Source organism: Blastococcus litoris (assembly GCF_003075095.1).
Taxonomy (GTDB): Bacteria; Actinomycetota; Actinomycetes; order Mycobacteriales; family Geodermatophilaceae; genus Blastococcus_B; species Blastococcus_B litoris.
The window spans coordinates 55,848-111,706 of the sequence record NZ_QCZF01000002.1; the positions used below are offsets into that span (position 1 = coordinate 55,848).

The 55,859-nt window shown below is 74.5% G+C and carries 53 protein-coding genes (2 of these 53 cut by a window edge); 29 read left to right on the forward strand and 24 right to left on the reverse strand.

Features of this window, described 5'->3' with window-relative positions; translation table 11 throughout:
* The 3 genes from DCS98_RS04755 to DCS98_RS04765 form a co-directional block, all read left to right on the forward strand.
* On the forward strand, positions 1–24 hold the 3' portion of the coding sequence (locus tag DCS98_RS04755; RefSeq protein ID WP_206340101.1) for an STAS domain-containing protein. The gene continues 336 nt to the left of window position 1, outside the view; only the last 24 of its 360 coding nucleotides appear in the window; the start codon falls outside the window, past its left edge; its stop codon occupies positions 22–24.
* A 10-nt stretch (positions 25–34) separates the two neighbouring features.
* Entirely contained in the window at positions 35–2,230 is a 2,196-nt protein-coding gene (locus tag DCS98_RS04760; protein ID WP_116450239.1) for a SpoIIE family protein phosphatase, read from the forward strand.
* Positions 2,231–2,358: 128 nt separating this feature from the next.
* Positions 2,359–3,438: a DUF3048 domain-containing protein gene (locus DCS98_RS04765; protein WP_116450240.1), complete on the forward strand. Its 1,080-nt coding sequence runs from the start codon at positions 2,359–2,361 to the stop codon at positions 3,436–3,438.
* Between the two features lie 15 nt (positions 3,439–3,453).
* Here DCS98_RS04765 and DCS98_RS04770 read toward each other — a convergent pair whose 3' ends face one another.
* Both DCS98_RS04770 and DCS98_RS04775 read right to left on the reverse strand, forming a co-directional pair.
* A complete protein-coding gene (locus tag DCS98_RS04770; RefSeq protein ID WP_206340102.1) occupies positions 3,454–4,272 on the reverse strand; it encodes a hypothetical protein in 819 nt (272 codons plus the stop codon).
* A gap of 163 nt (positions 4,273–4,435) precedes the next feature.
* A complete protein-coding gene (locus tag DCS98_RS04775) occupies positions 4,436–10,321 on the reverse strand; it encodes a DUF4011 domain-containing protein (RefSeq protein WP_116450241.1) in 5,886 nt (1,961 codons plus the stop codon).
* Positions 10,322–10,553: 232 nt separating this feature from the next.
* On the opposite strand from DCS98_RS04775, the gene DCS98_RS22865 reads away from it, so the two are divergent.
* From DCS98_RS22865 to DCS98_RS04795, 4 genes are all read left to right on the forward strand, one after another.
* Positions 10,554–11,300 carry a DUF6884 domain-containing protein gene (locus DCS98_RS22865; RefSeq protein ID WP_164704385.1) on the forward strand — a complete coding sequence of 249 codons (747 nt, stop codon included), beginning with the start codon at positions 10,554–10,556 and terminating at the stop codon, positions 11,298–11,300.
* Positions 11,301–11,422: 122 nt separating this feature from the next.
* Positions 11,423–12,652, forward strand: a complete 1,230-nt coding sequence (locus tag DCS98_RS04780; protein ID WP_164704386.1) for a 3'-5' exonuclease — start codon at positions 11,423–11,425, stop codon at positions 12,650–12,652.
* A 77-nt stretch (positions 12,653–12,729) separates the two neighbouring features.
* Positions 12,730–13,341, forward strand: coding sequence for a DUF1707 domain-containing protein (locus tag DCS98_RS23280; protein WP_206340103.1), 612 nt, complete (start codon positions 12,730–12,732; stop codon positions 13,339–13,341).
* 44 nt (positions 13,342–13,385) lie between these two features.
* Entirely contained in the window at positions 13,386–14,174 is a 789-nt protein-coding gene (locus DCS98_RS04795) for an enoyl-CoA hydratase/isomerase family protein (RefSeq protein ID WP_116450243.1), read from the forward strand.
* Between the two features lie 4 nt (positions 14,175–14,178).
* On the opposite strand, the gene DCS98_RS04800 is transcribed toward DCS98_RS04795, so the two are convergent.
* Positions 14,179–15,435 (reverse strand): hypothetical protein, encoded by a 1,257-nt coding sequence (locus tag DCS98_RS04800; RefSeq protein WP_116450244.1) that lies wholly within the window; start codon positions 15,433–15,435, stop codon positions 14,179–14,181.
* Positions 15,436–15,520: 85 nt separating this feature from the next.
* Between DCS98_RS04800 and DCS98_RS04805 the strand changes: the two genes are divergently transcribed.
* Positions 15,521–16,087, forward strand: coding sequence for a DUF4234 domain-containing protein (locus DCS98_RS04805; RefSeq protein WP_241037188.1), 567 nt, complete (start codon positions 15,521–15,523; stop codon positions 16,085–16,087).
* Between the two features lie 8 nt (positions 16,088–16,095).
* Here the strand turns inward: DCS98_RS04805 and DCS98_RS04810 are convergent, their stop codons facing one another.
* Together DCS98_RS04810 and DCS98_RS04815 are read right to left on the reverse strand one after the other, a co-directional pair.
* On the reverse strand, positions 16,096–17,394 hold the full coding sequence (locus tag DCS98_RS04810) for an APC family permease (RefSeq protein WP_206340104.1): 1,299 nt from the start codon (positions 17,392–17,394) through the stop codon (positions 16,096–16,098).
* A gap of 126 nt (positions 17,395–17,520) precedes the next feature.
* Positions 17,521–18,417, reverse strand: a complete 897-nt coding sequence (locus DCS98_RS04815) for an isocitrate lyase/PEP mutase family protein (RefSeq protein ID WP_116450246.1) — start codon at positions 18,415–18,417, stop codon at positions 17,521–17,523.
* A gap of 117 nt (positions 18,418–18,534) precedes the next feature.
* Between DCS98_RS04815 and DCS98_RS04820 the strand changes: the two genes are divergently transcribed.
* The 6 genes from DCS98_RS04820 (at position 18,535) to DCS98_RS04845 (ending at position 24,600) form a co-directional block, all read left to right on the forward strand.
* Positions 18,535–19,212 (forward strand): GntR family transcriptional regulator, encoded by a 678-nt coding sequence (locus DCS98_RS04820; RefSeq protein ID WP_116450247.1) that lies wholly within the window; start codon positions 18,535–18,537, stop codon positions 19,210–19,212.
* A complete protein-coding gene (locus DCS98_RS04825) occupies positions 19,209–21,269 on the forward strand; it encodes a hydantoinase/oxoprolinase family protein (protein WP_116450248.1) in 2,061 nt (686 codons plus the stop codon). Before DCS98_RS04820 ends, DCS98_RS04825 begins: the two co-directional genes overlap by 4 nt.
* A 5-nt stretch (positions 21,270–21,274) precedes the next feature.
* Positions 21,275–23,146, forward strand: coding sequence for a hydantoinase B/oxoprolinase family protein (locus tag DCS98_RS04830; protein WP_116450249.1), 1,872 nt, complete (start codon positions 21,275–21,277; stop codon positions 23,144–23,146).
* A complete protein-coding gene (locus DCS98_RS04835; protein ID WP_116450620.1) occupies positions 23,143–23,766 on the forward strand; it encodes an isochorismatase family protein in 624 nt (207 codons plus the stop codon). The genes DCS98_RS04830 and DCS98_RS04835 overlap by 4 nt, the downstream gene beginning before the upstream one ends.
* 10 nt (positions 23,767–23,776) lie before the next feature.
* Entirely contained in the window at positions 23,777–24,241 is a 465-nt protein-coding gene (locus DCS98_RS04840; protein WP_116450250.1) for an NUDIX hydrolase, read from the forward strand.
* 155 nt (positions 24,242–24,396) lie between these two features.
* Entirely contained in the window at positions 24,397–24,600 is a 204-nt protein-coding gene (locus tag DCS98_RS04845; protein ID WP_116450251.1) for a hypothetical protein, read from the forward strand.
* Positions 24,601–24,681: 81 nt separating this feature from the next.
* Here the strand turns inward: DCS98_RS04845 and DCS98_RS04850 are convergent, their stop codons facing one another.
* Positions 24,682–26,874, reverse strand: a complete 2,193-nt coding sequence (locus DCS98_RS04850; protein WP_116450252.1) for an MMPL family transporter — start codon at positions 26,872–26,874, stop codon at positions 24,682–24,684.
* 91 nt (positions 26,875–26,965) lie between these two features.
* Here DCS98_RS04850 and DCS98_RS04855 point away from each other — a divergent pair, with 91 nt between their 5' ends.
* From DCS98_RS04855 to DCS98_RS04865, 3 genes are all read left to right on the forward strand, one after another.
* The gene (locus DCS98_RS04855; protein ID WP_206340105.1) at positions 26,966–27,721 is read left to right on the forward strand and encodes a TetR/AcrR family transcriptional regulator; all 756 of its coding nucleotides are present in this window, start codon (positions 26,966–26,968) and stop codon (positions 27,719–27,721) included.
* 157 nt (positions 27,722–27,878) lie between these two features.
* A complete protein-coding gene (locus DCS98_RS04860; protein WP_116450253.1) occupies positions 27,879–28,850 on the forward strand; it encodes a ferritin-like domain-containing protein in 972 nt (323 codons plus the stop codon).
* Between the two features lie 160 nt (positions 28,851–29,010).
* Positions 29,011–29,421 carry a hypothetical protein gene (locus tag DCS98_RS04865; protein WP_116450254.1) on the forward strand — a complete coding sequence of 137 codons (411 nt, stop codon included), beginning with the start codon at positions 29,011–29,013 and terminating at the stop codon, positions 29,419–29,421.
* Between the two features lies 1 nt (position 29,422).
* Here the strand turns inward: DCS98_RS04865 and DCS98_RS04870 are convergent, their stop codons facing one another.
* Together DCS98_RS04870 and DCS98_RS04875 are read right to left on the reverse strand one after the other, a co-directional pair.
* Positions 29,423–29,704: a DUF427 domain-containing protein gene (locus tag DCS98_RS04870; protein ID WP_116450255.1), complete on the reverse strand. Its 282-nt coding sequence runs from the start codon at positions 29,702–29,704 to the stop codon at positions 29,423–29,425.
* 336 nt (positions 29,705–30,040) lie between these two features.
* The gene (locus DCS98_RS04875; RefSeq protein WP_241037190.1) at positions 30,041–30,424 is read right to left on the reverse strand and encodes a PaaI family thioesterase; all 384 of its coding nucleotides are present in this window, start codon (positions 30,422–30,424) and stop codon (positions 30,041–30,043) included.
* A 173-nt stretch (positions 30,425–30,597) separates the two neighbouring features.
* Here DCS98_RS04875 and DCS98_RS04880 point away from each other — a divergent pair, with 173 nt between their 5' ends.
* From DCS98_RS04880 to DCS98_RS04895, 4 genes are all read left to right on the forward strand, one after another.
* Positions 30,598–31,044, forward strand: a complete 447-nt coding sequence (locus DCS98_RS04880) for a hypothetical protein (RefSeq protein ID WP_116450256.1) — start codon at positions 30,598–30,600, stop codon at positions 31,042–31,044.
* A 106-nt stretch (positions 31,045–31,150) separates the two neighbouring features.
* Positions 31,151–32,053 (forward strand): potassium channel family protein, encoded by a 903-nt coding sequence (locus DCS98_RS04885; RefSeq protein WP_206340106.1) that lies wholly within the window; start codon positions 31,151–31,153, stop codon positions 32,051–32,053.
* 158 nt (positions 32,054–32,211) lie between these two features.
* Positions 32,212–32,637 carry a YciI family protein gene (locus DCS98_RS04890; protein ID WP_116450257.1) on the forward strand — a complete coding sequence of 142 codons (426 nt, stop codon included), beginning with the start codon at positions 32,212–32,214 and terminating at the stop codon, positions 32,635–32,637.
* On the forward strand, positions 32,634–33,920 hold the full coding sequence (locus DCS98_RS04895) for an RNA polymerase sigma factor (RefSeq protein ID WP_241037192.1): 1,287 nt from the start codon (positions 32,634–32,636) through the stop codon (positions 33,918–33,920). The genes DCS98_RS04890 and DCS98_RS04895 overlap by 4 nt, the downstream gene beginning before the upstream one ends.
* A 2-nt stretch (positions 33,921–33,922) precedes the next feature.
* Here the strand turns inward: DCS98_RS04895 and DCS98_RS04900 are convergent, their stop codons facing one another.
* Together DCS98_RS04900 and DCS98_RS04905 are read right to left on the reverse strand one after the other, a co-directional pair.
* Complete coding sequence (locus DCS98_RS04900; RefSeq protein ID WP_116450258.1) at positions 33,923–34,279, reverse strand: hypothetical protein; 357 nt, start codon at positions 34,277–34,279, stop codon at positions 33,923–33,925.
* A gap of 47 nt (positions 34,280–34,326) precedes the next feature.
* Complete coding sequence (locus tag DCS98_RS04905; RefSeq protein ID WP_116450259.1) at positions 34,327–34,755, reverse strand: MarR family winged helix-turn-helix transcriptional regulator; 429 nt, start codon at positions 34,753–34,755, stop codon at positions 34,327–34,329.
* Between the two features lie 116 nt (positions 34,756–34,871).
* Between DCS98_RS04905 and DCS98_RS04910 the strand changes: the two genes are divergently transcribed.
* Positions 34,872–35,384, forward strand: coding sequence for a SigE family RNA polymerase sigma factor (locus DCS98_RS04910; protein ID WP_116450260.1), 513 nt, complete (start codon positions 34,872–34,874; stop codon positions 35,382–35,384).
* Positions 35,381–36,751, forward strand: a complete 1,371-nt coding sequence (locus DCS98_RS04915; RefSeq protein WP_116450261.1) for a hypothetical protein — start codon at positions 35,381–35,383, stop codon at positions 36,749–36,751. Before DCS98_RS04910 ends, DCS98_RS04915 begins: the two co-directional genes overlap by 4 nt.
* A 4-nt stretch (positions 36,752–36,755) precedes the next feature.
* Here DCS98_RS04915 and DCS98_RS04920 read toward each other — a convergent pair whose 3' ends face one another.
* Both DCS98_RS04920 and DCS98_RS04925 read right to left on the reverse strand, forming a co-directional pair.
* Positions 36,756–37,055 (reverse strand): hypothetical protein, encoded by a 300-nt coding sequence (locus tag DCS98_RS04920; protein WP_116450262.1) that lies wholly within the window; start codon positions 37,053–37,055, stop codon positions 36,756–36,758.
* The gene (locus DCS98_RS04925) at positions 37,052–37,504 is read right to left on the reverse strand and encodes a GNAT family N-acetyltransferase (protein WP_116450263.1); all 453 of its coding nucleotides are present in this window, start codon (positions 37,502–37,504) and stop codon (positions 37,052–37,054) included. The genes DCS98_RS04920 and DCS98_RS04925 overlap by 4 nt, the downstream gene beginning before the upstream one ends.
* A gap of 108 nt (positions 37,505–37,612) precedes the next feature.
* On the opposite strand from DCS98_RS04925, the gene DCS98_RS04930 reads away from it, so the two are divergent.
* Positions 37,613–38,272, forward strand: coding sequence for a glycosyltransferase family 2 protein (locus DCS98_RS04930; RefSeq protein ID WP_116450625.1), 660 nt, complete (start codon positions 37,613–37,615; stop codon positions 38,270–38,272).
* A 4-nt stretch (positions 38,273–38,276) separates the two neighbouring features.
* Here DCS98_RS04930 and DCS98_RS04935 read toward each other — a convergent pair whose 3' ends face one another.
* From DCS98_RS04935 to DCS98_RS04955, 5 genes are all read right to left on the reverse strand, one after another.
* Positions 38,277–38,780, reverse strand: a complete 504-nt coding sequence (locus tag DCS98_RS04935; RefSeq protein ID WP_116450264.1) for a DUF6328 family protein — start codon at positions 38,778–38,780, stop codon at positions 38,277–38,279.
* Between the two features lie 106 nt (positions 38,781–38,886).
* A complete protein-coding gene (locus DCS98_RS04940; protein WP_116450265.1) occupies positions 38,887–39,342 on the reverse strand; it encodes a PGPGW domain-containing protein in 456 nt (151 codons plus the stop codon).
* On the reverse strand, positions 39,339–39,887 hold the full coding sequence (locus tag DCS98_RS04945) for a hypothetical protein (RefSeq protein WP_116450266.1): 549 nt from the start codon (positions 39,885–39,887) through the stop codon (positions 39,339–39,341). The genes DCS98_RS04940 and DCS98_RS04945 overlap by 4 nt, the downstream gene beginning before the upstream one ends.
* A 90-nt stretch (positions 39,888–39,977) precedes the next feature.
* Positions 39,978–40,247 carry a DUF2277 domain-containing protein gene (locus DCS98_RS04950; protein WP_116450267.1) on the reverse strand — a complete coding sequence of 90 codons (270 nt, stop codon included), beginning with the start codon at positions 40,245–40,247 and terminating at the stop codon, positions 39,978–39,980.
* A gap of 44 nt (positions 40,248–40,291) precedes the next feature.
* Positions 40,292–40,954 (reverse strand): hypothetical protein, encoded by a 663-nt coding sequence (locus tag DCS98_RS04955; RefSeq protein ID WP_241037194.1) that lies wholly within the window; start codon positions 40,952–40,954, stop codon positions 40,292–40,294.
* Positions 40,955–41,095: 141 nt separating this feature from the next.
* On the opposite strand from DCS98_RS04955, the gene DCS98_RS04960 reads away from it, so the two are divergent.
* Both DCS98_RS04960 and DCS98_RS04965 read left to right on the forward strand, forming a co-directional pair.
* Complete coding sequence (locus DCS98_RS04960; protein WP_116450268.1) at positions 41,096–41,509, forward strand: hypothetical protein; 414 nt, start codon at positions 41,096–41,098, stop codon at positions 41,507–41,509.
* A gap of 55 nt (positions 41,510–41,564) precedes the next feature.
* On the forward strand, positions 41,565–42,464 hold the full coding sequence (locus DCS98_RS04965; RefSeq protein WP_116450269.1) for an SDR family NAD(P)-dependent oxidoreductase: 900 nt from the start codon (positions 41,565–41,567) through the stop codon (positions 42,462–42,464).
* A 6-nt stretch (positions 42,465–42,470) separates the two neighbouring features.
* Here DCS98_RS04965 and DCS98_RS04970 read toward each other — a convergent pair whose 3' ends face one another.
* Genes DCS98_RS04970 through DCS98_RS04980 form a run of 3 tightly spaced genes read right to left on the reverse strand, consistent with a single transcriptional unit; the run spans position 42,471 to position 45,981 of the window.
* A complete protein-coding gene (locus tag DCS98_RS04970; protein ID WP_116450270.1) occupies positions 42,471–43,250 on the reverse strand; it encodes a 3-oxoacyl-ACP reductase in 780 nt (259 codons plus the stop codon).
* A gap of 2 nt (positions 43,251–43,252) precedes the next feature.
* Complete coding sequence (locus DCS98_RS04975; RefSeq protein WP_116450271.1) at positions 43,253–44,623, reverse strand: aldehyde dehydrogenase family protein; 1,371 nt, start codon at positions 44,621–44,623, stop codon at positions 43,253–43,255.
* Entirely contained in the window at positions 44,620–45,981 is a 1,362-nt protein-coding gene (locus DCS98_RS04980) for a glutamine synthetase family protein (RefSeq protein ID WP_116450272.1), read from the reverse strand. Before DCS98_RS04980 ends, DCS98_RS04975 begins: the two co-directional genes overlap by 4 nt.
* A 226-nt stretch (positions 45,982–46,207) precedes the next feature.
* On the opposite strand from DCS98_RS04980, the gene DCS98_RS04985 reads away from it, so the two are divergent.
* The gene (locus tag DCS98_RS04985; protein WP_116450273.1) at positions 46,208–47,743 is read left to right on the forward strand and encodes an amino acid permease; all 1,536 of its coding nucleotides are present in this window, start codon (positions 46,208–46,210) and stop codon (positions 47,741–47,743) included.
* Between the two features lie 4 nt (positions 47,744–47,747).
* Here DCS98_RS04985 and DCS98_RS04990 read toward each other — a convergent pair whose 3' ends face one another.
* Positions 47,748–48,434, reverse strand: a complete 687-nt coding sequence (locus tag DCS98_RS04990; protein WP_116450274.1) for a gamma-glutamyl-gamma-aminobutyrate hydrolase family protein — start codon at positions 48,432–48,434, stop codon at positions 47,748–47,750.
* A 108-nt stretch (positions 48,435–48,542) separates the two neighbouring features.
* Between DCS98_RS04990 and DCS98_RS04995 the strand changes: the two genes are divergently transcribed.
* The gene (locus tag DCS98_RS04995) at positions 48,543–51,353 is read left to right on the forward strand and encodes a hypothetical protein (protein ID WP_164704387.1); all 2,811 of its coding nucleotides are present in this window, start codon (positions 48,543–48,545) and stop codon (positions 51,351–51,353) included.
* A gap of 12 nt (positions 51,354–51,365) precedes the next feature.
* On the opposite strand, the gene DCS98_RS05000 is transcribed toward DCS98_RS04995, so the two are convergent.
* Positions 51,366–51,593, reverse strand: a complete 228-nt coding sequence (locus DCS98_RS05000) for a hypothetical protein (protein WP_116450276.1) — start codon at positions 51,591–51,593, stop codon at positions 51,366–51,368.
* Positions 51,594–51,613: 20 nt separating this feature from the next.
* Here DCS98_RS05000 and DCS98_RS05005 point away from each other — a divergent pair, with 20 nt between their 5' ends.
* The gene (locus DCS98_RS05005) at positions 51,614–52,246 is read left to right on the forward strand and encodes a hypothetical protein (RefSeq protein WP_116450277.1); all 633 of its coding nucleotides are present in this window, start codon (positions 51,614–51,616) and stop codon (positions 52,244–52,246) included.
* On the opposite strand, the gene DCS98_RS05010 is transcribed toward DCS98_RS05005, so the two are convergent.
* Positions 52,236–52,793 (reverse strand): dihydrofolate reductase family protein, encoded by a 558-nt coding sequence (locus DCS98_RS05010; protein ID WP_116450627.1) that lies wholly within the window; start codon positions 52,791–52,793, stop codon positions 52,236–52,238. The genes DCS98_RS05005 and DCS98_RS05010 overlap by 11 nt on opposite strands.
* A gap of 115 nt (positions 52,794–52,908) precedes the next feature.
* Positions 52,909–55,859: the 3' portion of a thiol reductant ABC exporter subunit CydC gene (gene cydC / locus DCS98_RS05015; protein ID WP_116450278.1), read on the reverse strand. The gene runs 403 nt beyond the window's last position; the window shows 2,951 of its 3,354 coding nt (coding positions 404–3,354); the start codon falls outside the window, past its right edge; its stop codon occupies positions 52,909–52,911.

Below are 55,859 nucleotides of genomic sequence, written 5' to 3' on the forward strand. Positions count from 1 at the left end.
GGCGAGCGGGACGCCCGCACGTGACGTCGCCGCGGTGACCTCCGCCGAACCTCTCGCCGTCAGCGAGGAGGCGCTGCTGCGCTGCGCCGACGAGCCGATCGCTATCCCCGGTGCGATCCAGCCGCACGGCGTCCTCCTGGCGGTCACCGAGCCGGACCTCGCGGTCGTCGTCGCGTCCGGGAACGCCGCCCGGCTGTTCGGCCGGCCGGTGGCGGGCGCCTCCCTCGACGAGCTGCTGGGGGCCGACGACACCGCCCGCCTGCGGGCCGCCCTCGCCGGCGACCTCGCGGAGGCCAACCCGCTGCGCGTGCTGGACGGCGTCGACCTCGTGCTGCACCGCGCCGACGGCCTGCTGGTCACCGAGTGGGAGCCGGTCGCCGGGGCGGGGGACGCCGGCGCCGAGTGGCACCGCCGGCTGCCCACCGTGCTCCAGCGGCTGTCGGCGACGACGACCCTCGACGAGCTCACCGACGTGCTCGCCCGCGACGTCCGCGCGCTCACCGGCTTCGACCGCGTCATGGTCTACCGGTTCGACGCCGACTGGAACGGCGAGGTGATCGCCGAGGCCCGCCGCGACGACCTCGAGCCCTTCCTCGGCCTCTGGTACCCGGCCAGCGACATCCCGGCGCAGGCCCGCGCGCTCTACGCGACCAACTGGATGCGGCTCATCCCGGACGCCGGCTACCAGCGGGTCCCGCTCGATCCACCGACGGTCGGCGGCCGCCCGCTCGACCTCTCCGGCGCCATGCTGCGCAGCGTCTCGCCGGTGCACCTGGAGTACCTGGCCAACATGGGCGTCGTCTCCTCGATGTCGGTCTCGCTGATCGACGACGGCCGGCTCTGGGGCCTGATCGCCTGCCACCACTACGCCGGCCCGCACCGCCCGTCCTACGCCGACCGCGTGGCCGCCGAGTTCCTCGGCCGCACCGCCTCGCTGCTGCTGCCCACGAAGGTCGCGGCGGGGGAGCAGTCCGGCGTCGTCGAGGTGGCGCACCGGCAGGCCCAGCTGGCGGCGGTCGTCGGCCGGACGCCGCGGGAACTCGCGGCAGCACTGTCCGACGGCGACGTGACGGCGCTGGACCTCGTGCCGGCCGCCGGCGCCGCCGTCCGCATCGACGGCCAGCTGCGGCTGCTCGGGACGACGCCGCCGGCCGAGCGGGTCGAGCCGCTGGTGCGCGAACTGCTCGCGGCGGGGGTGTCGGTGACCGACGCGGTCAGCCGCGTGCTGCCGCACGCCGCCGACCTCGCGGACACCGCCAGCGGCGTGCTCGCCGTCGAGGTTCCCGGCGGGCGCGACGACTACCTCGCCTGGTTCCGGCCCGAGACGATCCGCGAGGTCACCTGGGGGGGCAACCCGTACACCTCGAAGACGGCGCAGACCGACGCCGGACCCCGGCTGAGCCCGCGCCGGTCGTTCGACGCCTGGAGCGAGACGGTGCGCGAGACCGCGCAGCCGTGGCGGCCGCACGAGGTGGCGGCCGCCCGCACGCTCGCCGCCGACCTCACCGATGCCGCGCTCAGCCGGGCGGCCGAGGACAACCGGCTGGTCACCGCCCTGCAGCGCACCCTGCTCCTCGACGAGCTGCCGAAGGTCGCCGGGTTCGACCTGGCGGCCCGCTACCTGCCCAGCGCGCAGGACGTCGTCGGCGGCGACTGGTACGACCTCGTGCCGCTGCCCGGGGGCCGGATCTCGATCGTGCTCGGCGACGTCGCCGGCCACGGGCTGGCCGCGGCCGCGATCACCGCGCAGCTCCGGCACGCCCTCCGGGCCCACCTGCTGCGGGCGTCCGGGCCGGGCGTGGCGCTGGACGGCCTCAACCAGGTGATCGCCGCGCTCCTGCCGGGGGAGATGGCGACGGCCGTCGTCGTCGAGCTGGACCCGGCGACCGGCGAGGTGGTCGTCGCCAACGCCGGGCACCTGCCGGTGCTGCACGCCACCGCCGGCGGCGCCGACTACCTGACCGCGGCCCGCGGGCCGGCGCTCGGGCTGCTCGACGCCGCGGGGTACCGGGAGACGCGGCTGCGGCTGGCGGCCGACGACCGGCTGCTGCTGTTCAGCGACGGCCTGGTGGAGCGCGGCCGGGAGGGCATGGCCGCCGGGCTGGAGCACCTCCGCTCGGCCGCCGCGGCGGCGCCGGCCGATCCGCAGGAGCTGCTCGACGCGGTGCTGACGGCGCTCGACCCGCCGGCCACCGACGACGTCACCCTGCTCGGCATCGCGCGAACCTGACCGCTCCCGGCCGGAGCGGAGCACCATCTCGCTGCGGCAGCGGTACCTCTTCGTCGCGGAACCGCCGATGACGTCATCGGCTGGGGCGCCGACCGGGACCTCCGCCGCTCGGCGGAGGGAGGTGCCCCGTGGACGGCTCTGCCCGGAGGACGCGCCCGCGCTCCCGCGGACGTCGACGCGCGGCCCAGGTGCTCGTGGTGGCGCTGCTGCTCGGTGTCGCGGTCGGCTGCGGTGCGAAGCCGCTCGCCGAGCCGGCGGCCGCCCCGTCGACCACGGCCCCGCCGCCACCGCCGCCCCCGCCGCCGGTCTACTGGCCGCTGCTCGGGGTGGAGAGCGGCCCGGTGCCCGACCGCCCGGCGCTCGCGGTGAAGATCGAGAACTCGGTCGATGCCCGCCCGCAGACCGGCCTCAACTCCGCCGACATGGTGTGGGAGGAGGTCGTGGAGGGCGGGATCACCCGGTTCGTCGCCGTCTACCACTCGACCATCCCCGGTCAGATCGGCCCGATCCGCTCCGTCCGGCCGATGGACACCGCGATCGCGGCCCCGTTGCGCGGCCTCTTCGCGTTCTCCGGTGGGCAGCGGCCGTTCGTCGACGCGGTCGCCGCGGCCGGGCTCCAGGTGGTCAGCCACGACGGCGGTGCGGCGGGCTTCTACCGGCTGAACACGCGGTACGCGCCGCACAACGTCTACGCCGACCCCAACGCCTTCCTCGGCCAGGCCGACCCCGCGCACCTGGCCCCGCCCGCGCCGCAGTTCGCCCACGCGACACCGGACCAGCAGCCGTCGGCGACGGTGGGCGGCGTCCCGACGGGCGTCGTGAACCTGAAGCTGTCGGGCATGAGCCGCCCGTCGTGGACGTGGAGCGCGCCGACCGGCGCGTGGCTGCGCGCCGAGGGCAGCACGCCGGCCACGGAGTCCGACGGCACGCCGCTGCGGGCGGCGAACGTCGTCGTGCTGCGGGTGCAGGTGGTCAACACCGCCTTCACCGACCCGGCGGGCAACCCGGTGCCCGAGACGCAGATGGTCGGCTCGGGTGAGGCCCTGGTCGCGAGCGGCGGCGCGTCGATCGCGGCGAGCTGGTCGAAGGTGTCGGCCGACGCCCCCGTCGTCCTCACCGACGCCGCGGGTCAGCCGATCCTGCTGGCACCCGGGACCACCTGGGTCGAGCTCGTCCCGACCGGCACCGGCTCGGTCGCCGTCGGCTGACCGCCGTCGGGCCGTTCAGGCGCCGGTTCCGTCGCCACTCTCCTCATCGCCGCCTCCCCGTAGGCGCCACCGGCGCACGCTGACGGACGCTGGGGTGCGCCCCAGCCGGATCGCCGCTGCTTCCACCGTGCCGTTGACGACGTCGGCGTCTTCGGCGGCGGTCCACCGTCGAGCACCGGCGACGGGACGCGCTCGCATGTCTGCTGGTCTCGTCCATGCGGCCACTCGCTTCGCGGCTGCGTGCTTCCTCTCGAGCGCGAGGCAGCCGTCCGGGTACAGCCATTCGGCGAAGGCCGCGGCAGGGTCTCCGGCGACCATCGGGTTGAACACACCGTCGCGGGAGTTCCTGGCCGGGTTGCGTCGTGCCCCGCTGACAGCCGAGACCTGGGCGCAGAAGAAGCGCGCCAGGGCCTCGCTGGCGGTCACGAAGCTCACGAACGGTAGGCCGGTCCCTGTGAAGCCGACGCTGCCATCTCCGTCGACCAGGCCACGGGCGTAGTCCCGGACGCTGAAGGCAGTGATCGGGGGAGCCGCTGTCACGGCCTTGCGCCCCGGCGGCAGTCCGAGCTCGGTGAGCTCCCGACGGAACGCCAGGTCGCAGAGGGTCCACGTCGCGGATCGGTGGGCGCCGAAATTGGTGGTCCGCTGGCGGTAGGACACCCTCGAGTGGACGTCGAACAACGTGGTGAAGGTATGCAGCAACGCGTCGTCGCACTCGGAGAGCTCGATGGTGAGGCGACCCCGCTGCCGGGTGCCTGCGTAGTGGCTGCCGTCGGTCTGGGCGAAGCCGAAGAAGTAGGCATGAGCTGGCTGGGTGAGGTCGAGATGCGGCACGGGGGCAGCATCTCGCCGACATCTGACAGAGAGCCCCGGCCCCCGCAGCCCCTGCGCGCTCGGGGAGCGACGCCGATCGTCGAGAAGGCAGTTGCGGTCGCCGACACGCGCGGACACGCCGTGCGGGGCGACCACGACTGCCTTCTCGGCAGCAGGGGAGGACTCAGACCGTGAGCAGACCCGAGGGCTGCTCGGTGAGCTTGCCGCGGTGCAGGGCCAGCTTGAGCGCCGCCTCGAGGGCGGGCGTGATCGCCGGCGTCCGCCGCTTGTAGCCGAAGATCGCCGCCGCCTGGGTCAGCAGCTCGTCGGCCATCATCCCGGCGCTCGCCCGGCACAGCGCCACCATCGCGTTGCCGATCTCCTCCGGCGCCACGTGGTCGATCGGCCGGTCGGTGCTCGACGTCTGGCGGCGGAAGCCCTCGTACGCGTCCGGCGTGACGCCCTCCGGCCACAGGTAGTCGCCGACCACCGCGGACGGCGGCAGCAGTGACAGCAGGGTGTTCTTGCGCGCCTCCGACGCCCGGTTGAGCCCGAACGCGTTCACCGTCAGCTTCGCCAGCCGGTCGACGTGGATCGGGCCCTCGGCCTTGACCCCCGCCGTCATCACCCGGCGCACCGGGCGGGCCGCCTTCGACGCGGGCAGCTCGTCGAGAACCGTCTTCTCCCCGGCCGGCTTGGGCAGCCACGGCACGAACGGCGTCTCGCCGTCCATCACCGCCGGCGCCGACGGCTTGCGAGGGGCGGGCGCCTTCGCCGGCTTCGGCGCGGCCGGCACGGCCACCGACGCGGTCACCGACGACCGCAGCGCCGCCACGCCCTTGAACGACTCCTGCGCCGCCGTCGGCAGCTGGATCGGCTCGGCCACCGGCTCCGACGGGATCGCGTCGACCGCCTCCACCAGCCGCTCGAGCACCGCGTCGGGTGAAGCCAGCCACGAGGGCAGCCACACCCGCTCTACTACGGGCCAGCGCAGCATGTCGCCGAGCACCTCGACCGGCAGCCCGTCCCGGTCGCCGACCGTCCCGCGGCGCGCCCACGCCGGGCCGTCGAGCAGCACGGCCATCAGCGGGGTGTCCGGGTCGGCGACCCGCGCCACGGCGAGGTCGACCTTGAACTCCGACAGCCCGACGTCGGTGCGCACGACGAGCCCCCGGTCGCGCAGCGCGGCGGCGATCTCCTCGCGGTGCCGGTCGACCACCGCGGCCGACCGCGCGTCGCGGGGCAGCACGTCGGTGCCCTGCGCGGCCATGTCGAGGTAGGCCCGCAGGTGCTTGATGCCGACCGACGACGTCTCCTCGGCCCGCAGCTGCTCCGGGTCGAAGGAGGAGAAGACGACGACCTGCCGCCGGGCGCGGGTGACGGCGACGTTCAGCCGCCGCTCGCCGCCGACCCGGTTGAGCGGGCCGAAGTTCAGCGGCAGCTCCCCGGAGGCGTTCGGCGAGAAGCCGGTGGAGAAGAGGACGACGTCGCGCTCGTCGCCCTGCACGTTCTCCAGGTTCTTGACGAACAGGCCCTCGCCGTCGGTGCGGTCCAGCGCCGCGGCCAGCCGCTCGTCGTCGGCGTCCCGGAGCAGCCCCTCGATGTAGGCGCGCTGCTGGGCGTTGAACGTGACGACGCCGATCGAGGGCACCGCGTCCACGCCGTCCCACTTCGGCACCGCGTCGAACCGCCGGCGGATCTCGGCGACGATCGCCTTGGCCTCGATCGGGTTGGTGCGCAGCAGCCGGCCGGCGCCCGAGCGGTGGAAGGTGCCCGGCACCCGCACCAGCGCGACGCCGCGCCCGTCGGGCTCGGCCGAGGGCCGCCCGTGCGTCGGGGCCGGGAACGACGAGAGCCGGTTGCCGTAGTACTGGGCGTTGGAGAACGCGATCAGCGACTCGTCCTGGCTGCGGTAGTGCCAGGAGAGCCACTGCCGCGGCACCCGCGCCTGCACGCATTCGGAGAGGATCGACTCCTCGTCCTCGACCGCCGTCTCGGCCAGGTCGGCGGCGTCGTCGGAGACCGAGGACGGCTCGGCGAACGACGTCGGCGGCATCTGCTTCGAGTCGCCGACGACGACGGCCGCACGAGCACGACCCAGCGCACCCACCGCGTCGGCCACCCGGATCTGCGACGCCTCGTCGAACACCACCAGGTCGAACTGGTTCGACGCCGCCGGGAAGAACCGCGCCACCGAGTCCGGCGACACCAGCACGCACGGCATCACCTGGGTGATCAGCTCGCCGTACGTGGCCAGCAGCTGGCGCACGCCCAGGCCGCGCCGCTGCTTGGCCAGCTCCCGCTGCAGCGCGCCGACCTGGCCCGAGCCGGAGGTGGCGTCGAACGGCCGGGCGGCCAGCACGCGGGCCGGGAGCGCCGTGGTCAGGTGCTCGCGCACCGCGCGCGAGGCGCGGGTGAAGCGGCGGATCGCCTTCTCGTGCGCGCCGGCGTCGAACATGTCGAGCCCGGTCGCGTCGAGCCGCTCGGACACCGACGCCATCGCCAGTCCGCGGTCGAAGGCGCGCACGGCGTCGTCGGCCTTGATCTCGCCGGTGAGCAGCAGCACCCGGGCGTCGAAGAGGCCCGCGAAGCGCAGCGGCTCGAGCGTGTCGAGGAAGGAGACCCAGCGGCGCAGCGACATCAGCACCGAGCCGTCGCCGCCGCGCTCGGGGCGGGTCATCGACCAGCGCAGGACGAAGCCGTCCTCACCAGCCCAGCGGGCCAGCTGGTCGGAGCTGGTGCGGCACGCGGCGATCAGCTGGCGGACGGCGTCCCGGAGGTGCCCGACCGCCTGCGCCGCGGCCGGCCCGGCCGGGACGCCCGCGACGATCAGCTTGCGCAGCTGCACGTGGAAGAGCGACGAGCCGTCGACCGCCGCGCCGGCGGCGCGCAGCCAGTCGACCTGGCGGGCGAGCAGGTCGCCGTCGGTGAACGGGTTCCAGCCCTCGGGCACCGACAGCCCGGAGATGGACTCGGCGCGGGTCGCGATCGCCTGCACGGCGGTCTGCACCCGCCACAGGTTCTCGACGACCGCGGGGACGTCCTTGGGCCGGACCTTGGCGTCGGGCCGCAGGTAGGGCGCGAGCGAGTCGCGGACGGCGATCAGCTTGCGCCGCCGTCCCCACCAGGACGACGCCGCCGCGGTCTGGGCGGCCACGTAGATCTCGGCCAGCGGCAGCCGCAGCACCTCGGGCGTGCAGACGTCGAGACCCGGGTGGCGGAACGCGGTGAAGGCGGCGATCTCGCCGAGCACGGCCGACGTCGCCGCCGTCCAGAACGCGCCGAAGGTCTCGTCGAGGACGTCGAGGCCGACGGGCGGGCCGCCGAGGACGTGCGCGAGCGCGTCCAGCTCCTCGACCGTGGACGTCCGGCGCAGGACGCCGGCCAGCTCCGGCACCGCCTGCACCTCGCGCACCGCGGCGTCGACGGCGGAGGCCGCGGCCTGGGTGGCGGGCAGGTCGATGTCGGGGGAGTCGACGAACGCCCACGGGTGCCGCGGCGAGGGCCGGGTCAGGTCGGCGATGTCGGGCAGCAGCGCGAGCTCCACCCGCACCGAGCGCAGCACCTCGGCCGGCGCGTTGGCAGCGAAGGGCAGCGGCACCGGCAGCGGCGCGACGTCGGTGCCGGCGGCGAGCTCGGAGGTCCGGGCCGAGTACAGCGACAGCCCGACGGCGTTCTGCTCGTGCAGCCGGTCGGCGTAGCGGGCCAGCAGCCGGCGGGCCGAGCGCAGCGACTCGCCGTCGGCGGCCATGCCCTGCTCGTCGACGGCGACCGCGTGCTCCAGCGCCAGCCGGATCTGTGCCCGCACCATCGAGGCGCGCGAGCCCTTGTCGTGCAGGTCGAGGGCGAACATGCCCATGCCGACCGCGTCCAGCCGGCGGGCGACGACGTCCAGCGCGGCCCGCTTCTCCGCGACGAACAGCACCCGCTTGCCCTCGGCGACCGCCCGGGTGAGCAGGTTGGTGATGGTCTGCGACTTGCCGGTTCCGGGTGGGCCCTCCAGCACGAACGTGCGCCCGGCCGTGGCCTCGGCGATCGCCCGCAGCTGGGAGGCGTCGGCCGGCGCGGGCAGCTCGGCGGCCAGCTCGTCGAGGTCCACGTAGGGGCCGGTGTCGCGGGCCGGGTCCTCGAACGCCTCGGTCGGCTCGTGCACCAGGTGGTGGACCAGCGGGTTGTCGGTGAAGTCGGCCCAGTGCTCGTCCAGGTCCTTCCACAGCCGGAACTTCGCGAACTGCAGGATCGCGAGGTCGGCCGTGGACTCGACGCGGTAGGGCAGCCCGTGCCCGACCAGCGCCGACCGCACCGCCTCGAAGGCGGCATCGAGGTCGAGCGTGCCGTCGACGGCGGCCTCGGTCAGCGTCGGGACCGTCAGCCCGTGCAGCTGGCGCAGCTTCTCCAGCAGGCAGTAGTTCGGCGTGCTCGCCCCGGACTCGTCGAGGCTCAGCCGGTAGGAGCCGGTGCGCCCCATCGGCGCGAGGACGACCGGGATGAGCACCAGCGGCGAGCGCAGCGGCCGCCCGTCGAGCTCCCACACCAGGCTGCCCAGCGCGAGGTAGAGGTTGTTGGCGCCGGTCTCCTCGAGCACCGTCTTCGCCTTGTAGGCGAGGTTGCGCAGCTTGGGCAGGTAGCCGCCGCTCGTGACGTCGGCGTGCAGCTCGCGCCGTTCGACCAGCAGCTCGGTGAGCTGCTCGTCGGGCAGCTCGCGGGCGGTGGTGATGCCGCGCTCGGCCTGGACGGCGGCCAGCTGGTCGGCCGGCAGCAGGGTGATCGGCGTCCCGTCGTGCACGAAGTTCTCGAGGATCCCCAGCGACGGGCCGGGGATGGTCAGCGCGAGGCCGGACCGCTCGGTGTAGTTGATCAGCCGGTTGCGCAGGCTGAGGTCGAGGAGGGCGTTCTTCCACTGCTGGACGCGCGGCGGCGGCTCGGGCCTCGAGGTCGGGGTCGACGGGACCGGTTCCGGCTTGGCGGGTGCGCTGTGCAGGGCCGGCCGGTACTCCACGACCTGCAGGACGCCGTCCTCGTCGCGGGCGCGGGCCGGCAGCGGGAAGATGCCGTCCTTGCGGGCCCGGTGCACGTCGGTGACGCCGAGGACCCGGTCCAGCTCGCCGGCCAGCCAGTCGCCGTAGGCGGGGGTGTGCAGGTCGGCGGCGAGTTCGCCGGTGCTGGTCAGCAGGATCGTCTCGATCAGCCCGATCAGCCCGAGGTCGACCAGGTTGACCAGCGGTGCGGCGTCGGTCGTCGCGGCGGACTCGGCCGACCGCTCCTCGCGCCAGTACCCGAGGAACGCGTGCCCGTCGGCCAGCCACAGCAGCGGCCGGACGCCGGCCTGCTCGAGGGCGGCGGCCATCAGGACGACGAGGTCGAGCGGGGTGCCCACCCGCCAGGTGAGGACGTCGCCCGGCGAGCGCACCTGCTGCCCGAGGTCGGACCAGCTCAGCGGCGGCTCGCTGTACCGGATGCCGCGCCGCTGCAGGACGGTGGCTACCGCGGCGACGATCTCGTCGACCCGCTCCGGTCCGTCGGCGTAGCCCTGGATCGATCCGCGCCCGGTCCGCTCCTCCAGGACGGTCGCCGCCTCCGACACCACCGCCGTGACCGCCGGGTGGTTGGGCATGACGTGTGCGGCGAGCATCTCCAGTGCCAGCGGCAGGGGAGTGGCCAGCCACTGCTGGGCGGCGAGCACCTGGACGACGCGGCTGCTCTCGCCGAGCACCTCGCCGTCGGAGAGCACCTCGACGTCGATGACCCCCGGCCGCTGCTCCTCGACGTGCAGCATCGCCGCCGGGTCCATGACCAGGCCGAGATCGGTGAGCACCGTCGTCCGGCCCTCGTCGAGGTCGGCGAGCAGCTCGACGGTCTGGGCGATCGGGCCCTCGGCGTCGCGGACGCCGAGGCGCACCGTGGCGGCGCGCACCGGGCCGCCGAGGTTGGTGACCGCCAGCCGCGACACCACCGGCACCCGGTTGTGGGCCAGCGCGTAGCTGAGGACGGGCGTGGACGTGATCTCGATGGAGACCGCCGCCCGCGGGGCGACGACGTCGCCCACCTGGATGTCGGCAGTGCTCTCCATGTCACCTGTCTACCGGAGGGGACCGATCGGTCCTCCCATGCTCCCCGACGGATGGGACTCGTGTGACCCCTGGGCCGGTTCGTTGCCCCGGATCACAGATCGGATCGCCGCGGACGGTGCCGACCGGGCGAGATCTGCCGATCCGCGCGGTATCGGAACCGGTGTCCACCGAAGGTGCGGTTCTGCCCCGGGAACCGGCCCACGGCGCTCGCGACGGCGTTAGCGTCCGCGGATGAGCACCCCCGGGCTGCCCACGATCTGGGAGCTGGTCGCCGAGGGCGCGGCCACGCTGCCCGAGCCGTTCAGCCGCGCCGCCCTCATCAACTGGGTCAGCGCCCGCCGCCCCGACGTGGGCGTCTCCTCGATCGCCACGCACATCCAGCTCGCCACCGGCAACGCCGGGCACCCGCCCTCGGGCCGGGCGCCGCTGCTGCACCGCGTCGACCGCGGCCTCTACGTCCGGCACCGGGAGGTGCGTCCGGCTGCGTCGGCCGACGTCGGCGCCCGCCTGGTCCTGATCGGCTCGTCCGGTGCGACGACGGCGGAGCCCGCCCCGGTCGCCCGGCTCTTCACCAGCCCCGGCTTCGCCCGCGCCCGCGACGCCGCCGTCCGCGCCCGGCTCCCGTGGTTCGTGCTCAGCGCCAGGCACGGCCTGCTCGACGCGGGCGACGTCGTCGGCCCCGTCGACGTCCAGATCGGCGACCAGTCCGCCGGCTACCGGACGGCGTGGGGCGAGTGGGTCGTCGCGCAGCTCGCCGAGCGGGTGCGGCTGGACGGCGTGACCGTCGAGGTGCACGGCGGCGTCGACTTCGCCCAGCCGCTCCGGCAGCCGCTGGCCCGCCGCGGCGCCGCGCTGGAGATCCCGCTGCCGGGCGCCTGGCACGAGCCCGACGACCCCGACGAACCGCACGGCCCACCCCTGCGGACGGCGATCGGGAAGCTGCGGCACCTCGTCGCCCGGGGCGCCAGCGCGTCCTGATCCGGGACGCCCGCGACGGCTGTGACGGCTGCGGCGCGTCGCGGCCCCGCCGTCACCCGGCGGTGCCACCCAGGCCCGATGCTGCCGATCGACTCGTCGCGAGGTCGTCTGGGGAGGGTGAGATGTTCGGGGTCCCGATCGAGGTCCTGGTCGGTGGATCCGCCGTCGCGGGCCTGGTGCTGCTGCTGGGGCTGTTCCTGGCCGTGCGGGCGTCCGGCCGCCGGGCGGCACGCCGCCGCCAGGGCGCGGCGCCGGTGCGCGGTGCGGCTCCCGCGATCCCCACGCCCCGCCGCCCGGTCGACGTCGTCGAGCCCGACGGCCCCGTGCCGTTCGCCGAGCCGGGCATGCGTGGCCGGCTGTTCCAGTACGGCGGCGACGGCCCGGGATTCCCCGTCGACGCCCCGTTCGCCGTCGTCTCGATCGAGACCACGGGTCTGTCCCCGGCCAAGGGTGACCGGATCGTCGAGATCGCCGTCGTCCGCGTCGAGGCCGACGGCGGGATCGCGGACGAGTACGTCAGCCTCCTGAACCCCGGCCGCGACGTCGGCCCGGTGTTCGTGCACGGCATCTCCAACAGCCAGGTGCTCGACGCCCCGACGTTCGACGACGTCGCCGGCGACCTGCTGGACCGGCTGGACGGGGCTGTCGTCGTCGCGCACAACGCGGCGTTCGTGGAGCGGTTCCTCGCCGCCGAGTTCGCGCGCATCGGCGTCGCGCTGCCGCTGAACCCGGCGCTGTGCTCCCTGTCGCTGGCCCGCCGCACGCTCCGCGCCCCGAACCAGCGGCTGGACACGCTCGCCCGCGTGGTCGGCCTGTCCGTCGCGGAGGCGCCCACCGCGCTGACCGACGCCCGGCTGGTCGCCGCCCTGCTGCCGACGCTGCTGGCCGCGCACGGCGAGCCGCGCTTCCTGACCGGGCTGCGCCCGATGCCGGAACTGGGTGGCGAGGTGGCGCCGAAGACCCGGTCCGGCGAGCCCCGGCCGGGCACCGGCGGCTGGATCGCCTCGATGATCGCGGGCCTGCCCCGTGCCGTCGTGGACGCCCCGTACGCCGACGCGCAGCGCTACGTCGACGCCGTCGCCTCGGCGCTGACCGACGGCCGGATCCTCGGTGGCGAGGGGCAGCTGCTCGCGCGGCTGGCGGCCTCCGCCGGCATCGGCGCCGAGCAGGTGCTGGTGCTGCACCGCCGGTTCCTCGGCCACCTGCGCGCCAGCGCGCTGGAGAACCCCATCCTCACCACCGCGGAGCTGCGCCAGCTGAAGACGGCGGCCGGCGGCCTGGGCCTGCCCGACTTCTTCGACGACCTGCGCCCGACCTCGCCGCAGGACCTCATGGCCGCCCGCCTCCGCTGACCCGCGGGGGAAGGTGCCGGAGGCGTTCCGCAACGGTCGCCGCCGTGCGACGATGCGGTCCTCAGCGAGGGGGCGGCATGACGGCGGCACACCACATCCGGGTCTCCGACGCCGACCGGCAGGCCGCCGCACAGCGGATCGGCGCCGCCTGGGCCGAGGGACGCCTCGACGACGCCGAGTACGACCGCCGGCTCGCACAGGCCTTCGCCGCGGTGACCTACGGCGACCTCGCGCAGCTGTTCACCGACCTCCCCGCACCGCAGCCGGCGTACCGGCCGCCCGCAGCGCCGCAGTGGCCGGTGGCTCAGTGGCCGGTCGTGCAGCGGCGCGGAGCGCTCGGCGAGGTCCGCGGCACGGGTCTGCAGATGCTGCTGTTCGTCGTCACCTTCGGCATCTGGGGCTACGTCTACTTCTTCCAGACGCACGAGGAGATGAAGCGGCACACCGGTGAGGGCATCGGCGGCGTGCCGGCGCTGCTGCTGGCGCTCTTCTTCTGGCTCGCCTCGCCGTTCCTGCTCAGCCACGAGGTCGGCCGGCTGCACGAGCGGCGGGGGCAGCGGGCACCGGTCAGCGCGCTCACCGGCCTCTGGGTCTTCCCCGGCATCTTCCTGCTCGTCGGCCCGGTGATCTGGTTCGTGCTGACCAACCGGGCGCTCAACGGCTACTGGCGGAGCGCCGGGGCGCGCTGACCGCGCGACTTGCCGTCCCGCCGCCCACCGGTGAGGTTGCAGGGATGAGCGAGCCCTTCCGCCACGGGTCCGGACTGATCGTCGAGACCCGCGGCCACGTCCGCGTGCTGACCCTCGACCGGCCCGAGCGCCGCAACGCGCTGTCCTCGCCGCTGCAGGCCGACCTGGTCGAGGAGCTGCTCCGCAGCACCGAGGACGCCGAGGTGCGGGCGATCGTCCTCACCGGCAACGGGCCCGCCTTCTGCGCCGGTTTCGACCTCAAGGAGATCCGGGAGCGCGACCAGCGGGGGGAGCGCTTCCGGCCACCGATGGACCGGCCCGGCCGCTCGCTGTTCGAGGTGGTCACGGAGACGCCGGTGCCGATCGTGGCCGCGCTGCAGGGTGCCGCGGTCGCCGGCGGCTTCGAGCTCGCGCTGGCCTGCGACCTGCGGGTAGCGGCGCCCGGCATCTCGCTCGGCCTGCCCGAGGCCGCGATCGGGATGGGCGCCAACTTCGGCTCCGTCGTCCTGCCCAAGCGCATCCCGATGGGGATCGCCCTGGAGATGCTGCTGACGGCCGAGTACGTCACCAGCGAGGACGCCGAGCGGTGGGGGCTGGTCAACCGGCTCACCGACGACGTCCTGCCGACGGCGATGCAGCTGGCCGAGCGGATCGCCGCCAACGCCCCCGTCAGCGTCCGGCGGATGAAGGAGACGGCGGTGAAGGCGCTCGAGCTCCCGCTGTGGCAGGCGCTGCGCCTCGACGTCGGCCCCAACCCGTACCTGAGCGAGGACCGCAAGGAGGGCATCGCCGCGTACCTGGAGAAGCGGCCGCCGCGCTGGACCGGCCGCTGACCGCTCAGGGCTCGAGGAACCACAGCACCTGGGTGTCCTCGCGCGGGCTGTCGCACTCGCCGATGGCCAGGGCCCCGGTGGCCGCCGGGTAGAGGGCCCGGACGTCGAGCTTCCGGAAGCACCCGAAGCCCACCGGTCGCTGCGCCTCGCCGGTGGTGAGATCGACAGGGCGGAGCCCGACCGGCGAGGGCAGCCCGGCCCACACCTGCCCGGGCTCGACGACCAGCGCGTAGCCGTACACGCGGTCGTCGAGCTGGGCGAGGAGCGGCCCGGCGCCCCCGCCGTCGGGCACGGCGAGCAGCCACGACCCCTCGTCGACGGCCGCGAGCAGGAACACCGTGCCGTCCGCCGCGCCGGCCACCGACTGCGTCTCGGCGCCCTCGGCCAGATCGGTCGCGCGCGCCGGCGGGCCCGCCGGCTGGAGCTCGGCGTCGTACCGGACGATGGTCGGGATGCGGTCCTCCGGGATCTCCGTCGGCGAGGCGTCGAAGACCAGCGTGACCCCGCCGGAGGGCCGGGGGAGCAGGTCGGCCAGCTGGTCGCCGACCGGGTAGGCGGAGACGGCGGCGACGTCCTCGTCCAGGTCGCGCTCGGCCAGCACGCGGCCCGACGGCAGGTCCACCGCCAGCAGCGCCTCGCGGATGCCGGCGTCGGTGGTGACGCTCAGGAACAGGTGCAGCCGCGACCGTGCGCCCAGCGCGGACCCGCCGGTCGAGGCGCGGACGTCGTCCCCGGCCGAGAGGACCACCGTGGTCCGCACCGCGCCGGACACCGGGTCGACGACCCGCAGGCCGTAGCCCTCGTCCGCCAGCCGGCCGGTGACGACCACGGTGCCGTCGTCGAGCAGGTGCATGCCCCAGACGTCGTCGACGCGGGGGAGCGGGACGGTCCCCGCGATGGCGTCGCCGCGCAGGGTGACCAGCGTCTGCGGCAGCGCGCGGTCGGCCGGGCTGAGCAGCGCGTGGGCGCCGCCGTCGGGCGTGGCCACCGCCGCCACCACGCGGGCGAACGTGCCGGGCGTCGCCGGGGTCAGGTCGACGGCGGCCCGCACCCGGGCGAGCGGTCCGGTGCTGGGCGGCCCGTCGGCCGGTGGTCCGGTGTAGGGCGGCAGGTCGGTGGACGGGTCGGTCGGGCGGGCGGGACCGAGGTCGGCGGCCGAGGGCTCGGGGGAGCGGTCGGGGTCGCCCACCGGGCAGCCGGCCAGCACCAGGAGCAGCCCCCCGGCGAGCACCGCCGCGGCCGGCCGGCGCCACCGGGTCATCCCCGAGGTGTAGCACCTCGCGCGCGAAGGGGCTCCCGGAAACGGCGCGGTGGAGGACGATGGCTCGCTGCCGAGAGGAGCACTCATGACCACGCCGCAGGGTTCGCCGCCGCCTCCGCCGGATGCCGGCCAGCCGTCCGAGAGCGGGCCGTACGGGTACGCCCCTCCGCCTCCGCCGCCGCCGGGCTACGGGGCGCCGGGCTACGGGCCGCCGGGCTACGGCTACTCCCAGCCGATGCCCTCGGTGCCCGGGTACGCGCAGTACGCCCTGCCGCAGGGACCGGTCGGGCAGATCCGCCCGACCGGGATGATCATCCTGCTGTTCCTCGTCACCCTCGGGATCTGGGGCCTCGTCTACTACTTCCAGGTCCACGAGGAGATCAAGCGGCACAGCGGGGAGGGCCTCGGTGGCGTGCTGGCGCTGGTCATCGCCATCGTCTTCGGCCTGATCAACCCCTTCCTCCTCTCGAACGAGGTCGGCCAGCTCTACGAGCGGCGCGGCCAGGAGAAGCCCGTGTCGGCGCTCACCGCGCTGTGGTTCTTCCCCGGGATCTTCATCCTCGTGGGCCCGTTCGTCTGGTTCGTGAAGACCAACAACGCCCTCAACGAGTACTGGCAGAGCCTGGGCCAGACCCGGACCACCCTTGTCTGACCCAGCCCTCAGCCGCCCCGGCGGGGGACGGCGACTCGCGCGATGCCGCGTGGGCGGCTGGCGCGCACCCAGCTCCCGTACAGCGCCAGCGCGATCGTCCCCGCCGCCGCCAGGGAGACCAGCGGCAGGCCGCGCAGCAGGTTGACCGCCAGGGTGAAGGCCACGATGCCCGCGCCGGCGCCGTTCATCAGCATCGAGGCGGTGCGCCCCTCGGCGTGGGAGAACGTCGTCATGGCGGCCAGCCCCATGAGGAAGCTGAGGAACACCGCGACCGCGTAGAAGAGGACGAGGACCTGGTCGCGACCCCCGGCGGCCAGCACGACGGCTGCGGCGAGGGCGACGAAGACGACGACCGCGCGGTAGGGCACGTGGTGGGAGTTGGTCGGCCACAGCCAGGACGGGAGGATCCCGGCGCGGGAGCCGTCGGGCTCGGTGTGGCGCGCGAGGGCCTTCAGCAGACCCGGTCCCGCCTGGAGCGACGAACTGGTCGCCGAGAGCAGCAGCAGCGCCGTGAAAAGCTGGAAGAGCGCGTAGCCGCCCGTCCCGACGCTGGCGCGGGCGATGTCGGCGACCTGGGTGGAACCAGGCTCGGGGACGCCGATCCCTTGGCGGACCGCGACCGCCGTCAGCCCGAGGGTCAGGCAGCCGACGATCCCGAGGGTCAGCCAGAGCGTGATCCGGCCGAACCGCCGGCGTCCGTCGTCGTCCAGCTCCTCGAGCTCGGCGATGGCGGAGGACGGCGCCTCCACCCCCGTGGCCAGTGCCATCGCCACCGGGAAGGCGAGCAGCACCGCGACGAAGGCCGCGGAGCCCGAGCCGCCCACCGCGGGGGCGTCCGCCGCCGGCGCGGCCCCCAGCCCACCGGCCACGATCACGGCGCCGAGCCCCACGAAGAGCACCGTCATGACGGCGAACACCGCCCGCCCGAGGTGCCCGAACCAGATGAGGCCGGCGACGGCGAGGAGTACGAGCAGGGCCAGCTCCGCGCGCCAGGGCGCCAGCTCCGGCAGGACGGCGATCACCGCGGAGGCGGCCGCCGAGACGCTGATCGCGATGGTCAGCACGAAGTCGACGATCAGCGCCCCGATCGGGAGGAACGCCCAGCCCTCGCCGAAGGCGGCGCCGGTGGCGGCCGCGGCGCCGCCTCCCTCGGGAAAGCGGCCCACCAGCTGGGAGTAGTTCGTGATGACCAGGGCGACGATGGCGACGACCAGGCCCATGGTGGGGAGCAGGAGGGCGAGGTTGCCGTCCAGGGCCCGGAGCGCGGCCTCGATCGCGTAGGCCACCGAGGAGACGGGGTCGGCCATGACGGAGAACGCGAAGGCCAGCAGCAGGACCGGGCGCGACGTGGACCTACCGGGAGAGCTCCGCGTCCCGGTACGCGCCCGCCCGACCGCCATGGAGCCCCTCTCGCCACGGCGGATCATGCCGGGTCAGGCGCCGGAGAAGCGCTGCTCCAGCCGCTGCACCTCGGGCAGGCCGATGAGGTCGGTGAACTCGCCGAAGGTGGGCACCGCGTCCAGCGCCGCCGTCGGGACGCCGTCGCGCCCCAGCGTCGCCAGCAGCGAGCGGATGCCCGCGGTCGCCGCCAGCAGCGTGCCGATCGGGTAGATCACCAGCGAGAACCCGAGCTCGGTGATCCGCTCCAGCGACAGCGGCGGCGTCTTCCCGCCCTCCGCCCAGTTGAAGACGAGCGGGGCGACCCCGCGCAGCTCGCCGGCCACCCGCTCGATGTCGGCCTCGGAGGTGGGCGCCTCCACGAACAGCACGTCGGCGCCCGCCTCGGCGAAGGCCCGGGCCCGGGCGATCGCGTCGTCGGTACCGGTCACGGCCACCGCGTCGGTGCGGGCGATGACCAGCAGGTCGGGATCGCGCCGCGCCTCGACGGCGGCCCGGATCTTGCCGGCCATCTCGTCGGCACCGACCAGCAGCTTGCCGCTCATGTGCCCGCACTTCTTGGGCATCACCTGGTCCTCGAGCTGGATGGCGGCGACGCCGGCCTGCTCGTAGAGCTGCACGGTGCGGACGACGTTGATCGCGTTGCCGTAGCCGGTGTCGGCGTCGGCGATCACCGGCACGTCGACGGCGGCCGCGATGCGCCGCGCGTTGTCGACCATCTCGGTCCCGGTCAGCAGCCCGACGTCGGGGCGGCCGATCAGGGAGGCGGTCGTCCCGAACCCGGTCATGTAGACCGCGTCGAAGCCGGCCTGCTCGACCAGCCGCGCGCTCAAGGAGTCGTACGCGCCCGGGGCGACCAGCGGCGCGGACCCGCCGATCAGCTCGCGCAGGCGTGCCCGCGGCGTGCGTCCGGTACTCAGCAGATCCGCCACGTCGGCCCCCTCTTGTATGCAGTCATCCGGAATTTACGCAGAAGCGTTGCCTCCCGGAACCCTCCACCCCTACGTTTGCACACAATCTTCGAGGGGGTGTGACCGCTGACACGACCCATGACGTCTGCCGAGCGGGCGCTGCAGGAGCTGCGCGAGCTCATCCTCGGCGGCGGTCTGGCGCCCGGTGCACGGCTCGGAGAGGTGGAGCTCGCCGAGCGGCTGGGCGTCAGCCGGACACCGGTCCGCGAGGCGCTGAGCCGGCTCGCGGCCGAGGGCCTGGTCGAGATCAGCCCCAACCGCGGGGCCCGGGTCGCCACCTGGACGGTCGCCGAGCTCGAGGGCGTCTTCGACCTGCGCATGTCACTGGAGCCGCAGCTCACCGGGTTCGCCGTCCCGAACGCCTCGGCGGCCGACGTCGCCGAGCTCCACGAGCTCGCGCACCGCATGGTCCAGGTCGGCAGCCCGGGCCCCCGCCAGGACCTGGACGCCCTCGTGCCGCTCAACCGGGCGTTCCACGACCGGCTGGTCGCGCTGGCCGGGCACCCCACCCTGGCCACGGCGCTGGCCGCGGCCATCCACCCGCCGATCGTGCGGCGCAACTTCTCCGCCTACGACGCCGAGTCGCTGCGCCGCAGCCTCGCCCACCACCTGGAGATCGTGGCCGCGCTGCGGGCCGGCGACGCCCGGTGGGCCCGCGCGGTCATGACCGCCCACATCTCCAACGCGCGGGCCGTGATGGTCCGCGCCGCCACCGCAGGCACCACGCAGGACCCCACGGACGAGGAGGCCTCATGAGTTACCGGCTCGGAGTCGACGTCGGCGGCACGTTCACCGACGTCCTGCTGGTGGAGGAGGGCAGCGGCTCCACCTGGCGGGCGAAGACCGCCTCGACGCCGGCCGACCAGGCCGTCGGCGTCCTCAACGGGATCGGCCAGGTGTGCGCGGCGGCCGGCATCGAGCTCTCCGAGGTGGCGCAGGTCCTGCACGGGACGACCGTCGCGACCAACGCCATCCTCGAGGGCAAGGGCGCGACCGTGGGGCTCGTGACGACGAAGGGCTTCCGGCAGGTCCTCCAGATCGCGCGGTCGTTCGTGCCCGGGGGGCTGGCCGGCTGGATCATCTGGCCCAAGCCCGAGCCGCTGGCCGACCTGGAGAACACCGTCGAGGTCGACGAGCGCATCGCCACCGACGGCAGCGTCGTCCGGCCGCTCGACGAGGACGACGTCCGGGCCCAGCTGGCCCGGCTCGCCGGCCGGGACGTCCAGGCGCTGGCCGTCTCCCTGATCAACTCGTTCGCCGACCCCGCCCACGAGCGGCGGATCGCCGAGATCGCCGCCGAGGTGCTCCCCGGCGTCCCGGTCAGCCTCTCCTCCGACGTGCTGCCGGAGATGCGCGAGTACGAGCGCACGCTGACCACCGTCGCCAACGGCTACGTCCAGCCGCAGGTGAAGAAGTACGTGCAGACGCTCTCGGACAAGCTTGGCGAGGGCGGCGTCCGTGGCGAACTGGCCATCCTGCGCAGCGACGGCGGCCTCCAGTCGGCCGCCGGCGCGATCGGCGCCCCGGTGACCATGCTCCTGTCCGGCCCGGCCGGTGGCGTGACCGGCGCGGTGTGGGTCGCCGAGCAGTGCGGCCACCGCGACCTCATCACCTTCGACATGGGCGGCACGTCCACCGACGTCGCGCTCGTCCAGGACCTCTCGCCGCGGATCGGCCGGGAGACCAAGGTCGGCGACCTCACCGTGCGCGCCTCCAGCGTCGACGTGCGCACCGTGGGCGCCGGCGGTGGCTCCATCGCGCACGTGCCCGAGCTGACCAAGGCGCTGCGGGTCGGGCCGCAGTCCGCCGGCGCCGACCCGGGCCCGGCCGCCTACGGCAAGGGCGGCGTCGAGCCCACGGTCACCGACGCCAACGTCGTCCTCGGCTACCTGCCCTCGTCGCTGGCCGGCGGGGAGATCGACCTCGACGTCGAGGCCGCCCGCGCGGCGGTCGGCAAGGTGGCCGAGGCGATCGGCCTGGAGTCACCCGAGGCGGCCGCCGCCGGCATCGTCGACATCGTCAACGAGAACATGCTCGGCGGGCTGCGGCTGGTGAGCGTGCAGCAGGGCTTCGACCCGCGCGACTTCGCGCTGGTGGCCTTCGGCGGCGCCGGGCCGCTGCACGCCAACGCGCTCGGCAAGCTCACCGGCGCCTGGCCGGTGATCGTGCCGCCGTCCCCGGGCGTGCTGTGCGCCCTCGGCGACGCCACGACCAGCCGCCGGGACGAGTCCGCGCGCACCGTGCTGCGCCGGTTCGCCGACCTCAGCGGCGCCGACCTGGTCGGCATCCTGCGCGAGCTGGCCGACGACGCCGGGCAGCGGCTGGCCGACCAGGGCACCCCGCGCGAGGACCAGACGGTCACCTACCAGGTCGACGTCCGCTACCACGGCCAAGGCTTCGAGATCCCGGTGACGGTCGACGCCTCCTGGCTGGAGGACGCCGACTCCGCCTTCGCCCGGCTGGGCCAGACCTTCGACGCCGAGCACGACCGGCTGTTCTCGTTCCTGCTCGACGTCGACCACGAGCTGGTCAACGCGCGGGCCACGGTCACCGGGCCGAAGCCGGACGTCGCCCCGGTGCACCTCGAGGCCGGCGACGGGGACCCGGCCCCCGCCCTGGTCACCGAGCACCCGATCCACGTCGGCGGGGAGCAGGTGACCGCGAACGTCTACGACCGGGCGCGGTTGCGGGCCGGCGACGTCGTCCGCGGTCCCGCGATCGTCACCGAGATGGACTCCACCACCCTCGTCCTGCCCGGGCACGCCGCGACCGTGCACCCCTCGGGCTCCCTGCTGATCACCCCGGAGGCCTGACCCCCATGGCACGGATCATCGAGACGGCGACCGGCACGATCGAGAAGGGGCCGGTCGACCCGGTCACCCTCGACCTGATCGAGAACGGGCTGCGCAACGCCCGCTACGAGATGGACGAGGTGCTCTTCCGCACCGCGCTGTCGCCGGGCATCCGCGAGCAGCACGACGAGTTCCCGCTCATCGCCGACCCCGACGGGAAGATGGTCGTCGGCCAGTTCGGCCTGTCCATCCCCGACTTCCTCGAGGGCTTCGACGGCACCATCGAGGAGGGCGACGTGCTGCTCACGTCGGACCCGTACTCGTGCGGCGCCGCGATCAGCCACGCCAACGACTGGCTGGTCGTCGTCCCGATCTTCAAGGACGGCCGGGTCGTGGGCTGGGCGTCGATGTTCGGGCACATGTCCGACGTGGGCGGCAAGACGCCGTCGTCCATGCCGACCGACGCCACCACGATCTACGAGGAGGGCGTGGTCATCCCGCCCTTCAAGCTCTACCAGCGGGGCGTGCCCAACGAGGACGCGCTGCGGATCATCCTCAACCAGGTCCGCAAGCCCGACTGGAACCGCGCCGACCTCAACGGCCTGGTCGCCGCCTGCCGCACGGCCGCCCGCCGGGTGACCGAGATGTGCGACCGGTTCGGCACCGACACCTACCTGTCGGCGCTGGACGCGCTGCTGCAGCGCAACTACGACGCGATGAAGGTGCTCTTGGCGATGGTCTTCGAGGAGGGCCGCACGCTGTCGTTCACCGACTACATCTGCGACGACGGCGTCGGCAACGGCCCGTACGAGCTGACGATGTCGCTGACCCGCACCGGCGACAAGGTGCACATCGACTTCACCGGGTCCTCGCCCCAGGCGGTCGGGCCGATCAACTACTACATCAACGAGAACCTGACCCGGATGTTCTTCGGGATCTACATGATCACCGTGGCCGACCCGCAGATCCTCTGGAACGACGGGTTCTACCCGCTGGTCGACGTCACGATCCCGGACGGCTCGTACTGGAAGCCGAAGTTCCCCGCGGCGCTGAGCGGCCGCAACCACGGCATCGGCCGCGTCTTCGACCTGTTCGGCGGGCTGCTCGGGCAGACCAACCCTGCGCTGCTCAACGCCGCCGGCTTCTCCTCCTCGCCGCACTTCATGTACTCCGGGCACTACTCGCAGGGCGAGCGGAAGGGGGAGTGGTTCCAGCTGTACTCGATCGGCTTCGGCGGCATCCCCGGGCGGCCGCTCGGCGACGGCCCCGACGGGCACTCGCTGTGGCCGAGCTTCACCAACATCCCGTGCGAGTACCTCGAGTCCTACTACCCGCTGCGGATCGAGCAGTGGGAGACCGTCGCCGACACCGGCGGGGCGGGCCTGCACCGCGGCGGCAACGGCGTCGACGTGTCCTACGTCTTCGAGGAGCCGGGCACCATCGCCATCCACGACGACCGGTGGCTGACCTACCCGTGGGGCGTCAACGGTGGCCACCCGGGTGCCCGCGGCACCAAGTGGGTCGACCGCGCCGACGGCACCCGCGAGGTGCTGCCCAGCAAGTGCCACGACGTCCCGGTGGCGCCCGGCGACGTCCTCCACTTCGTCACCTGGGGCGGCGGTGGGTGGGGCGATCCGCTCGAGCGCGACCCGGAGCTGGTGGCGAGGGAGGTCCGCCGAGGACTGGTGACGGCGAAGGGTGCGGAGCGCTACGGCGTCTGCGTCGACGAGGACGGCACGGTGAACGCGGAGGCGACGGAGCGCCTGCGCGACCAGATGCGCGCCGACCGGCCCGCCGAGCTCCCGGTGTTCGACATGGGCCCGCCGATCGAGGAGCTGCTGGCGCGCTGCGAGGAGGAGACGGGGCTGCCCGCGCCGAAGCGCCCCGTGTGGGTGTGACGCTGCCCGAGCCGGTCCCCGGCCCGCACGGCTCGGCCTTCTCCGGCCGGGTGGGCTGGGGGTCGCGCCCCGCCGTCGTCGTCATCGACCTGGTCCGGGCCTACACCGAGCGAGAGGGCCCGTTCGGGCTCCCGGAGCCCGGGCCCGCGGTCGAGGCGACGGTGGCGCTGGTCGACGCGGCCCGCGCGGGCGGGCACCCCGTCGTCTGGACCGTCGTCCGGTACGCGCCCGACCTGGCCGACGGCGGGCTGTTCGTCCGCAAGGTGCCCGCCTTGGCCGCCTTCGCCGACGGCGCCCCCGGCGGCTGGGGCGAGCTGACCCTGCAGCCCGGGCCGGGGGAGCCGGTGGTGGTCAAGCAGTACGCCTCGGCGTTCTTCGGGACCTCGCTCGCCCCGACCCTGCACGCAGCCGGCGTCGACACCGTCGTGCTCGCCGGCGTCTCCACGTCGGGCTGCGTGCGGGCCACCGCCATGGACGCGCTCAACTCCGGCTTCCGGCCCCAGGTGGTGCGCGACGCCTGCGCCGACCGCACGCCGGCGGTGCACGAGGGCAACCTCGCCGACCTCGACGCCAAGTACGCCGACGTCGTCGACCTGCCGGAGGCGCTGGCCCACCTGTGATGCTCGACCCGTGCGGACGAGTGCGGGGATCCTGCTGTACCGGCGGCGACCGGGCGGGCCCGAGGTCCTGCTCGGGCACATGGGCGGCCCGTTCTGGTCGAGGAAGGACGACGGCGCCTGGTCGATCCCCAAGGGCGAGCACGACGCGCACGAGGAGCCGCCGGCCGTCGCGCGCCGCGAGTTCGAGGAGGAGCTCGGCTCGCCCGTGCCCGCCGACGTCCTGGTGCCCCTCGGGTCCGCGAAGGTGACCAGCAGCAAGGTGCTCGCGGTCTGGGCCGCCGAGGGCGACCTCGACGCCACCGCGACCCGCAGCAACACCTTCGAGCTCGAGTGGCCACCGCGTTCGGGCCGGGTCCAGGAGTTCCCCGAGATCGACCGGGCGGCCTGGTTCGGCCTCGACGAGGCGCGGTCGAAGCTCCTGAAGGGGCAGGTGCCGTTCCTCGACCGGCTGGCCGACCACCTCGCCGGCGGCTAGGCGCACCCGCCGCTGTGGCGGACGTCTCCGGCCAGGTGACGGTCCGGTTACAGGTCGTCCCACCGACCGGGAACCGTCCACGTCCGTCGTCCGGACCTGTCACTGTCCGACCGAACGGGCCCGTGGGGGACGTCCGAGTTCGGAGGAGGCACACCATGACGTGCACGCACTGCAGCGCCGTCGAGCAGCGGGGCCGGTACTGCGTCGGCTGCGGCAAGCTCCTGCCGCCGTCGCCGCTCCCGGCCCGCCGGGTACGCCTCGCGCCCCGCCACCTGATGGACGACGACACCCAGCCGGTCCTCCGGTTCCGGGTGAACCCGCGCCTGTCGGTCGAGAACGAGACGCCGGCCGCCGTCTGACCCCGGATCCGCTGCTCTCCGTACCGGAAGCAGAAGAGCCCCGCGCAGTTCCTGTACCGGAAAGCTGCGCGGGGCTCTGTCTCAGCGGGTGCCGGCGAGCTCCGGCTCCCTGACCGGCGCCGGTTCGCCGTCGGACTCGCGGATCCCGTAGCGGGCGTAGAGCCGGCCCAGGGGCCCGGGCGCCCACCAGTTCGCCCGGCCGAGCAGCCGCATCGTCGCGGGCACGAGCAGGATGCGCACGATCGTCGCGTCGACGACGACGGCGATCAGCATCGCGACGCCGATCATCTTGATGAAGGTGATCCCGGACAGCGAGAACGCGCCGATCACGACCAGGAGGAGCAGCGCCGCGCTGGTGATGATCCCGCCGGTCCGCTGCAGCCCGGTTGCGACCGCGGCCGTGTTGTCGCCGGTCAGGTCGTACTGCTCCCGGATCCGGGACATCAGGAACACCTCGTAGTCCATCGACAGCCCGAAGATGATGGCCAGCACGAGGATCGGCTGGGTCGCCTCCACGAAGCCGGTGGGCGTGAAGTCCAGGAACCCCGACAGGTGCCCCTCCTGGAAGATCCACACCAGGGCACCGAACGAGGCGCCGATCGACAGCACGTTCATGATCAGCGCCTTGACCGGCAGGACCACCGACCCGAACGCCAGGAACAGCAGCACGAACGTCGTCGCGACGACCATCAGCGCCATCCACGGCAGCAGCGCGCCGAGGCTCTCCAGCAGGTCGGTCAGCACCGCGCTCTGCCCGCCGACGAGCACCTCGCTGCCGGCCGGTGCCGGCACATCGCGGATGTCGTTGACCAGCGCCCTCGCCTCCTCGGCGACCGGATCGCCGTCGTAGGCGACCCCGACGCGGGCGGTGTCCCCGGCCGCGCCGGTCACGGTGGCGCCGTCCACCCCGGGGACGTCGGCCACCGCCGCGACGTACTGCTGGAGGGCCGCGCCACCGGCGGGGGAGTCGACGGCGTCCGGAAGCGTCACGACGATCTCGATCGGGCCGGACGGGGCCTCGGGGAAGTCCGCGCGGATCGTCTCGGCGACCACCCGGCTATCGGTGCCGGCCGGAAGCGCCCGCTCGTCGATGCCGCCGAACTCCACCCGCAGGAACGGCAGCGCCAGCGCCACGAGCAGCGCGACGGTGGCGACGGTGAAGACGACGGGCCGGCGCATCACGACGTGCGCGATCCGGTACCAGGCGCCGCTGTTCTCGGTGTGCGGCGCCGCGACAGGGCGCCGGAACACCCGGCGCAGCCACGGCCGCACCGACAGCGCGTCCACCTTCGGGCCGAGCATCGCCAGCAGAGCCGGCAGGAGCGTCAGCGCAGCCAGCATCGCCACCAGGACGGCGCTCATCCCGCCGAAGCCCATCGAGCGCAGGAACACCTGCGGGAAGATCAGCAGGCCGGCCAGCGAGACCGCGACGGTGATCCCCGAGACCGCCACCGTGCGCCCGGCGGTCGCCATCGTGCGGGCCAGGGCCGTCTCGGTGTCGGGCTGCCTCCGGATCTCCTCGCGGAAGCGGCTGACCATGAACAGGCCGTAGTCGATGGCCAGCCCGAGCCCGATGATCGTGACGATGTTGACGGCGAAGATCGAGACCTCGGTGACCATCGAGAATCCGCGCAGCGCCGTGAACGCGCCGAGGATCGCCGTCACGCCGATCGCCAGCGGCAGGCTGGCCGCGGCGAAGCTGCCGAAGATGATCACCAGCATCACGGCGAGGATCGGCAGCGAGATGCTCTCGGCCCGCGCGATGTCGGAGCTGACCCGCTCGTTGATGTCGGTGTTGATGACGGCGTCGCCGCCGATCTGCGTCTCCAGGCCGGGAGCGCGGAGGTCGTCCCGGATCTGCGCGATCGCGTCCTCGTCCTCGCCGTCGGCCAGCTGCAGCACCGCGAAGGTCGACTGCCGGTCGGTGCTGACCAGCTGCGGCGCCCCGGTGCTCCAGAAGGTCGTCGTCCGGTCGACCAGGCCGGCGGGCAGTGCGCGCAGGGAGTCGTCCACCGCGGCCTCGTAGCCCGGGTCGTCGACGGTCAGGTCGTCGCTGCGGTAGAGCACCACGACGTCGGAGGAGTCCCGGCCCAGCTCCCGGTTCGCGACCTCGACGGCGCGCGAGCTGTCGCTGTCGGGGTCCTCGAAGCCGCCACCGGTCATGGCGCCGAACACGCCGGTGCCCCACACGCCGGCGAAGGCGACGAACGCGAGGGCGAGGGCGACCACCCAGCGACGACGGCGGTACATCACTCGCCCGAGGGCCTCGAACATGGCGTCTCCAGTGCTAGCGTGAACGGCGTTAGCGAACGGTGGTCACTCTGCTAACGGTGTTCACCGCTGTCAAGGGGAATCGCGAGGGACGATGAGCGAACTGCCGATCGAGCCGCTGAGCCGTCGCGACCGCATGCGTGTCGACACCGTGCGGGAGATCAAGGAGACGGCCCGGAAGGTGCTGGTCGAGCAGGGGGTCGACGGCCTGGCGCTCCGCGCGGTGGCGCGCGCGATGGGTATGACCGCACCGGCCCTGTACCGCTACTTCGACAGCCGCGAGGACCTGGTCGAGCACGTCGTCGCCGACCTCTACGACGAGCTCAGCGACCACCTGGAACAGGTGCGCGACGCGGCCGAGCCCGCGACCCCCGGCGTCCAGCTGATGTCGACGGCCCGGGCCTTCCGCGCGTGGGCGACCACCCACCACGCCGAGTTCGGGCTGCTGTTCGGCAGCGCGGGGGAGGGTGTCATCCCCGCCGCGGACCTGCACGGCCCCGGCGACCACCCGCCCCAGGTGGCCAGCCGCCGCTTCGGCGGGGTGTTCGCGGAGCTGATCTCGCGGGTCTACCTGGAACAGGGCTTCCCGGTGCCCGACGAGGAGGAGCTCGAGCCGGCGCTGCGGGCGCAGCTGACCGAGTGGTGCGCAAAGCTGCCCGTCGCCCTGCCGCTGGGCGTCATGCACGTCTTCCTGTCCTGCTGGATCCGGCTCTACGGGATGGTCTGCATGGAGGTCTTCGGTCACCTGCGGTTCGCACTGGAGGACGCCGCCCCGATGTTCGAGTCCGAGCTGCAGGCGCTGGGCCGGATCCTCGGCATCGCCGACGAGTACCGCCCGCCGGCCGCCTGACGGCCCGCGACGCCGGGGATCGGGGTCCACCGGCCGGCCGTCGCGCCCCTGTTCCCCCGCCCTCCTGACCGGACGCCGGCGTGCGGGTGACGAGGCTCACTGCTAGCAAAACGCTTGCAGGAGTTAGCGCGGCGGACGTCAGGGGCATGGAGTAGCCATGGCTCACAACACGAAGATCATCAACCAGTTGCGCGCCCTCGTCATGCTCACGCAGACCGAGGAGCAGGTCGCACGGACGCGGATCTCCCAGGCCCGTACTGACGCGGTGCGCCGCGAGCTGACGCAGAACGCGGACAACGCTGCCGCCCGCAGCCTCGAGATCACCGAGGCGCTGCGGTCCCTCGGCGGTGTCCCGGACGTCGTCACCCCGGCGCTCGGCCGCCTCTCGGCGGTCCTCAAGGCCACGTTCGAGCAGGCCGCCCCGTTCGAGGAGGCGCTCCTCACCGACCTGCAGCTCGAGCACCAGCTGCTCGACCGCGCCACCTACGTCAAGGTCCTCGCCGAGCAGGCCGGGGAGACCACGGTCCGTCGGCTCGCCGAGAAGCTCGTCGACGCCCACAAGGCCACCGTCGAGTGGCTGACCGTCGTCCTCGCCGAGGAGGCCCTGGGCGGCCCCGTCGCCCTCGTGCCCACCCCGGTGCAGAAGGTCGCCGGCGGCGTGGCCCGCGCGGTCAACGCCCCCGTCCGCTTCTGGGCCAACACCGTCAACAACGCCGTCGACACGGTCAAGCACGCCGGCGAGGAGACCTCCGACCGGTTCGCCGCCGTCACCGACCGGGCCCAGCAGCTCAGCGAGGCCGTCCGCGAGACCCTCACCGCCGGCCGCAGCGCCACCCTGCGCCGCGCCGAGCAGGTCGCCGATCGCGAGGGCAACAAGGACGCCGCCAAGGCCGCCCGGTCCGCCCGCGAGGAACTCGGTGACGTCTCGTCCGACGAGCTGCCGATCAAGAACTACGACAACCTCTCGGCCGGCGACGCCGTCAAGGCCATCAAGGGCCTCACGGAGCCGCGCGACATCCGCGTGGTCCTCGCCTACGAGGAGGCCCACAAGAACCGGGCGAACGTGGCCAGCGCCGCGCAGACCCAGCTCGCCTCGCTCGCCAAGGAGGCCGTGGGCGTCACCAGCTGACCCCGCACCGCCACGGAAGGCCCGCACCCCTCGGGGGGTGCGGGCCTTCCGCGTGTCCGGCCGCCCGCGCTCCGTAGCGCCCCGCCAGCGCGGCCGAGGTATCCGGTGTCACGCCGCCGAGGAGTTTGGCCCGCCCGCGCCGACGGGGAAGTCTCGGGGCATGAGCATCACCCCCGAGGCCCTCGAAGCGGAGTTCTCGCTCCCGACGGCCGCCACCCGCCTGGACTTCCTGAGCCGCCGCGACGGTGGCGACACCGCCCTGAACACCGTGCAGGACCCGGCGCAGGACGACTGGGCCATGTCCCTCAAGGACATCGACACCTCGCTCGACACCTACGAGGCCCTCGAGCTGCTGGCGCTCGGCGAGGTGGTCGCTCGGAAGGCGCACGACAGCCAGCTCATCGGCATCCGTGCCGCACTGCGGGGTGGTGCCGACTGGGCGGAGATCGGCACGGCGCTGGGCACGACGCCCGACGCCGCCTACGACGCCTTCCAGGCGGCGATCGCCGAGCAGCTCGACGCCGACGCCGCCGCAGCGGCGCGCGAGCTCGCCGGTTCCCGCCCGCGCTGACTCAGCGGACCTCGACGCCCCGCCAGAAGGCGACCCGGCCGGTGATCTCCTCCGCCGCGTCCTTCGGCGTCGGGTAGTACCAGGCCGCGTCGCGGTTGACCTTCCCGTCGACCTCCACGTGGAAGTAGGACGCGGTGCCCTTCCACGGGCAGACGGTGTGGGTGTCCGACGGGCGCAGCACGTCGTCGCGCACGGCGTCGCGGGGGAAGTACGCATTGCCCTCGACGGTCACGATGTCGTCGGACTCGGCGAGGACGGTCCCGTTCCAGGTGGCAGTCGTCATGGAGCCGATCGTCCCCCGTTCACCAGCGGAGCGGGTACATGTCCCGCGACTGCGCCGTCCGGCAGGCCCGGCAGTGGCCCCAGCTGACGATGCTCAGCGGGCTCGTGGCGGCCCCGCACTCGGGGCAGTCGACGAGGTCCTGCGCGTGGGCGCGCGCCTCGTCGAGCTCCTTCGAGCGCTCTTCGTGGATCCGCTGGTCGCCCCGGCAGGGGCACCCCAGGTGGGCTTCGGCGCATCGTCCGGGCCGCGTAGCGACGGGGTGCCTCCAGAGGCAGCAGGGAGTGTCCCCGTCGACGCTACTCAGGCGCGCCAGCCCCTCGCGGGCGGCACGGTGGCTCAGGAGTGCAGGAGAGCGAACGTCGCGACGGCGTGGACGAGGCTCTCGCCGCGCTGCTCGACGTCGGCCTCGGTGACCGTCAGGTGCTCGCCGCGGCTGCGCACCCGTGCCGTGACGGTCACGTCACCCGGCTTCCCGGGCCGGAGGTAGGTCACCGTCAGCTGGCTCGTGGCGGGGACGTCGCCGTCGCCGACGGCGGAGCGCACCGCGGCCCCCATCGCGGTGTCCACCAGGGTGGCCAGCACGCCGCCGTGCAGGGTGCCCGCCTGGTTGAGGTGCTCGTCGCGCGCGGTGAACGCCACGCGGGCGGACCCGTCCTCGGCGACCTCCGCCCGTGCCCCCAGCCGCTCCGCGAACCCGCCCATCGCCCCGTCGTCGCCCATGCCGGCGTCCCTACCCGGCCGGTGACCGCCCACTCGGGCGCGGCGCCCGGGGCCGGTGGGACGACGGGAACGGTTCGTTACCGGTTCGTCGCCCGCACACCCCCTGGCAGCGGGGGCGGTCGGTGATGATCGTCGGCGATCGCACCACTCACAGCGAACTCCCAGGAGCACCCGTGACCTACCCGTCCGACCCCGCCGCGCCGGCCCCGCAGCCCGGGACCCGAGACGGCGCCTGGGCGCCGCCGCAAGGTGCCGGCCCGACCGCGCCGTACGCCGAGCCGCAGCAGAGCTCCGGCAAGAAGTGGCTGAAGATCGGTGCGCCCATCGTGGGCGCCGGCATCGTCGGGTTCGGGGCCCTGGGCCTGTTCGGCGCCGGTGATCCCGAGGTGGGCGACTGCGTCCGCATGGTCAGCGACACCGAGTTCGAGAGCGCCGACTGCGCGTCCGACGAGGCCGAGTTCAAGGTCGTCGGCATCGACGAGCAGGAGATGACGCGCAGCGAGTTCGACGCCGCGTCCGTGGAGGACATCTGCGTCGACTTCGCGAGCACCGAGGTCGCGCTCTGGATCGGCGACATGGTCACCGACCCGGGCACCATCTACTGCGCCGCGGGCGTCTGACCCGGTCGACGCGGTTCCCGAGTGCCCCGCCGGCCCGTCCGGCGGGGCACTCGCCGTCCCGGTGCCCGGGGAGCCGGGAGCGCCCGCGTTTGGCAGGCTGGACCCGATGGCGCACTGGACTGACTGGCTGATCACCGGTGTCGGGACCGTGGTCGTCCTCGTCGCGCTGCGGGACATCTTCCGCACGATCTGGCAGCCGAGCGGCCGGGGAGACATCAGCCACCTCGCCATGCGCGCCCTCTGGCGGGCGGACCGCCGACGACGCAGCCGCGGAGCCGCCGGCGTGCGGACCGGCCCCATCGCGCTCGCCCTCGTCATCGCCCTCTGGCTGGTGCTGCTGATCGGGGGCGGAGCGCTGGTCTACGCGCCGCACATGCCCGAGTCCTTCGTCCTGAGCCCCGGCCTGGACGCCGCCGAGCGCAGTCAGGTGCTCGACGCGGTGTACCTCTCCACGGTCACGCTGGCCACGCTGGGATTCGGCGACATCGTCCCCGCGGCGGGCTGGCTGCGCGTCGTCGTCCCGATCCAGGGGCTCATCGGGTTCGCCCTGCTCACCGCGTCGGTGACCTGGGTGCTGCAGGTCTACCCCGCGCTCACCCGCCGGAGGGCGCTGGCGGTCAGGCTCGCCCAGCTGCGCACGGTCGAGACGTCCGATCTGCTCCACGACCCCGACTCGAGCCTGGCCGCCCCGATGCTGGACGGGCTGGCGAGCGCGCTGGTCCAGGCCCGCGTCGACGTCACCCAGTACAGCGAGACCTACTACTTCCGGGACCGGTCGGAGGAAGCGGCGCTGCCGGCCATGCTGTCGGTGGCCTCCGATCTGTGCGCGGCCGGCATGTCCGCACCCCGCACGGACGTCCGCGTGGCCGCCGAGCTCCTCGGCGCCGCGATCCACGACTTCGCGCGCGTGCTGGACGAGCAGTTCCTGCGGACCGGTGGGACGACCGCCGACATCCTCACCGCGTACGCCGACGCGCACCACCACGGCGATCGGGGAGGGAAGGTCTGAGGCGCGAGCTCGACCGCTGCCGAGCGGGCGGAGCGGCCTGACAAGATTTCTCGCGACGCCGTGTCGATTCCGGGGGGCGCCGTTCGACGTGTCAGCAGAACGGGGTCCGCGCCGGTCGGCAGGACCGGCCCCCGCTCGACCGACAGGGAGATCCAGCGATGCGTTTCATGGTGATCGTCAAGGCGACCGAGGACAGCGAGCGGGGCGCCATGCCCAGCACCGAGATGCTCGAGGCGATGGGCGCCTACAACGAGGAGCTGGTCAAGGCCGGCATCATGCTCGACGGCGACGGCCTCCGGCCCAGCAAGCACGGCGCCCGGGTGCAGTTCGACCAGGACGGCAACGCGACCGTCATCGACGGCCCGTTCACCGAGACCAAGGAGCTGGTCTCCGGCTACTGGGTGTTCGAGGTCTCCTCCCGCGAGGAGGCGATCGAGTGGGCGAAGAAGGCGCCGTTCCGCGGCGGTGAGCTCGAGATCCGCCAGTTCTCGGTGGCCGAGGACTTCGGCGAGGCCTTCACGCCCGAGCTGCAGGAGAAGGAGAACCAGCTCCGCGAGGCGTCCGCCGCCCAGCGCGAGGCGTGAGCACCCCTCCGGCGCCGGCGGCGTCGACGGACCTGCACAAGGTCGTCGACGCCGTCTGGCGCATGGAGTCCGCGCGCATCGTGGGTGCGCTCACCCGGGTCACCGGCGACGTGGGGCTGGCGGAGGAGCTCGCCCAGGACGCCCTGGTGGCCGCCCTGGAGCAGTGGCCCGGCAGCGGCGTCCCCGCCAGGCCCGGGGCGTGGCTCATGGCCACCGCCAAGCACCGGGCCGTCGACACGTTCCGCCGGGCGGACACGCTGCGGCGCAAGACCGAGCAGCTGGGCAGGGAGCTCGACGAGGCCGAGGAGCCCGACTGGGCGGCGGCACTGGACGAGACGGTCGAGGACGACGTCCTGCGGCTGGTCTTCATCGCCTGCCACCCGGTGCTCTCCCGGGAGGCTCGGGTGGCGCTGACGCTGCGGCTGGTCGGCGGCCTCACGACCGACGAGATCGCGCGGGCGTTCCTCGTACCGGAGAAGACGCTGGCGCAGCGGATCGTGCGGGCCAAGCGCACGCTCACCGCCGCCCACGTGCCGTTCGAGACGCCCGCCGGGCCTGAGTTCACCGCCCGTATCGGCTCGGTCCTCGAGGTGCTCTACCTGGTCTTCAACGAGGGGTACTCGGCGACGGCGGGAGAGGACTGGATCCGGCCGTCCCTGTGCCAGGAGGCCATGCGGCTGGGGCGCATCCTGGCCGGTCTGGTGCCCGGTGAGCCCGAGGTCCACGGCCTCGTCGCCCTCATGGAGATCCAGGCCTCGCGGCTGGCCGCACGGGTCGGGCCGGGGGGAGAGGCGGTCACGCTTCCCGACCAGGACCGCAGCCGCTGGGACCGGGTGCTGATCAAGCACGGGCTGGCCGCGCTCCAGCGCGCGGAGGAGTCCGGCGCCGCGCTGGGCCCGTACGCGCTGCAGGCAGCGATCGCCGCCTGCCACGCGCGCGCGGCGACGGTCGAGGACACCGACTGGGCGCGGATCGCCGCCCTCTACGAGGCGCTGGCTGAGCTCACGGGATCCCCGGTGGTCCAGCTCAACCGCGCGGTCGCCGTGTCCCGGGCCTACGGCGCCGGGGCCGGCCTGGAGATGGCCGACGCGCTCGCCGACGAGCCGGCGCTGCGCGGCTACCACCTGCTGCCGACCGTCCGCGGCGATCTGCTCGAGCAGCTCGGCCGGCTGGAGGAGGCGCGCGGGGAGTTCGAGGCCGCCGCGGCGCTCACCCGCAACGAGCGGGAACGGACCCTCCTCCTGGACCGCGCCGCCGCCTGCACCCGGCAGTTGCGTCCCTGATCTCAGCTCCGCACGAGGCGGCGGGCGTGGGACTCCTCCTCGGCCTCGACGGACGAGGGGAGCGAGTCCACCAGGTCCCAGCACGTCCGGCCGTCGGGCGTGTCCCCCCACCCACGGGCCAGTGCGTCCTCGAGCAGCCGGCGGACCCGCGGTTCGTCGGCGGGCTCGGCGGCGAACAGGATGCGCAGGGCCAGCTCGCCACCGGTCCGGTGGCAGCGCGTGTGGTGCGGCGCCAGGGGGCACGGCTGCTCGTGCGCGACGCTGCCGCACAGCGCCACGGTGATCGCCGCACCGGGAGCGCACTCGTCACCGCCGTCCTCCAGGACGACGACGGCGTCGTGGGCGAACGCCTCGCGCATGCCGCTCAGCGTGCCCCCGGTGCGCGCCCCGCGGAACCCGTACCGGCTCAGTCGGGGAGGGCGTTCTCCAGGAGCTGGTCGAGCAGCCGGCGGAGCTCCGCCAGGTCGCCGTCGCCGAGGCCGGCCCGCAGCCGGCCGTCGAAGGAGGCCGCGGCGCGGCGCAGCCGCAGGAACAGGTGGCGGCCGGGTTCCGTCACGGTGACGCGCTGGACACGGCGGTTGCCGTCCTCCCGCGCCCGGGTCACCAGACCCGCGCGCTCCATGACGTCGAGGTGGTGGGTGAGGGTCGGCTGCCGGACGCCGATCGCCGCCGCGAGCTCCGCCTGCGTCCGGTGGTCGCCGGCGTCGAGGGCGCGCAGCACCTGCCAGGTGGGGGAGGAGCCGCCCGCGGCCGCCAGCACGCCGTCGAACGACCGGCTCAACTCCTTGGCGACGCGGCCGATCAGGAGGCCGAGGGATTCCTCGTCGAGCGTCACGGCACGAGCTTAGGCACCTAAGAGTTAGATGCCTCATCGACACCGACACCGGCGACGACGGTGTCAACCTTCCGGGACCTCCGCGGCGTGGAAGAGGGAGACGGGAGAGGAGCGCGGTGGGGATCGAGGGCGAGGCGGGCTTCCGCGAGTTCGTGCTGCGCCACCGCGCCGCGCTGCTGCGGACGGCGTACCTGCTCACGGGGGACAGCGGCCACGCCGAGGACCTCGTGCAGACGGCGCTGCTGAAGACGTACCGGCACTGGGACCGCATCCAGGCCAGGGGTGAGCCGACGGCGTACGTGCGCCGCGTCCTCGTCACCACCGCGACCAGCTGGCGGCGCCGGCTCCTGTCGACCGAGCAGGTGATGGACGCCGTGCCCGAACAGGCCCACTACGACCGCTACCCGGAGAGGAGCGCCGCGATGATCGACGCCCTGCGGGCGCTGCCGCCGCGGATGCGCGCGGTGGTCGTGCTCCGCTACTACGAGGACCACACCGAGGCGCAGACGGCGGAGCTGCTCGGCTGCTCCGTCGGCACCGTGAAGACCCAGTCCTCCCGCGCGATGGCCCGGCTGCGCGAGGCGCTCGCCGCCGACCCGTCGCTCCGGCCGGCCGGAGGTGTGGCGTGAACGAGGACGAGCTGCGCGAGCTGCTGCACGGCGCCGCGGGCCGCGGCGGCCTGGCGCTCCTGGACGACGACGCGGCTGTCGACGCGGTCGTCGGCGAGCACCGGGCCCAGCGCCGCCGGCGGGGCGCACTCCTCGCGGTCGCCGCGTGCCTGGCGGTGCTCGCCGTCGTGGTGCCGTCGGTCTGGCCGTCCGGTCGGGCGGCGCCGGACCGGGACGTCGCCCAGGCGCGGGCCGCGGTCCTCGACTGGCCGACCCGCGGGTCGCTCGCGGGCGACGAGGCCGCGCTCGCCTCGGTGCGCGCGCTGCCGTGGTCGCATCCGCAGTGGGCTCCCGCCCCCGACGAGCGCCGGGTCGCCTTCCTCGGCGACGTGCCGGGCAGCCGGCGTGCGCTGGTCGTCGGCCCGACGGACGACGGCAACGTGACGGGGCAGTGGTTCAGCGGTGCGGTCGGCGCCGACCCCGCCACGCTCGCGGCCGACGGTGCCGTCGAGGTGCTCGACGACGCCGTGTCCGCGAGCTCGGTGATCGCGCCCGGGGACGTGCTCGTCGTCCTGGTGGCCCCTGGCGACGGCGTCGAGCTGTCCGAGCGCGTCGAGGTGGGCGCCGACGGCTCGGTCGGCCGCCGGTTCGCGCCGGTCGAGGTGACCGACGGCGTGGCCGTGGCCACCGTCGCCCGGCCGAGCCCCGCCGGCAGCTCCGGCGTCGTCCGCGTGCTCCACGGCGGCGCGGTGGTCGACAGCCGCCCCGTCCCGGTCAGCTTCGGCATCGACCAGGTGTGGGAGCCGCCGGTGCTGACCCCGCTCGACCCGGACAGCTCGGCGCCGGTCCCCGAGGCGGTCGACCTGGCGCTGAACGACGTCCTGGCGCACACCGGGCTGGCGCGGGAGGACGTCCGGCTGGACCTGCTCTTCTCCGGGCCGGTGCCCGGGCCCGGAGGCGAGGATCCGGTGGACGGCGTCGTGCTGGCGGTGACGCTGCCGAACGGGGCGGTGGTGGTGAGCACCGCCTGGGCCGAGATGGCCCCGGACGGATCCGGCAGTGCGGGCACCTGCGGGATGCAGGCGCACCCGGCCGGGACGCCGGTGGATCGGCTCGCGGTCGGAGCCACCTGCCTGGTCGCCGGCGCACCCGGCGATCCCTCCGTCCTCGTCACCTACGCGACGCCGGCCTTCGACCAGGTGGACGTGGACGCGGCCGGGGGTGCGAGCGGCGGCGTCCGCGCACGGGGCTTCGGGACGGTCGCCCCCGCCCCCGGGGACGGCACCCTGCGGGCCACGGGCGCCGGCGTCGAGCCGCTCGAGCTGGCGCTCGTCGAGGCGACGCCGGACGGGATCGTCGACCGCCAGGGGAGGGGCCCGCAGGCCTGAGGCGTCAGGGCAGCCGGTCGAGGAGGACGCGGGCGAACCGGGCCGCGGCCGGGTCGCCGTCCGCCGACCGGAGCCAGGCCACCAGGGCTGGAGCCAGGGTGGGGGAGAGGGCGGCGATCCACTCGGCCGTCCGGGCGCGCGCCTCGGCGACGTGCTCCGTTCCGCCGTCCGGCGCGTGCGCCACCACCTCCGGCCGGGTGGCGAGCAGGCCGGCGAGCCGCCAGTCCCCGCCGGTGGTCCGGACGGCCAGCGCCTCGAGCCGGTCCGCGGCGTCCCGGAGCAGGTCGGCGTCCGCCCGGCTCATGCCGCCTCGCGCAGCATCGGCACGTGCGGGATGCCGTCCTCCACGTAGCCGGGGCCGCTGAGCCGGAAGCCGAACTGCTCGTACCAGCCCTGCAGGTGGGCCTGGGCGCCCAGCGTGACGGGGAAGCCCGCGCACAGCGCGATGCCCTCGTGCATCAGCCGCGCGGCCAGCCCCCGGCCCCGGAAGCCCGCCGCGGTGGCCACCCGGCCGATCGCCCGCGTGGCGCCGTCGTCGAGCACGCGGATCGTCGCCGCGACCTCGTCCCCGGACTCGAGCCACAGGTGCTCCGTGGCCGGCTCGGTGTCCCGCCCGTCGAGCTCCGGGTAGGGGCACTCCTGCTCGACGACGAAGACGTCGACCCGCAGCCGGCACAGCGCGTAGACCTCGAACGGGGTCAGGTCCGCGAAGCGGGCGCGGCGGAGACGGAACGGATCGGCGTCGGTGCTCATGCACGATGTCTAGCCCATGCGGTTCACCGTCCCGACTTCCGGCAGACGGGAGACGGCTGGCCGGGGTGCGGCCCGCCGTGTTGAGCTGGTCAGGAACAGGGGGTGGCCATGGACGGCGCCGGGGCGCGAGTCTCCGTCGTCGTCCCCGTGCGCGAGGACGCCGGGACGCTGCGGCCGCTCGCCGACCGGCTGGCCGCTGCGCTGGCCGGTCGCGACTGGCACCTCCGGCTGGTCATCGACGCCTCCACCGACGAGAGCACCGCCGTGGCGGGTGCGCTCGCTGCCGAGAGCCCGCGGATCGCCGTGAGCGGGCTGACCGTCAGCGACGGAGGGGACGACGCGCTGGTCCGCGGCCTGGCCGCCGAGCCGCGGGCCGACGCCTGGGTCTGCCTGGATGCCGGGTTGCGCGACCCTCCGGAGGAGGTCCCGGCGATGCTCGACCGGCTGGAGCGGGGTGACGTCGGCGCCGTGTTCGCCGCGCGGCCGGGCGGCTGCCCGCGGCCCCTGCTGGGCCTGCGCCACCGGCTGACCGGGCTGCCGGCCGGCGCCGGGCGGTTCGTGGCCATGGTGGCGAACGTCCGCGACGCGGTGCTGGCCGCCGTCCAGGACGCCGGAGCGCCGAGCGTCGCCCTGGCGGTGACCCGTTCCGGGGCGGCGCTGGCGACGGTCCCCGTCCCGATCGGGCGTCCTCCCGCCCCCCGCGGGCTGGCCGGGGTCCGGCACTCGGCGCGCTCGGTCGCGTGGGCCGTGCGGGCGCAGCAGCGCTGAGCTGTCACTCCTCCCGCCGGTCGTCGCGCCACCGCTGCGACAGGGGCAGGAGCACCCACCACCAGGCCAGGAGCGCCGCCACGGCTCCCGCCGTCACCCACGCCTGGGTGCGGGAGAACACCATGTCGACGACGAGCAGCAACGCGGAGGAGATCGCCAGGGCGAGCACCACGAGGCCGGCGAAGGCCGTGCGGTTGCTGCGCCGGAGCAGCGCCTCCTTGTCCGCCTGCCGGAACAGCACCCGGTGCTGGGCGGCCGGCGCGATGAGCAGCGCCGTCGCGACGGCCGCCGAGAGCAGGGCGACGAAGTAGACGTCGCGCTGGAACTCGCCGACGTCGCCGGTCACCCCCTGGAACGGCACGATCAGGAGGAACGCGAACAGGAACTGCACGCCGGGGAGGGCGACCCGGAGCTCGTTGAGCAGCTCCATCAGCTCGCGGTCGACCCGCTCCTTGCGCGTCTCGTCCTGGCCCGCACCTCCGGCGGGCCGCCCGTACGGCGCAGCCATGGCCACCCCTCGTCCGCGGCCGGGGCCGGCTGCCCCGGCTGTCCACGGGGTATGCCCGGGACGGCGGCCGACGGCACGCCGACCAGCCGATCGGGCGACGCGCCGGTCAGATGCCGAGGGCGACCTTCGCGTGGTCGACGAGCTGGTAGTGCCCGACCGCCCAGAAGGCGACGCCCGCCGCGGCCAGGCCGCCCACGGTCACCGCGGTGGAGGAGACCGGGTGCTGCTTCGCGTGCCGCCAGGCGTCCTGCGCCTTGCGCGTGAAGACGGCGAAGAAGCGGGCCGCCCACCGGAACTCGCTCGACCAGATCCAGAGGCCGACGAGGACCGGCGGGATCGTCAGCGGGCCCGGGAGCGCCGTCAGCGCGATGCCGAGCACGACGAAGAGCAGCCCGGCGACGAAGACGGCGATCCGCCAGGGCAGCAGGAGGCTCGGGTTGCCGTGCACCCGCTCCCGGAACGAGCCGGGCTCCACCGGCCGCGGCGCGCCCAGGCCGTCGGTGCAGTCGGGGCACCGGGTGGCGCCGGCGGTGCCCGACGGCGGGTGGACGGTCCGGGTCATCGGCCGGACAGCCCCTTCGCGACCTCGGACGGGCGCTGCTGCTCGCCGGCGTAGGAGCTGATGGCGACCAGGGCGCCCGTCAGTGCGGGGATCACCCACTGCAGGCGGTCGAGCTGCTCCTGGGCTGCGGCGACGTCGGCCCGCGCCACCTTCGTGCGCTTGCTGGGCCTGGTGCCCGACTTCGACGGCACGGCGCCCGCCGCGGACACCCGCCGGCCGAGCACGCGGCTGTAGGCGGTGGCGCCGAGGGCAGCGGCCGTGAGCAGCGTCTTGAGCGTCGACATGCCGGCCACGCCCTGCTGGGCGGCCACCCGCTCCTTGTTCGCGCGCAGCTGGCCGACGCTGCCGATCAGGTGCGCCCCGATCGCGGCCGCGTTCACCGGCGTCCACCGGTCCCAGCCGGCGTTCGCCACGGCGCCGGTGGCGGAGTCGGAGCCGGCCTCGCCGGCCGCCGCGTTGAGCGCGACGGCGTTGGCCAGCGTGCCGCCGAACCAGGCCGACAGCCCGAGGTCGTGCAGCGATCGGGACAGGGTGTTGCGCGCCATGACGGGCTCCTAGGGCGGGGGAGTGGTGCCGCCCTCCGTACCCCCGGTGCCGGGGGTCATGCCGGTTGTGCGCAATGCAACCCGGTGCGCTCAGGTGCCGTAGCGCAGCGCGGCCCGCTCGCGCGCCTTGGCCGCCTCGACCTCGCGGTCCTTGGGCGGGGCGGTCGTCACCAGGGCGTCGAGCAGCCGGGTCGACGCCGCGGCCACCTCCTGGACGGCGCGCTCGAAGGCGTCGGCGTTCGCGCGGGAGGGCTTCGTCGTCCCGCTGATCTTGCGCACGAACTGCAGGGCGGCGGCCTGGATCTCGTCGTCGGTCGCCGGCGGCTCGAAGTTCGACAGCGGGCGGATGTTCCGGCACATGCCCGGCAGCCTAGGAGCGCTGCCGGGCCGTGCCCAGCCCTCCGTCAGGCGTCGAAGCCGGCGCGGTCGACCTTGCGGTGGTACCGCTCGCCGAGCTTGCCGCCGGACACCGCCCCGAGGAGGGTGACGGCCAGGATCGCGACCAGGGTGATGATCGTGGCCGTGGTGGCGGTGCCCTCGTCGATCGGGATCCGCGGCAGGTTGAGCTGCTGGAGGACGTTGTACTGGGCCCCGGCGAGCACGCCGGCGGCGGCCAGGACGAGCACGGCCAGCAGGCCGATCAGCCACACCGCGACGCCCTGCCGGGCGCCGTCGAAGCGGGACATGCGGCCGGCGACGTAGCCGCCGGCGAGATAGGCGAGGAAGAGGACGACGAGGATGGCGATGCCGCCCCCGATGCCGATCGTCTCCGCCTGCTCGGCCGCCTCGTCCGCGGTGTCGATGCCCTGGGCCAGGCCGAGCGCGACACCGGCAGCGGACAGGAGGGCGATCAGCAGGACGGCGAGGCCGTTGGCCGACAGCCAGCCGAAGAACGCCGCACCCCACTTGATGCCGCCGAAGACGGCACGCTGGGCGGCCACCGCCTCCCGGGGCGTCGCACGGGAGACCGTTGCGCCCTCGGTGCGGATCGGCGCCGTGCGCTGCTCCCCGCGCGCCGGGTCCTCGTGCTGCGAGCCGTCGTGCCGGGTGTGCTCGTTCTCGGCCATCCCGAATCTCCTCCGTGCCGTAGGGCCTTCGTCGATCCCCCTGCCATCCGGCCCCCGGTGTCCGGCCCGGCGCAGGGCAAACCGCCGCACGGCCGGCGTCGCCCGACCGGGTGACGGCTCCCACCCGGTCGGAGGACGGCGGTGACGGTGCTGCTGGTCGACGCCGCCAACGTCGTGGGCTCCCGCCCCGACGGGTGGTGGCGGGACCGAGCCGGTGCGGCGACCCGCCTGCTGGACCGGCTGGCCGCGCTGCCCGGCCGGTCGCTCACGGGCCCCGACGGCGGGGACGTGCTCTGCGACGAGGTCGTGGCCGTGGTCGAGGGGCAGGCGCGCGACGTGCCGGCGCCCGACGGCGTCCGGCTCGAGCGCGCGAGCGGGAGCGGCGACGACGTGCTGGCCGCGTGCGCGGCCCGGCTGTCGGGCGAGGGGCGCCCCCTGCTCGTGGTCACGGCGGACCGGGGGCTGCGCGGCCGGCTGCCGGCCGGCGCCGCGGTCACCGGTCCCGGGTGGCTGCTCGCGCGGCTCGACGAGATCGGTCGTGCACGACCGGCATGACGGCGCGGGGAGCCGGGTAGGCCGACGACGACGTCGTCCCGGAGGAGCTGAGCCCGTGCCCACACCGACCGACCCCGCAGGCCCGCAGCGGGTCCTGATCACCGGGGCCTCGAGCGGCATCGGCCGCGCGACCGCGATCGAGCTCGCCGGGCGCGGATCACGCCTGGTGCTGGTCGCCCGCGGCCGTGAGTCCCTCGAGGAGGCGGCCGCCGAGGCGCTGTCCGCGGGGGCGGAGGAGGCGCTGGTCCGGCCCGCGGACGTCATCGACCCCGACGCCGTCCAGGCCGCGGTCGACGACGCGGTCGCCGAGTTCGGCGGCCTCGACGTCGTCGTCCACGCGGCGCAGGTGATGGCCTACGGCCGGCTCGAGGACGTGCCCCGGGAGGTGTTCGAGCGGACTGTCGACACCGCCGTGCACGGCACCGCGAACGTGGCCCGGTCCGTCCTGCCGGTCTTCCGGAAGCAGGGCGCCGGGCACCTCGTCGTCGTCAACTCGCTGCTGGGCAACATCGCCGCCCCCCTGATGGGCAGCTACGTCACCGCCAAGTGGGGCCAGCTCGGTCTCATCCGGGTGCTCCAGCAGGAGACCCGCGACGAGCCGGGCATCTCCGTCTCCGCCGTGCAGCCCGGGGGCGTCGACACCCCGATCTACTTCCAGGGCGCGACCTGGGCCGGCAGCACGGGCCGCCCGCCGCCGCCGGTGTACTCGCCGCAGCGGGTGGCGCGGGCGGTGCTGTCGACCCTCGACCGGCCGCGGCGGATCGTGCAGTCGGGCATCTTCAACCCGCTGATCACCGCCGGGTTCCGCCTGGTGCCCGGTGTCTTCGACCTCCTGGTGGGGCCGCTGCTGCAGCGGATGGCGATCGCGAACGACGACTCCCCGCCGACGGAGGGCAACGTCTTCGAGTCCCGCCCGGCCGGCAACGCCACCGAGGGCCGGTGGCGCAGCATCTAGGAGGGCCTACAGCGGCGTCACGTAGGCGCCGCTGATCCCGCCGTCGACCAGGAACTCCGACGCGGTGATGAACGAGGAGTCGTCGCTGGCCAGGAACGCCACGGCCGCGGCGATCTCCTCGGGGCGGGCGAACCGGCCGACCGGGATGTGCACGAGCCGACGTGCGGCCCGCTCCGGGTCCTTGGCGAACAGCTCCTGCAGCAACGGGGTGTCGACCGGCCCGGGGGAGAGCGCGTTGACCCGGATGCCCTCGCGGGCGAACTGCACGCCCAGCTCGCGGGACATCGCGAGCACACCGCCCTTGGACGCGGTGTAGGAGATCTGCGACGTCGCGGCGCCCATCCGGGCCACGAAGGACGCGGTGTTGATGATCGAGCCGCGCCCGCGCGCCTGCATGTGCGGGATCGCGGCCTTGCAGCACAGGTAGACCGAGGTCAGGTTGACCTCCTGCACCCGGCGCCAGGCGTCCAGCCCGGTGGTGAGGATCGAGTCGTCGTCCGGCGGTGAGATGCCGGCGTTGTTGAACGCGACGTCGAGGCCGCCGTAGGTGTCGACGGCGGCCTGGAACAGCGCGTCGACCTGCTCGGGGGAGGTGACGTCGACCTGGACGAAGGTGCCGCCGACGTCCTCGGCCGCGGCCTTCCCGGTGCCGGGGTCGATGTCGCCCACGACGACGTGTGCGCCCTCGCTCGCGAACCGGCGGGCCGTCGCCAGCCCGATGCCGCTCGCCCCGCCGGTCACCACCGCCACCCGGTCGACCAGCCGGCGCACCACTGCCTCGCTCACGTTCAGACCTCCGTCGACAGGAACACGTTCTTCTCCTCGGTGAACGAGTGCAGCGCGTCCGGCCCGAGCTCCCGCCCGAGGCCGGACTGCTTGAAGCCCCCGAACGGCGTCGAGTAGCGCACCGAGGAGTTGCTGTTGACCGACAGGTTGCCGGCCTCGATCCCGCGGGAGACGCGCAGCGCGCGGCCCAGGTCACGGGTCCAGATCGACCCGGACAGGCCGTACTCGCCCTGGTTGGCGATCCGCACGGCGTCGTCCTCGTCCTCGAACGGGACGACGGCCACCACGGGCCCGAAGATCTCGTCGGTCACCGCGCGGTCGGCCGGGTCGACCGGCGCGAGGACCGTCGGGGGGAACCAGAAGCCGGGGCCGTCGGGGGCCGTCCCGCGGAAGGCCACCGGTGCGTCGTCGGGCACGTAGGAGGAGACCCGCTCCCACTGGCCGCGGCTGATCAGGGGACCCATCTGGGCGGTGTCCATCGCCGGGTCCTCGACCCGGAATCCGGTCACGGCGGGCTCGAGCAGCGCCATGAACCTGTCGTAGGCCGACCGCTGCACGAGGATCCGGGACCGGGCGCAGCAGTCCTGCCCGGCGTTGTCGAAGACCGCACCCGGAGCTCCGGCGGCCGCCTTCTCCAGGTCGGCGTCGGCGAAGACGACGTTGGCGCTCTTGCCGCCGAGCTCGAGGGTCACCCGCTTGACCCGGTCCGCGCAGCCCCGCATGACGCCCTTGCCGACCTCGGTCGAGCCGGTGAAGACGATCTTCCGGACGTCCGGGTGCTCGACCAGCCGCTGCCCGACGACCGTGCCCTTGCCCGGCAGCACGGTGAACACGCCCTCGGGCAGGCCGGCCTCCAGCGCCAGCTCGGCGAGGCGCATCGCGGTCAGCGGGGTCAGCTCGGCGGGCTTGAGCACGACCGCGTTGCCGGCGGCGAGCGCGGGCGCGAACGCCCAGCCGGCGATGGGCATCGGGAAGTTCCAGGGCACGATGGCGCCCACGACGCCCAGCGGCTCGTGGAAGGTGACGTCGACGCCGCCGGCCACCGGGATCTGCTTGCCGATCAGCCGCTCGGGCGCCGCGCTGTAGTAGGTGAGGACGTCGCGGACGTTGCCGGCCTCCCAGCGGGCGTTGCCGATCGTGTGCCCGGAGTTGCGCACCTCGAGCTGCGCCAGCTCCTCGGCGTGGGCGTCGACCTGCTCGGCGAACCGGCGCAGGAGCCGGCCGCGGTCGGCCGGGGCCACCGTCCGCCACGACTCGAAGGCGCGCCGGGCCCGGGCGACGGCGGCGTCGGTCTGCTCGACGTCCGCGAGCGGGACGGTGGTGAGGACCTCTTCGGTGGCGGGGTTGACGACGTCGTAGGACGTATCGCTCACAAGCGCTCGAACCCCCGGAACCTCTCCCAGTCCGTGACCGCCCGCCCGAACGCGGCCAGCTCCACGGCGGCCATGTTGGCGTAGTGGTCCACCACGTCGTCGCCGAATGTAGTGCGGGCGAACGCGCTGCCCACCCAGAGGTCGCGGGCCTCACCGAGGCTGGTCGGCACGTGCTCGGCGGTGGGGTCCTCGTAGGCGTTGCCCTCGAACGGCGGCTCCAGCTCGAGCCGCTCCTCGATGCCGGCCAGCCCGGCCGCGACGATCGCCGCCGTCGCCAGGTAGGGGTTCACGTCGCCGCCGGGGATGCGGTTCTCCAGCCGCAGCGAGGGACCGTGCCCGACGAGCCGGAAGGCGCAGGTGCGGTTGTCGCGGCCCCAGCGCAGCGCGGTGGGGGCGAACGAGCCCTCGACGAAGCGCTTGTAGGAGTTGATGTTCGGTGCGAGGAGCAGGGTCAGCTCGCGCACGTACTTCAGCTGACCGGCGACGAAGGACCGGCCGACGTCGGACAGCCCGTGCCCGTCGTCGGCGAGCACCATCGCGCCGTCGGTGCCGCGGAAGCTGCAGTGGACGTGGCACGAGTTGCCCTCGCGCGCGTCGAACTTCGCCATGAAGGTCAGCGCCATGCCCTCCTGGGCAGCGATCTCCTTGGCGCCGTTCTTGTAGATGACGTGGCCGTCGCAGGTGCGGCACGCCTCGTCGTAGAGGAAGGCGATCTCGTGCTGGCCGAGGTTGCACTCGCCCTTGGCCGACTCGACGACGAGCCCGGCGCCGGTCATGTCGTTGCGGATGCGCCGCAGCAGCGGCTCGATCCGCGCGGTGCCCAGGACGGAGTAGTCGACGTTGTACTGGTTCGCCGGCGTGAGGTCCCGGTACCCGGAGCTCCACGCCTGCTCGTAGGTGTCCCGGAAGACGAGGAACTCCAGCTCGGTCCCGACGAAGGCCTGCATGCCGGCGGCGGCCAGGCGCTCGGTCTGCCGGGCGAGCACCTGCCGCGGCGAGGCGACGACCGGGCTGCCGTCCTCCCACCGGAGGTCGGCCAGCACCATCGCCGTCCCGGGGTTCCAGGGCACCGGCCGCAGGGTGGAGAGGTCCGGCTGCATCACGAAGTCGCCGTAGCCGCGCGACCACGACGACATCGCGTAGCCCTCGACGGTGTTCATGTCGACGTCGACGGCGAGCAGGTAGTTGCAGCCCTCGGTGGCGTGCTCCAGGACGACGTCCAGGAAGTAGCGCGCGTGCAGCCGCTTGCCCTGCAGGCGGCCCTGCATGTCGGTGAACGCGACGAGCACCGTGTCGATCTCGCCCGAGCCGACCTGCCGGCGCAGCTCGTCCACGCCGAGGACCGGCTCCGTGCTCATCCGCGCACCTCCGTCCTGGCTGCCCCGGCGGAGGGGTCAGAGGGCGGACACTAAGCGCCCGCCGTCGCGGGCCACAAGCGGCGACCTGACGGTGTGACCTGGCCGTTTCCGTCCGGCCACGGTCCTGCATCGGTCCGGGCGCAGGCGCGTCCGCCTCTTGACCAGCGGGCGACCACGGCCCACCCTGACCGGCCACCGAGCAAGCCCACCTCCCAGGGAGACGCGCATGTCCGCACCTCAGCCCCGCGGCGCCTCGGGCGTCACGTACACGCACGCGGCGGACGGCTACTTCGACAAGCGGGGGCTGACCCGGACCGCCGGCTTCTGGGGGCTGTGGGGTCTGGGGGTGGCCGCCGTCGTCTCCGGCGACTTCTCCGGGTGGAACTTCGGCATCGGTGGTGCCGGCTGGGGTGGCTTCCTGATCGCCACGGTCATCGTCACGCTGATGTACGTCACCATGATCGGCAGCATCGGCGAGATGTCGGCGGCCATGCCGCACACCGGTGGCGCCTACTCCTTCGCCCGGTCGGCGATGGGCCCGTGGGGCGGCTTCGTCACCGGGCTGGCCGAGACCATCGAGTACGTCGCGACGACGGCGGTCATCGTCTACTTCTCCGCGGCGTACGCCGACAGCATCACCGACGAGCTGTTCGGGCTGTCGATGCCGGGCTGGGTCTGGTGGGTCATCCTGTACGCGCTGTTCCTGGCGCTGAACATCGCCGGCGCCGAGGTGTCCTTCCGGTTCGCGGTCGTCGTCGCCGTCCTCTCCCTGGCGGTCATCGCCCTGTTCGCCGTCATGGCGCTCTTCTCGGGCGCCCTGGACTTCGGCAACCTCTTCGACATCGAGCCCGAGGCGGGCAACAGCGACTTCGTCCCGTTCGGCTGGTGGCAGGTCGTCCTGGCCATGCCGTTCGCCATGTGGCTGTACCTGGGCATCGAGGAGCTCCCGCTGGCCGCCGAGGAGTCGCACATGCCGGCCCGGGACATCCCGCGCGCGGGCATGTGGGGTCTGGGCACGCTGATCGTCAGCGGCGGGCTCGTGCTGCTGCTCAACCCGGCCGTGGTGGGCGCCTCGGCGATCGGCGAGTCGGGGGAGCCCCTGCTCGACGGCTTCCGCGCGATCCTGCCGAACAGCGACGTGGCGGCGATCCTGTCCCTGTTCGCGCTGATCGGCCTGTTCGCCTCGCTGCAGGGGATCATGTACGCCTACGGGCGCAACATCTACTCCCTCTCGCGGGCCGGTTACTACCCGAAGGTGCTGTCGCTGACGGGGAGCCGCAAGACCCCGTGGATCGCGCTGGTCGCCGGTGCGGTGATCGGCATCGTCGCGCTGGTCGTGGTCGACACCGGGGGCGAGACGGCCGGTGCGATCGTCCTCAACATCGCGGTGTGGGGCGCGGTCATCGCCTACCTGCTGCAGATGGTCGCGTACGTGATGCTGCGCCGGAAGTTCCCGAACGCCCGCCGTCCCTACCGCAGCCCCTTCGGCATCCCGGGCGCGGTCTTCGCCGGGGCGATCGCCGCGCTGATCTTCGTCGGCGTGATGCTCAACGAGGACTACCGCCCGGCGATCGTCGCGATCGCGATCGTGTTCGCCGTCGGCCTGGTGGCCTTCGCCGCCTTCGGCCGGCACCGGCTCGTGCTGTCGCCGGAGGAGGAGTACGCGATGTCCGGTGGCCTCCACGGCGACCCGCAGGAGGAGGGCTACGGCGCCATCGACGTCGGCGACATCGACCCGGAGGCGCGCTCGCGCACCAGCTGAGGGGTCAGCCGGCCGCCGCCACGTGCGCGGCGAACAGGCGGTGGTCGGCGCCCTCTTCCGGGTGCCACTGCACGCCCAGGCAGAACCTGCGGCCGGCCGCCTCGACCGCCTCGACCACCCCGTCCTCCGCCCAGGCCGACGGCGTCAGGTCCGGCGCCAGGCGGTCGACCGCCTGGTGGTGGTGGCAGGCCACCGGCGCGGTCGGCCCCAGGATCCGGTGCAGCGCCGTGCCGGGCTCCGTCCGGACCTCGCGAGCCTGGTAGGCGCCCGGGCCGGGGTCGTGCGTGCCGGCGGACCCGACGTCCGGCAGGTGCTGCACGAGGTCGCCCCCCAGCGCGACGTTGAGCAGCTGCATGCCGCGGCAGATCGCCAGCAGCGGCAGGTCGCGGTCGAGGGCGGCCTCGAGGGCGGCGAGCTCCGACTCGTCGCGCTCGGGCCGGATGACGGCGGTGTGCGGTCCGGCGGACTGCCCGTAGCGGGCCGGGTCGACGTCGGCCCCACCGGCGACGACCAGCCCGTCGAGCCGGCTCACCACCTCGGCGCTGATCGCGCCCGTGGGCAGCAGCACCGGTTCCCCGCCGGCCTCGGCGACGGCGTCCGCGTACGACGCCGGGAGCAGGACGGCCGGTACGTGCCAGGTACCCCACTGCGCCTGCTCGCGGTAGGTCGTGATGCCGATCAGCGGGCGCATCGGGCCTCCATGCAGGTCAGTGTGCCCTGCCGTGCCGCAACCTCTGTCGCACGCGGAACGGCGAGGTCTACTCTCCGCCTCCTCGCTGGGCCGGTCGGGGGAGGCGCCATGTGGCGTCGGGTGTGGTCGTCGTCCCTCGTGGCTGTCGCGGTCGGGGGGATCGTGCTGGCCCTCCCGCCCTCAGCGGGGGCGGCTCCCGGAGGGACGCCGGCGGCCTGCCGGACGTTCGACGAGTCCACCCTGCTCCCCGGACGGACCGGTCCCCAGGCGCGGCTCATCTCGATGGCCCGCCCGCTGGCCGAGGACGGTCAGCTGGACGCGGCCGAGCGGCTGTTCGAGATCGCACGCACCAGCAGGCCCGCCGACCCCGAGGCGGGCGTCGGGCTGGCCTACGTGCAGCTCCGCCGGCTGGCGGCCGAGGAGGCCGTGGCGGCGGGACAGGAACTGGCCGACGACGGGGCGGAGCAGGCGGAGGTCGACGCCTGCTTCGAGGAGGCGCGCCGGCTGGACGGCGACGACGAGGCAGCCGCGGCCGGCCCGGCCGAGGGGACGACCCCGGCCGCCGCGGCGTCCTCCCGCTGGGACGACTTCTACGAGAGCTGGGTGGTGCCCGCCGGGGAGGTAGCCGTCCCCGCTCTCGCGGTCCTGGCCGTGCTGCTGGCCATCGGCCGGCTGCTGTCCCCGGTCGCCGCACCGTCGGGGGCGACGGCGTGGGGGAACCGGTACCGCCGCGCCGCCTGGTGGCTCGGGCTCACCCTGGTGGCCACCAGCGCGCTGGTCGTCGCCCTCAGGCCACCCACGGGCTCGGCGGTCCGCGACCTCGGCGTGCTCCCCGTTCTGTGGGGCGCCCTCGTCGCGGGCTGCGTCGTCGCGCTGTGGTGCGCGCGGGACGCGCCCTGGGTCGACCCTCGTCGCCGGGGTGCGGTCGCGGCATCCGCCGGCCGGGGCGGGACCATGACCATCCCTCCCGTGCCGGAGCGAGATGCCACCGTCCAGGCGCTGGACGCGGAGCCCGCGCCGGCGAGCGACGCGGCGAGCGGCCGAGGTCCCGCACGCAGCGGCGTCCCGGGCTGGTGGGGAGGTCTTCGGGATCCTGACCGCTACCTGCCCCTCGTTCTCGGGACCGGGGTGCTGGCCGGGCTGCTCGTGGCCCTCGCGTCGGCGTACTGGGCCGACAGGAACACGTCGACCGACGCCGCGGCCTGGGTCACCACCGTCCTGCTGGCCCTGCTGGGCGTCGTCCTCCTGGCCGTCGGCTGGGGTCACCTGCTCCGCCTGCGCATCCAGGTGAAGAAGGGGAACGACGCGGACGCCAGCTCCACCGCGTTCGTCCTCGGCAGCCTCCAGGAGCTCGGGTCCTCGCCGCCACGCGGGCTGAAGGTCCCGCACGAGACCGACGTCACGCAGCTGCCCGAGAGCGCGCTCTCCGCGCTCCCTCAGGGCAAGGTGGCGGCGGCGGTGATGACCGCGGTCGCGGCGTTGGCGCGGCCCACGCCATGGCACCTCTCGGTGGAGGACGCCGGCGACAGCCGCATGGTCGCCACCCTGCTGCGGCACGGCACGGTCACCGACACCGCTGTCCTGGACGCCGGCCGGTTCCGCCGAGGACGTGCTGCCGCCCCGGACGACGCCGCCGCGCCGTCGCCGGACAGGGCGGCTCTGCTGACGGCAGCGGCGGCCTTCGCGCTGACGCAACTGGGGCTCCGCCACCCGGAGCTCAACGCCGGCCTCTGCGGGGTCTCGCGCTGGGAGAGCGTGGCGGCCCAGGTCGTGGCCACGCGCCCGGTCTCGCCGCCGCGGTCCCTCGAATACCGGCGGGAGCTGCTGGCGTACGCCGTGCAGACCGACCCACGCAACGTCCTGGCGCGCACGGCCTACGTCCAGGCGCTGGGTGAGGATGCGACAGACCTCGCGGCCATGGATGCCGACGCCCGGCGGCTGACCGACCTGCGCGCCGTGGTCGAGACCCAGATGGCGGGCGAGAGCGAGCGGCACGAGCAGGGATACCTGCCGGTTCGGCTGCGCATCGCGCACTCGTTGACGGCGGCACGCCTCAACCTGGCGGTCGAGCAGCGGGGCTCGGGGGAGGCGCGGTGGGAGGGCAGCTGGGCGGAGTCCGTGGCCGAGTGCCGGCGGCTCACCGCCCTGCTGGACGCACCCGACGTCGACGACGCCGTGCGTCCCTTCCTCGACGAGCTGGTCCCGGTCACCGCGAGCCTGATCGGTGGTCTCGCGGCGCTCGCATCCCCGGACGGCTCCATGGGCGACCTGCTCGCGTGGGCGGATCGCCACCCCGCCCCGCCGGTCACCTCGCTGTTCGCCGCGTACGACGACGCCTGCACCCGGGCCCTCGCCCGCGACGACGAGGCCGCCCTGCGCAGGCTGGAGTTCCCGGCGGGGTCCTCCGACCTGCGACAGCTCATGCGCACGGACCCGGCCTTCGCGCGCCTGCGCGAGGACGTCGCCACGGCTGCGGCACGGGCCGTCCGGGACCGCTTCTGGGTCCTCGCCGGTGAGCCGGACGTCGGTTTCGTCGACCTGCCGCCCTTCGGGGCGAAGTCCGCCGCTCTGCGCGACCTCGGGCTGGGCAGCGCCGCCGACGTGCTCCGGGCGACCCCGGACGACGGTGCCGAGCTGGCCACCGCGCTGGAGATACCGAAGCCGGTCGCCGCCGCGTGGCGGGCGTTCGCGCTGCTGGCCTGCCCGCACGGCGGGCGACTCCGCTGGCTGGACGACCGGGAGCTGCGCCTGCTCGCCGAGTGCGGGGTGCGGTCACGCCAGGAGCTGGCCCGGAGGCTGGCGGCGCCCGGGCCCGGGACGCCGCTGCGCACCGAGCTGGTGGCCGTGGCCCGGAAGCTCGGGGCGCGGGTACCCACGCCGGCCGAACTGCAGGAGGTGCTCTCGCTGCCGGCGGTCTGACCGGCCCGGAGGTCAGCCGCGGCGCAGGAGACGGGCGAGGCGGTGCGTACGTCCCGTGCTGAGCTCGGCGGGCATCGCGGGTGCCGGCTTCTCCGCGAGGCCGTCGTGCCGCTCGTGCAGGCGGGCCCGGACGTCGTCGGGGGTGTAGGCCCGGCGCTGCCGCTCGTTGCGGGCCAGCACCGCACCACCGGCGGCGACACCCGCGAGACCGGCAAGTCCGAGCAGCTTCCAGAGGCGCACGGTCCGTAACGTAGCGGCTCGTGCCCGAGCTGACGCTGGACCAGGCGGTCGAACTCACGCGCACCGGCGACGTCTGGGTGTTCCGCGGACCGTCGCTGGCCGACCGCGCCATCCGCGCGCTGACCAACGCGCCGGTGAACCACGTCGGCATGGCCGTCGTCCTCGAGGACCTCCCGCCGCTGCTCTGGCACGCGGAGCTGGGGAAGTCGCTGCCCGACGCGTGGACCGGCGAGCACCAGCGCGGCGTGCAGCTGCACGACCTGCGCGACGCCGTGACCACGTGGCGCCGGCGCTACGGGCAGAAGGCGTGGCTGCGCCAGCTGGTCGGCCCGGCCGAGGACGGCGGCGTCACCCCCGCGATGGAGGACGCGGTGCTGCGCACCATCGCCCGTCTCGACGGGCGGCCGTTCCCGACCACGCGCGGCCTCGTGCGTGGCTGGGTGAACGGCCGGATGCGCCGGCAGACCGCCGCGGAGACGGTGTTCTGCGCCGAGCTGGTCGCGGCGACCTACACGGCGATGGAGCTGCTCCCCGGCGACCGGCCGCTCAACGCCTACGATCCGGGCAGCTTCTGGTCCGGCGACGACCTCGAGCTGCTGCAGGGCGCCCGACTCGGCCCGGAGATCCCCGTGGACGTGCCCCTCAACGGCTGACCACGCGGTAGGTCGACTGCACCATCCCGCCGGGGAAGGTCCGGGTGCCCGCGTGCTCGAGCGGGATGTCGGCGGCCAGCTCGCCGAACGGCGTGTGACCGGTGCCGATGAGCACCGGCACCCGGGAGAGGGTCAGGTCGGCGACGAAACCCGCGCGCAGGAACTGGTGCACGGTGCGGCCGCCGTCGACGTAGACCCGCCGGTAGCCGGCCGCCGTCGCCGCCTGCACCGCCTCGTCGAAGGTGCGGTGCACGGTGATGCGGGAGTCGGCGCCCGGCTCGAGCGTCGTGCTGAGCACGTGCACCGGCTTGCCCTGGTAGGGCCACTCGGCGAACGGCGCGATGACGTCGTAGGTGGCCCGGCCCATCACGAGGGCGTCGATGCCCCCGACGAACTCCGAGAAGCCGAAGTCACCCCCCTCGCCGTCGTCGGGGCCGGCGTTCTCGTCGCCACCACCGGTGAGCCAGGTGATGTCGCCGTCGAGGCGGGCGATGAACCCGTCGACGCTCATGCCGAGGAAGACGTGCGCGGTGAAGGGGGCAGCCATGCCGGTCACCCTGCCGGAGGGGTACGACGTTCCGACCGTGTGCCGGGTCGCGCCCGGCCCCGCCGGTGGCGACCACGTCGGCAGCGGCGGCGGTCGCCGGTCCCTCGCGGACGGGTCAGGCGCGAGGAGGACGCGGAGCGGCGTCGCTGCGTCCACGGGCCATCGCCACCGCACCGGCCCTCGCCGCCGACAGCTCGACCACCGTGTCGCCAGGGTGGGCGAGGTCGTCGTCGTGGGTCACGCAGACGACCACCCGCCCGGCCAGCGCGTCCCGCAGGTCGCGGACCAGGGCCTGCGCGGTCGGCGGGTCGAGGTGCGCGGTCGGCTCGTCGAGCAGGACGACGTCCCGGTCGGCCAGCAGCGCCCGCGCCGCGGCCAGCCGGCGTCGCTCACCGCCCGAGAGCGCCGTCCCGCCGGCGCCGACCGGGGTGTCGAGGCCGTCGGGGAGCTCGGCGAGCAGCCCGCCCAGCCCGGTGGCCGTGAGCGCAGTCAGCATGCGGTCCTCGCGAAGCTCACCTCGTGGGGCGGCCAGCGCCAGGTTCGCGCGGATGCTGGACGCGAAGACGTGCGCCTCCTGCGGCAACCAGGCGATGCGCGAGCGCAGGTCGTCGCCGGCCAGCCGGGCGGTGTCGACGCCGCCGGCGAGGTAGGTCCCGGCCCGCGGGCGCAGCGCGGCCATGAGGACCGCCAGCAGCGTCGACTTGCCCGATCCCGACGGGCCGCGCACCACCAGCCAGCCGTCGCCGGCCCGCGCCGACGCGTCCAGCCCGCGCAGCACGTCCGGGCCGCCCGGCCAGCCGGCGGTCACGCCGTCCAGGCCGACCTCGCGCACGGGGGAGGGCACCGGGAGCGACTCGGCCGGATCGGCGGCGACCGGGGCGTCGAGGACGGCGTCGATGCGCTCCTGGGCGTCGGCCAGGGCGCCCCGTCGCTGCAACGCCGCGACCATCCCCACCAGGGGGTCGGCGAGGGCGAGCGGAGCGAGGGCGAGGGCGGCGAGCGCCGGACCGGCCACACCCTCCCGGGCACCGATCGCGGTCGCCAGCACCGCGGCCACGCCGGTCGCCAGCACGACGACACCGGTGCCGATCGCGGCGGCACGGGTGCCGGTGCGGGCCGCCGCGGCCTGCTCGCCGGCCAGCCGGTCGAGGTCGCCGGCCACGCGGTACGCAAGCCCGTGGGCGCGGAGGTCGGGCAGACCCTGGAGGGCTGTCGCGGTCTCCTGCAGCGCCGCCACCCGGAGGGTGCTCTCGGTCCGCGCGGCCCCGGCGTCCAGCCGGCGGTGCACCAGGAGGACGACGGCGACGGCCGCGGCGACGACCAGCCCGACCGCGCCTGCAGCGGCGACGTCGACCAGGGCGAGCGCGGCGACGGTCCCGGTCGGGACCACGACCGCCACCCACAGCGGCGGCCGCACCCGGACGGTGAGGTCCTGCACGACGCCGACGTCGCCGACCACCCGGGCGAGGGCTGACCCGGGGGTGCGGTCCGCGGCGATGCCCTGGCGCGCCAGCGCCGCCCACACCCGGACCCGGGTGGCTGCGGCCAGCCGCAGCGCGGCGTCGTGGGCGGTCATCCGCTCCAGCCAGCGCAGCAGCGCCCGGCCCATCCCGAAGAAGCGCACGCCCACGATGGCGACCATCAGCGTCAGGATCGGCGGCATCTCGGCGGCGCGGACGATCAGCCAGCCGGAGACCGCGGTCAGCGCGATGCCGGCCCCCGACGACAGCGCACCCGCGAGCACCGCGCGCCGCATGCCGACGCCGTCCGAGGGCCCGCTCCCGCCGTCCTCCTCGTGCTCCATCGCGCTGGAGCTCGCCGGCGGGCGCACCGCCACGGTGACCGGGGCCGGGACCGGGGCGGGGACCGGGAGGTCGACGGTGCGGTCGGCCAGGCCGGCGAGGGCCGGGTCGTGGGTGACCAGCAGGATGGTCACGGTGCCGCGCAGGCTCGCCAGCACGGCGGCGACCAGCGCGCGCGAGGCGTCGTCCAGGTGCGCCGTCGGCTCGTCGAGCAGCAGCAGCCGGGCCCCGCGCCGGATCCGCACCAGCGCCCGCGCGAACGCCACCTTCTGCAGCTCGCCGGGGGAGAGCGACTCCGGGGCCCGGCCGGCCAGCCCGGAGGCGCCGACGCGGGCGAGCGCCTCGACGACGTAGGCCTCGCCGACGATCTCGTCGACGCCGGGCTCCGAGGCCGCGTGGCGGCGCAGCTCGTCGGCCACCGTCGCGCCCGTCGTCCGGGGGAACTGCGGCACGTAGGCGACGGAGCCCGGCACGCCGACGACGGCGCCGGCCACCCGGGCCGCCGGGTCGGCCAGCCCCGCGAGGACGGCGAGCAGCGTCGACTTGCCCGACCCGCTCGTCCCGCGCACCGCCACCAGCTCGCCCGGACGGACGGCGAAGGTCACCGGGGGGAGCGCGGGCACCGGGCGGCCGGGGTGGGCCACGGTGAGGCCGCGGACGGCGACGTCGGCGCCGCGGGGGTCGTCGTCCGGCACCGGGCGGCCGGGCGCGGGCGAGGGGGCGGCGAGCACCGCCCGCGCCTCGGCGGCCGCCAGCGCGGCGTCCTCCGAGGCGTGGTGGGCCGAGCCGAGGGCGCGCAGCGGCGTGAACGCCTCCGGCGCCAGCAGCAGCGCGGTGAGGCCGAGGGTCAGCGCCATGTCGCCGTGGACCAGCCGGAGGCCGACTGTCACCGCGACCAGGGCGACCGACAGCGTGGCGATCAGCTCGAGCACCAGGGCGGAGAGGAACGCGATCCGCAGGGTGGCGAGGGTGCGGGTGCGGTGCGCCTCGCCGAGGCGGGCGAGGGCGTCGACCTGGTCGGCGGCGCGCCCGAGACCGACCAGCACCGGGAGCCCCCGGACCAGCTCCGCGACGTGCGCGGCGATGCGGTCCAGCGCCCGGGCCGAGTCGGCGGTCGCCGACTGCGTGTACTTCCCGACCAGGACCATGAACACCGGCACCAGGGGGAGGGTGACCGCCACGAGGGCCGCCGACAACAGGTCGGTCCAGGCGAGCACGAGCAGCAGGGCCGGTGGGACGACGATCGTCTGCGCCAGCGCCGGCA

Excerpts from the sequence above, each read along its gene's own strand:
- DCS98_RS04920 (WP_116450262.1), bottom strand. The coding sequence starts at position 37,055 with ATGAGCCGGGCGGACGCCGACCTGCTCCGGGACGCCGCGGACCGGCTC.
- DCS98_RS04930 (WP_116450625.1), top strand. The coding sequence starts at position 37,613 with ATGGACGGCGCCGGGGCGCGAGTCTCCGTCGTCGTCCCCGTGCGCGAG.
- DCS98_RS04850 (WP_116450252.1), bottom strand. The coding sequence starts at position 26,874 with ATGTTCGAGGCCCTCGGGCGAGTGATGTACCGCCGTCGTCGCTGGGTG.
- DCS98_RS04845 (WP_116450251.1), top strand. The coding sequence starts at position 24,397 with ATGACGTGCACGCACTGCAGCGCCGTCGAGCAGCGGGGCCGGTACTGC.
- DCS98_RS04875 (WP_241037190.1), bottom strand. The coding sequence starts at position 30,424 with ATGGGCGACGACGGGGCGATGGGCGGGTTCGCGGAGCGGCTGGGGGCA.
- DCS98_RS04935 (WP_116450264.1), bottom strand. The coding sequence starts at position 38,780 with ATGGCTGCGCCGTACGGGCGGCCCGCCGGAGGTGCGGGCCAGGACGAG.
- DCS98_RS04955 (WP_241037194.1), bottom strand. The coding sequence starts at position 40,954 with ATGGCCGAGAACGAGCACACCCGGCACGACGGCTCGCAGCACGAGGAC.
- DCS98_RS04795 (WP_116450243.1), top strand. The coding sequence starts at position 13,386 with ATGAGCGAGCCCTTCCGCCACGGGTCCGGACTGATCGTCGAGACCCGC.
- DCS98_RS04900 (WP_116450258.1), bottom strand. The coding sequence starts at position 34,279 with ATGCGCGAGGCGTTCGCCCACGACGCCGTCGTCGTCCTGGAGGACGGC.
- DCS98_RS04855 (WP_206340105.1), top strand. The coding sequence starts at position 26,966 with ATGAGCGAACTGCCGATCGAGCCGCTGAGCCGTCGCGACCGCATGCGT.
- DCS98_RS04830 (WP_116450249.1), top strand. The coding sequence starts at position 21,275 with ATGGCACGGATCATCGAGACGGCGACCGGCACGATCGAGAAGGGGCCG.
- DCS98_RS04995 (WP_164704387.1), top strand. The coding sequence starts at position 48,543 with ATGTGGCGTCGGGTGTGGTCGTCGTCCCTCGTGGCTGTCGCGGTCGGG.
- DCS98_RS23280 (WP_206340103.1), top strand. The coding sequence starts at position 12,730 with ATGACGGCGGCACACCACATCCGGGTCTCCGACGCCGACCGGCAGGCC.
- DCS98_RS04780 (WP_164704386.1), top strand. The coding sequence starts at position 11,423 with ATGTTCGGGGTCCCGATCGAGGTCCTGGTCGGTGGATCCGCCGTCGCG.
- DCS98_RS04865 (WP_116450254.1), top strand. The coding sequence starts at position 29,011 with ATGAGCATCACCCCCGAGGCCCTCGAAGCGGAGTTCTCGCTCCCGACG.
- DCS98_RS04810 (WP_206340104.1), bottom strand. The coding sequence starts at position 17,394 with ATGGCCGACCCCGTCTCCTCGGTGGCCTACGCGATCGAGGCCGCGCTC.
- DCS98_RS04825 (WP_116450248.1), top strand. The coding sequence starts at position 19,209 with ATGAGTTACCGGCTCGGAGTCGACGTCGGCGGCACGTTCACCGACGTC.
- DCS98_RS04775 (WP_116450241.1), bottom strand. The coding sequence starts at position 10,321 with ATGGAGAGCACTGCCGACATCCAGGTGGGCGACGTCGTCGCCCCGCGG.
- DCS98_RS04945 (WP_116450266.1), bottom strand. The coding sequence starts at position 39,887 with ATGGCGCGCAACACCCTGTCCCGATCGCTGCACGACCTCGGGCTGTCG.
- DCS98_RS04860 (WP_116450253.1), top strand. The coding sequence starts at position 27,879 with ATGGCTCACAACACGAAGATCATCAACCAGTTGCGCGCCCTCGTCATG.
- DCS98_RS04940 (WP_116450265.1), bottom strand. The coding sequence starts at position 39,342 with ATGACCCGGACCGTCCACCCGCCGTCGGGCACCGCCGGCGCCACCCGG.
- DCS98_RS04820 (WP_116450247.1), top strand. The coding sequence starts at position 18,535 with ATGACGTCTGCCGAGCGGGCGCTGCAGGAGCTGCGCGAGCTCATCCTC.
- DCS98_RS04890 (WP_116450257.1), top strand. The coding sequence starts at position 32,212 with ATGCGTTTCATGGTGATCGTCAAGGCGACCGAGGACAGCGAGCGGGGC.
- DCS98_RS04925 (WP_116450263.1), bottom strand. The coding sequence starts at position 37,504 with ATGAGCACCGACGCCGATCCGTTCCGTCTCCGCCGCGCCCGCTTCGCG.
- DCS98_RS04870 (WP_116450255.1), bottom strand. The coding sequence starts at position 29,704 with ATGACGACTGCCACCTGGAACGGGACCGTCCTCGCCGAGTCCGACGAC.
- DCS98_RS04980 (WP_116450272.1), bottom strand. The coding sequence starts at position 45,981 with ATGAGCACGGAGCCGGTCCTCGGCGTGGACGAGCTGCGCCGGCAGGTC.
- DCS98_RS22865 (WP_164704385.1), top strand. The coding sequence starts at position 10,554 with ATGAGCACCCCCGGGCTGCCCACGATCTGGGAGCTGGTCGCCGAGGGC.
- DCS98_RS04990 (WP_116450274.1), bottom strand. The coding sequence starts at position 48,434 with ATGCGCCCGCTGATCGGCATCACGACCTACCGCGAGCAGGCGCAGTGG.
- DCS98_RS04885 (WP_206340106.1), top strand. The coding sequence starts at position 31,151 with ATGGCGCACTGGACTGACTGGCTGATCACCGGTGTCGGGACCGTGGTC.
- DCS98_RS04985 (WP_116450273.1), top strand. The coding sequence starts at position 46,208 with ATGTCCGCACCTCAGCCCCGCGGCGCCTCGGGCGTCACGTACACGCAC.
- DCS98_RS04950 (WP_116450267.1), bottom strand. The coding sequence starts at position 40,247 with ATGTGCCGGAACATCCGCCCGCTGTCGAACTTCGAGCCGCCGGCGACC.
- DCS98_RS05010 (WP_116450627.1), bottom strand. The coding sequence starts at position 52,793 with ATGGCTGCCCCCTTCACCGCGCACGTCTTCCTCGGCATGAGCGTCGAC.
- DCS98_RS04805 (WP_241037188.1), top strand. The coding sequence starts at position 15,521 with ATGACCACGCCGCAGGGTTCGCCGCCGCCTCCGCCGGATGCCGGCCAG.
- DCS98_RS04800 (WP_116450244.1), bottom strand. The coding sequence starts at position 15,435 with ATGACCCGGTGGCGCCGGCCGGCCGCGGCGGTGCTCGCCGGGGGGCTG.